Source organism: Streptomyces sp. NPDC054932, assembly GCF_053610205.1.
Window position 1 is genome coordinate 55,525 of the sequence record NZ_JBSGXU010000002.1, and the last position, 55,805, is coordinate 111,329.

52 protein-coding genes, 3 tRNA genes and 1 pseudogene (2 of these 56 only partly in view) are annotated in these 55,805 nt (G+C 71.3%); 34 read left to right on the forward strand and 22 right to left on the reverse strand.

What is annotated here, in order from left to right; all coding sequences use genetic code 11:
- Together ACWGE1_RS00970 and ACWGE1_RS00975 are read left to right on the forward strand one after the other, a co-directional pair.
- On the forward strand, positions 1-189 hold the 3' end of the coding sequence (locus tag ACWGE1_RS00970; RefSeq protein ID WP_453418428.1) for an ABC transporter permease. 531 nt of this gene lie to the left of the window's left edge; the window shows 189 of its 720 coding nt (coding positions 532-720); its start codon lies off the left edge, out of view; its stop codon occupies positions 187-189.
- Between the two features lie 83 nt (positions 190-272).
- Positions 273-908: a rhomboid-like protein gene (locus ACWGE1_RS00975; RefSeq protein WP_453418429.1), complete on the forward strand. Its 636-nt coding sequence runs from the start codon at positions 273-275 to the stop codon at positions 906-908.
- Positions 909-923: 15 nt separating this feature from the next.
- Here ACWGE1_RS00975 and ACWGE1_RS00980 read toward each other — a convergent pair whose 3' ends face one another.
- Complete coding sequence (locus tag ACWGE1_RS00980) at positions 924-1,574, reverse strand: response regulator (RefSeq protein WP_453418430.1); 651 nt, start codon at positions 1,572-1,574, stop codon at positions 924-926.
- A gap of 10 nt (positions 1,575-1,584) precedes the next feature.
- On the reverse strand, positions 1,585-2,574 hold the full coding sequence (locus ACWGE1_RS00985) for a sensor histidine kinase (protein WP_453418431.1): 990 nt from the start codon (positions 2,572-2,574) through the stop codon (positions 1,585-1,587).
- A 163-nt stretch (positions 2,575-2,737) separates the two neighbouring features.
- On the opposite strand from ACWGE1_RS00985, the gene ACWGE1_RS00990 reads away from it, so the two are divergent.
- A complete protein-coding gene (locus tag ACWGE1_RS00990) occupies positions 2,738-3,283 on the forward strand; it encodes a hypothetical protein (protein WP_453418432.1) in 546 nt (181 codons plus the stop codon).
- Between the two features lie 137 nt (positions 3,284-3,420).
- Here ACWGE1_RS00990 and ACWGE1_RS00995 read toward each other — a convergent pair whose 3' ends face one another.
- The 9 genes from ACWGE1_RS00995 to ACWGE1_RS01035 form a co-directional block, all read right to left on the reverse strand.
- Entirely contained in the window at positions 3,421-4,233 is an 813-nt protein-coding gene (locus ACWGE1_RS00995; protein ID WP_453418433.1) for an HAD family hydrolase, read from the reverse strand.
- Complete coding sequence (serS, locus tag ACWGE1_RS01000) at positions 4,230-5,507, reverse strand: serine--tRNA ligase (RefSeq protein WP_189972469.1); 1,278 nt, start codon at positions 5,505-5,507, stop codon at positions 4,230-4,232. Before serS ends, ACWGE1_RS00995 begins: the two co-directional genes overlap by 4 nt.
- A gap of 527 nt (positions 5,508-6,034) precedes the next feature.
- A complete protein-coding gene (gene pheA, locus ACWGE1_RS01005; RefSeq protein WP_453418434.1) occupies positions 6,035-6,970 on the reverse strand; it encodes a prephenate dehydratase in 936 nt (311 codons plus the stop codon).
- Between the two features lie 42 nt (positions 6,971-7,012).
- Positions 7,013-8,371, reverse strand: a complete 1,359-nt coding sequence (gene efeB / locus ACWGE1_RS01010) for an iron uptake transporter deferrochelatase/peroxidase subunit (RefSeq protein WP_453418435.1) — start codon at positions 8,369-8,371, stop codon at positions 7,013-7,015.
- On the reverse strand, positions 8,296-10,353 hold the full coding sequence (locus tag ACWGE1_RS01015) for a copper resistance CopC/CopD family protein (protein ID WP_453418436.1): 2,058 nt from the start codon (positions 10,351-10,353) through the stop codon (positions 8,296-8,298). The genes efeB and ACWGE1_RS01015 overlap by 76 nt, the downstream gene beginning before the upstream one ends.
- A 22-nt stretch (positions 10,354-10,375) precedes the next feature.
- Positions 10,376-10,855 carry a copper chaperone PCu(A)C gene (locus tag ACWGE1_RS01020; protein WP_453418437.1) on the reverse strand — a complete coding sequence of 160 codons (480 nt, stop codon included), beginning with the start codon at positions 10,853-10,855 and terminating at the stop codon, positions 10,376-10,378.
- Positions 10,852-11,505 (reverse strand): SCO family protein, encoded by a 654-nt coding sequence (locus ACWGE1_RS01025; RefSeq protein WP_453418438.1) that lies wholly within the window; start codon positions 11,503-11,505, stop codon positions 10,852-10,854. Before ACWGE1_RS01025 ends, ACWGE1_RS01020 begins: the two co-directional genes overlap by 4 nt.
- Before the next feature lie 67 nt (positions 11,506-11,572).
- Positions 11,573-12,295 (reverse strand): YcnI family copper-binding membrane protein, encoded by a 723-nt coding sequence (locus ACWGE1_RS01030; RefSeq protein WP_453418439.1) that lies wholly within the window; start codon positions 12,293-12,295, stop codon positions 11,573-11,575.
- Between the two features lie 108 nt (positions 12,296-12,403).
- Positions 12,404-13,246, reverse strand: a complete 843-nt coding sequence (locus ACWGE1_RS01035) for a PASTA domain-containing protein (protein ID WP_453418440.1) — start codon at positions 13,244-13,246, stop codon at positions 12,404-12,406.
- A gap of 277 nt (positions 13,247-13,523) precedes the next feature.
- On the opposite strand from ACWGE1_RS01035, the gene ACWGE1_RS01040 reads away from it, so the two are divergent.
- Positions 13,524-13,967: an ATP-binding protein gene (locus ACWGE1_RS01040; protein WP_453418441.1), complete on the forward strand. Its 444-nt coding sequence runs from the start codon at positions 13,524-13,526 to the stop codon at positions 13,965-13,967.
- Between the two features lie 59 nt (positions 13,968-14,026).
- Here ACWGE1_RS01040 and ACWGE1_RS01045 read toward each other — a convergent pair whose 3' ends face one another.
- Complete coding sequence (locus ACWGE1_RS01045; protein ID WP_453418442.1) at positions 14,027-15,493, reverse strand: aminopeptidase P family protein; 1,467 nt, start codon at positions 15,491-15,493, stop codon at positions 14,027-14,029.
- 119 nt (positions 15,494-15,612) lie between these two features.
- A complete protein-coding gene (locus tag ACWGE1_RS01050; RefSeq protein ID WP_453418443.1) occupies positions 15,613-17,166 on the reverse strand; it encodes a PP2C family protein-serine/threonine phosphatase in 1,554 nt (517 codons plus the stop codon).
- Between the two features lie 397 nt (positions 17,167-17,563).
- Between ACWGE1_RS01050 and ACWGE1_RS01055 the strand changes: the two genes are divergently transcribed.
- Complete coding sequence (locus ACWGE1_RS01055) at positions 17,564-18,292, forward strand: bifunctional DNA primase/polymerase (protein ID WP_453418444.1); 729 nt, start codon at positions 17,564-17,566, stop codon at positions 18,290-18,292.
- Between the two features lie 872 nt (positions 18,293-19,164).
- On the opposite strand, the gene ACWGE1_RS01060 is transcribed toward ACWGE1_RS01055, so the two are convergent.
- The 3 genes and pseudogenes from ACWGE1_RS01060 to ACWGE1_RS01070 form a co-directional block, all read right to left on the reverse strand.
- A complete protein-coding gene (locus ACWGE1_RS01060) occupies positions 19,165-20,139 on the reverse strand; it encodes a DUF5926 family protein (RefSeq protein WP_453418445.1) in 975 nt (324 codons plus the stop codon).
- A gap of 256 nt (positions 20,140-20,395) precedes the next feature.
- Positions 20,396-21,033: pseudogene (locus ACWGE1_RS01065) on the reverse strand (ATP-binding protein).
- A gap of 59 nt (positions 21,034-21,092) precedes the next feature.
- Positions 21,093-21,881 (reverse strand): glycerophosphodiester phosphodiesterase, encoded by a 789-nt coding sequence (locus ACWGE1_RS01070; protein WP_189738591.1) that lies wholly within the window; start codon positions 21,879-21,881, stop codon positions 21,093-21,095.
- A gap of 240 nt (positions 21,882-22,121) precedes the next feature.
- Between ACWGE1_RS01070 and ACWGE1_RS01075 the strand changes: the two genes are divergently transcribed.
- The 15 genes from ACWGE1_RS01075 to ACWGE1_RS01145 all read left to right on the forward strand — a co-directional run bounded on the left by ACWGE1_RS01075 (position 22,122) and on the right by ACWGE1_RS01145 (position 36,501).
- Complete coding sequence (locus tag ACWGE1_RS01075) at positions 22,122-23,585, forward strand: S1C family serine protease (protein ID WP_453418446.1); 1,464 nt, start codon at positions 22,122-22,124, stop codon at positions 23,583-23,585.
- An 89-nt stretch (positions 23,586-23,674) separates the two neighbouring features.
- Entirely contained in the window at positions 23,675-24,580 is a 906-nt protein-coding gene (locus ACWGE1_RS01080; protein ID WP_453418447.1) for a LysR family transcriptional regulator, read from the forward strand.
- A 79-nt stretch (positions 24,581-24,659) separates the two neighbouring features.
- A complete protein-coding gene (locus tag ACWGE1_RS01085; RefSeq protein WP_453418448.1) occupies positions 24,660-25,208 on the forward strand; it encodes a cysteine dioxygenase in 549 nt (182 codons plus the stop codon).
- The gene (locus ACWGE1_RS01090) at positions 25,208-26,254 is read left to right on the forward strand and encodes a YeiH family protein (protein WP_453418449.1); all 1,047 of its coding nucleotides are present in this window, start codon (positions 25,208-25,210) and stop codon (positions 26,252-26,254) included. The genes ACWGE1_RS01085 and ACWGE1_RS01090 overlap by 1 nt, the downstream gene beginning before the upstream one ends.
- 212 nt (positions 26,255-26,466) lie before the next feature.
- On the forward strand, positions 26,467-27,414 hold the full coding sequence (locus tag ACWGE1_RS01095) for a trypsin-like serine peptidase (RefSeq protein WP_453418450.1): 948 nt from the start codon (positions 26,467-26,469) through the stop codon (positions 27,412-27,414).
- A 51-nt stretch (positions 27,415-27,465) separates the two neighbouring features.
- Positions 27,466-27,550: transfer RNA gene (locus ACWGE1_RS01100), tRNA-Ser, on the forward strand.
- Positions 27,551-27,813: 263 nt separating this feature from the next.
- On the forward strand, positions 27,814-28,218 hold the full coding sequence (locus ACWGE1_RS01105) for a DUF6344 domain-containing protein (protein ID WP_453418451.1): 405 nt from the start codon (positions 27,814-27,816) through the stop codon (positions 28,216-28,218).
- A 610-nt stretch (positions 28,219-28,828) separates the two neighbouring features.
- Complete coding sequence (locus tag ACWGE1_RS01110) at positions 28,829-29,140, forward strand: hypothetical protein (protein ID WP_453418452.1); 312 nt, start codon at positions 28,829-28,831, stop codon at positions 29,138-29,140.
- Between the two features lie 198 nt (positions 29,141-29,338).
- On the forward strand, positions 29,339-30,490 hold the full coding sequence (locus ACWGE1_RS01115) for an acyl-CoA dehydrogenase family protein (RefSeq protein WP_453418453.1): 1,152 nt from the start codon (positions 29,339-29,341) through the stop codon (positions 30,488-30,490).
- Positions 30,487-31,410, forward strand: coding sequence for a bifunctional MaoC family dehydratase N-terminal/OB-fold nucleic acid binding domain-containing protein (locus tag ACWGE1_RS01120; RefSeq protein WP_453418454.1), 924 nt, complete (start codon positions 30,487-30,489; stop codon positions 31,408-31,410). Before ACWGE1_RS01115 ends, ACWGE1_RS01120 begins: the two co-directional genes overlap by 4 nt.
- Positions 31,410-32,477 (forward strand): acyl-CoA dehydrogenase family protein, encoded by a 1,068-nt coding sequence (locus tag ACWGE1_RS01125; protein ID WP_453418455.1) that lies wholly within the window; start codon positions 31,410-31,412, stop codon positions 32,475-32,477. The genes ACWGE1_RS01120 and ACWGE1_RS01125 overlap by 1 nt, the downstream gene beginning before the upstream one ends.
- Positions 32,474-32,857, forward strand: coding sequence for a MaoC family dehydratase (locus ACWGE1_RS01130; protein ID WP_453418456.1), 384 nt, complete (start codon positions 32,474-32,476; stop codon positions 32,855-32,857). Before ACWGE1_RS01125 ends, ACWGE1_RS01130 begins: the two co-directional genes overlap by 4 nt.
- Positions 32,854-34,020, forward strand: coding sequence for a lipid-transfer protein (locus ACWGE1_RS01135; RefSeq protein WP_453418457.1), 1,167 nt, complete (start codon positions 32,854-32,856; stop codon positions 34,018-34,020). Before ACWGE1_RS01130 ends, ACWGE1_RS01135 begins: the two co-directional genes overlap by 4 nt.
- A 135-nt stretch (positions 34,021-34,155) precedes the next feature.
- Positions 34,156-34,689, forward strand: a complete 534-nt coding sequence (locus ACWGE1_RS01140; RefSeq protein ID WP_453418458.1) for a SigE family RNA polymerase sigma factor — start codon at positions 34,156-34,158, stop codon at positions 34,687-34,689.
- A gap of 162 nt (positions 34,690-34,851) precedes the next feature.
- A complete protein-coding gene (locus ACWGE1_RS01145) occupies positions 34,852-36,501 on the forward strand; it encodes a long-chain fatty acid--CoA ligase (RefSeq protein ID WP_453418459.1) in 1,650 nt (549 codons plus the stop codon).
- Between the two features lie 10 nt (positions 36,502-36,511).
- On the opposite strand, the gene ACWGE1_RS01150 is transcribed toward ACWGE1_RS01145, so the two are convergent.
- The 3 genes from ACWGE1_RS01150 to ACWGE1_RS01160 all read right to left on the reverse strand — a co-directional run bounded on the left by ACWGE1_RS01150 (position 36,512) and on the right by ACWGE1_RS01160 (position 40,984).
- Complete coding sequence (locus tag ACWGE1_RS01150; RefSeq protein WP_453418460.1) at positions 36,512-37,087, reverse strand: antibiotic biosynthesis monooxygenase; 576 nt, start codon at positions 37,085-37,087, stop codon at positions 36,512-36,514.
- A 13-nt stretch (positions 37,088-37,100) separates the two neighbouring features.
- Positions 37,101-40,436, reverse strand: a complete 3,336-nt coding sequence (locus tag ACWGE1_RS01155; protein ID WP_453418461.1) for a PAS domain-containing protein — start codon at positions 40,434-40,436, stop codon at positions 37,101-37,103.
- 119 nt (positions 40,437-40,555) lie between these two features.
- Positions 40,556-40,984, reverse strand: coding sequence for an SSI family serine proteinase inhibitor (locus ACWGE1_RS01160; RefSeq protein WP_453418462.1), 429 nt, complete (start codon positions 40,982-40,984; stop codon positions 40,556-40,558).
- 187 nt (positions 40,985-41,171) lie between these two features.
- Here ACWGE1_RS01160 and ACWGE1_RS01165 point away from each other — a divergent pair.
- The 4 genes from ACWGE1_RS01165 (at position 41,172) to ACWGE1_RS01180 (ending at position 42,845) form a co-directional block, all read left to right on the forward strand.
- A tRNA-Ser gene (locus ACWGE1_RS01165) sits at positions 41,172-41,262 on the forward strand.
- A 219-nt stretch (positions 41,263-41,481) separates the two neighbouring features.
- Positions 41,482-41,554, forward strand: a tRNA-Arg gene (locus tag ACWGE1_RS01170).
- A 68-nt stretch (positions 41,555-41,622) separates the two neighbouring features.
- Positions 41,623-42,294, forward strand: coding sequence for a histone deacetylase (locus ACWGE1_RS01175; protein WP_453418463.1), 672 nt, complete (start codon positions 41,623-41,625; stop codon positions 42,292-42,294).
- 185 nt (positions 42,295-42,479) lie between these two features.
- A complete protein-coding gene (locus tag ACWGE1_RS01180) occupies positions 42,480-42,845 on the forward strand; it encodes a PH domain-containing protein (RefSeq protein WP_453418464.1) in 366 nt (121 codons plus the stop codon).
- Positions 42,846-42,866: 21 nt separating this feature from the next.
- On the opposite strand, the gene ACWGE1_RS01185 is transcribed toward ACWGE1_RS01180, so the two are convergent.
- Complete coding sequence (locus ACWGE1_RS01185; RefSeq protein WP_453418465.1) at positions 42,867-43,778, reverse strand: SMP-30/gluconolactonase/LRE family protein; 912 nt, start codon at positions 43,776-43,778, stop codon at positions 42,867-42,869.
- A 107-nt stretch (positions 43,779-43,885) separates the two neighbouring features.
- Between ACWGE1_RS01185 and ACWGE1_RS01190 the strand changes: the two genes are divergently transcribed.
- From ACWGE1_RS01190 to ACWGE1_RS01230, 9 genes are all read left to right on the forward strand, one after another.
- Positions 43,886-44,320 (forward strand): Lrp/AsnC family transcriptional regulator, encoded by a 435-nt coding sequence (locus tag ACWGE1_RS01190; RefSeq protein WP_453418466.1) that lies wholly within the window; start codon positions 43,886-43,888, stop codon positions 44,318-44,320.
- A complete protein-coding gene (locus tag ACWGE1_RS01195; protein ID WP_453418467.1) occupies positions 44,317-45,219 on the forward strand; it encodes a DUF2797 domain-containing protein in 903 nt (300 codons plus the stop codon). The genes ACWGE1_RS01190 and ACWGE1_RS01195 overlap by 4 nt, the downstream gene beginning before the upstream one ends.
- 103 nt (positions 45,220-45,322) lie before the next feature.
- A complete protein-coding gene (locus tag ACWGE1_RS01200) occupies positions 45,323-45,661 on the forward strand; it encodes an antibiotic biosynthesis monooxygenase family protein (RefSeq protein ID WP_453418468.1) in 339 nt (112 codons plus the stop codon).
- On the forward strand, positions 45,645-46,526 hold the full coding sequence (locus tag ACWGE1_RS01205; RefSeq protein ID WP_453418469.1) for an amidohydrolase family protein: 882 nt from the start codon (positions 45,645-45,647) through the stop codon (positions 46,524-46,526). The genes ACWGE1_RS01200 and ACWGE1_RS01205 overlap by 17 nt, the downstream gene beginning before the upstream one ends.
- Before the next feature lie 86 nt (positions 46,527-46,612).
- Entirely contained in the window at positions 46,613-47,380 is a 768-nt protein-coding gene (locus tag ACWGE1_RS01210) for a response regulator transcription factor (protein ID WP_453418470.1), read from the forward strand.
- Positions 47,380-48,918: a sensor histidine kinase gene (locus ACWGE1_RS01215; protein ID WP_453418471.1), complete on the forward strand. Its 1,539-nt coding sequence runs from the start codon at positions 47,380-47,382 to the stop codon at positions 48,916-48,918. The genes ACWGE1_RS01210 and ACWGE1_RS01215 overlap by 1 nt, the downstream gene beginning before the upstream one ends.
- Positions 48,919-48,943: 25 nt before the next feature.
- Positions 48,944-50,212 carry a glycosyltransferase gene (locus ACWGE1_RS01220; protein WP_453418472.1) on the forward strand — a complete coding sequence of 423 codons (1,269 nt, stop codon included), beginning with the start codon at positions 48,944-48,946 and terminating at the stop codon, positions 50,210-50,212.
- Entirely contained in the window at positions 50,209-52,419 is a 2,211-nt protein-coding gene (locus ACWGE1_RS01225) for an ArnT family glycosyltransferase (RefSeq protein ID WP_453418473.1), read from the forward strand. The genes ACWGE1_RS01220 and ACWGE1_RS01225 overlap by 4 nt, the downstream gene beginning before the upstream one ends.
- Positions 52,420-52,541: 122 nt before the next feature.
- Positions 52,542-53,315: a TetR/AcrR family transcriptional regulator gene (locus ACWGE1_RS01230; RefSeq protein WP_453418474.1), complete on the forward strand. Its 774-nt coding sequence runs from the start codon at positions 52,542-52,544 to the stop codon at positions 53,313-53,315.
- Here the strand turns inward: ACWGE1_RS01230 and ACWGE1_RS01235 are convergent.
- A complete protein-coding gene (locus ACWGE1_RS01235) occupies positions 53,305-54,930 on the reverse strand; it encodes an MDR family MFS transporter (RefSeq protein WP_453418475.1) in 1,626 nt (541 codons plus the stop codon). The two genes, ACWGE1_RS01230 and ACWGE1_RS01235, sit on opposite strands and share 11 nt — an antisense overlap.
- Before the next feature lie 13 nt (positions 54,931-54,943).
- Positions 54,944-55,405 (reverse strand): MarR family winged helix-turn-helix transcriptional regulator, encoded by a 462-nt coding sequence (locus ACWGE1_RS01240; RefSeq protein ID WP_453418493.1) that lies wholly within the window; start codon positions 55,403-55,405, stop codon positions 54,944-54,946.
- A gap of 170 nt (positions 55,406-55,575) precedes the next feature.
- Between ACWGE1_RS01240 and ACWGE1_RS01245 the strand changes: the two genes are divergently transcribed.
- Positions 55,576-55,805, forward strand: the 5' portion of a protein-coding gene (locus ACWGE1_RS01245) for a hypothetical protein (protein ID WP_453418476.1). Its footprint extends 7 nt past the window's final position; 230 of the gene's 237 nt are visible here — the first part of the coding sequence; it begins with the start codon at positions 55,576-55,578; the stop codon falls past the right edge of the window.

Below are 55,805 nucleotides of genomic sequence, written 5' to 3' on the forward strand. Positions count from 1 at the left end.
TCCGGAGCCAAGACCCTCAGCGTCCAGCAGTGGGCCCTGTCCGTCGCCGAGAAGGTGGCCGGGGACGGGTACGTCGACGCCACCGTCGGTCTGCCCACCGCTGTGATCCTGCTCTGCGCGGTCACCGTCGGCGCCACCGTCTACGCAGGCCAGAAGCTCCGCCGGCTCACCCTGGCCGGCGAGGAGTAAGTCCCGCCGCAGCGCCCGCGAAACCGTGCCCCGCCCGGCCCACCGGCCGAGCGGGGCACCGTTTTGCGCGTCATCATCGGTTCATGGTCGTGCACACCGAGCCGGAGCCGTCCAGGCCACTGCGGTCCTGGATACGCTCCTCGCCCGGAACGCACATCTGGCTGCTGATCATCGCCGTCACCAGCATCATCGTGGCGGTCGCGCCCGACCGGCTCGAAAGCGTCCTGCTCCACCGCAACAGCAGCAACATCAACCAGCTCGTCAAATACCCCGTCCGGGCACTCGCCAGCAGCGCCTTCTGGATCGTGAACCCGGCCTCGCTCGCCCTCTACGTCGTGCTCTTCGAGTTCTTCCACGCCCCCGTCGAACGCTGGCTCGGCACTCTGCGCTGGTTCCTGATCGTCGCGACTGCCCATGTCGTCGCCACACTCGTCAGTCAGAAGGTCCTCCTGACGGCCATCCAGGACCACCGTGCCCCGCAGAGCATGACCCATGTCGTCGACATCGGCGTCAGCTACGGCCTCGCGGCCTCCATCGGTGTCCTCACCTACCGGATCCACGGCCACTGGAAATGGCTCTACCTCGCCGGAGCGGTCGCCTTCTTCGGGATCCCGCTGACCACCGGCGGTACCTTCACGGATCTCGGTCACGCCATCGCGCTCACCGTCGGCCTGCTTGCCTGGCCGCTCACCCGCCACGTTGTTTCACGTGAAACATGACGACCCCGGCCCGCCCTAGGGGGTGTCGGCCTCGGCTTTCGCGATGCCGTGCTCCCACGCCCACGCGGCGATTCCCACCCGGTTCCGGGCCCCCAGCTTCGCCTGGACGTTCGCGATGTGGGTCTTTGCCGTCCCCGCGCTGATGAACAGCTCCGCGCCGATCTCGGCGTTGGTGAGACCCCGGGCCACCAGGCGCACGATGTCCACCTCCCGCTCCGTCAGCGGGTGCGCCGCGGGCCGGGCCACCGGACCCGCCTGAGCCAGCCGGCTCAGCAGCCGCACCGTGATCTGCGGGCTGATCAGCGTGTCCCCCGCCATCGCCGCCCGCACCCCCTCGATCAGCAGCGCCGGGCCGGAGCGCTTGAGCAGAAAGCCGCAGGCGCCGTTGTGCAGAGCGGTGTGCACGTACTCGTCCAGGTCGAAGGTGGTCACCACCACGACCCGCGTCTGCGGCGCCAGCAGCCGGGTCACCTCCAGCCCGTCGAGCCGCGGCATCCGGATGTCCGCCAGCACCACGTCCGGCTGCAGTTCCCGGGCCAGCGCCACCGCGCTCTCCCCGTCCGCCGCCTCCCCCACAACAGTCATGTCCGGCTGCGAATCGAGGATCAGCCGGAATCCGCTGCGAATGTCCTCTTGGTCATCGGCTATCAGGATGCGTGTGGTCACGCTGTCATGATCACCTGAGGGTGTTCCCCTCCGCCGGGAAGACGGCGCAAACCCGCCATCCGCCACCCTCGGCCGCCCCGGCACGCAGGGTCCCGCCTGCCGCCTCCACCCGCCCGCGCAGCCCTGCCAGTCCGGTACCGCCCCGCCTCCTGCGGGTCAGCAGTCCTCCCGCGCCGCGGGGGGCCGCGGAATTGGCCACGCTGAGCTCGACACCCGCCCCGGCCCGGCGTACGGCGACCCGTACCTCGGCCGCTCCGGGCGCGTGCCGGCGTACGTTCGTCAGCGCCTCGACGGCCACCCGGTACGCGGTGGTGTCCGCCTCCCGGGACAGCCCCTCCAGCGCCGCGGGATCCGAATCCAGCGCCCCGCCCTCGAAGCGCGCCACCAGCTCCGGCAGTTGGGCCAGACCCGGTACCGGAGCCGTCGGCCCACCCGCGGCCTCTTGCAGCGCGTGCACCGTGCGGTCCATCGAGGCCAGCGCACTCAACCCGGCGCTCTCGATGCGCTCCAGCGCGCGCACGGCCTGCCCGGGATCCTGGGCGGCCACGAACCTCGCCGCCTGTGCCTGCACCACGATGGCGCTCACGTCGTGCGCCACGAAGTCGTGCAGGTCCCGGGCCAGTTCCAGCTGCTGGTCGCGCCGCGCATCCCGCACGGCCTGCCGCATCCGGGCTGCTTGGCGGCGCAGGTAGCCGCCGGCCAGCAACGCCCCGAGGGCGGGCGCGGCCCAGAACGCCACCGCCCCGCAGGCCTCCAGCCACGATGCCGATTCCCCCAGCAGCGGGACCGGCCACAGGGCGACCGCTGCCACGCCCAGCGAGGCCGCCACGGAGCCCGAACGCACCGGAGACCAGCGGGCCACCAGGGCCAGCAGCAACAGCAGGAGTCCCGCCCAGAGCAGCGACCACACCGCGGGCGCGCCCAGGAACGCGGCGAACAGGCCGACGAGGGCGGCAAGGGCCAGTAACGGGGCACATGCGGCACGCGCGTTCACGGTCATGCGGCCGACCCTACGAGCTCACGCCGGGCCGGACCATCTGCCATTCGGCAGAGCCGGCCCGACTCGGCGCCACCACGGGCCTGCTGATCGGCGGATGGTTCCGGCAGGCCCGCCGGGCCAGGCTTGAGCCATCAACCAGCCACTCCCGGACAGGACTTGGACCATGACTGCCAGCGCCGCCGTCGTACGTGCTTCGGACACCGTTCCCGGTGTCTCCCCCCGGCTTCGTCGGCTCGCCGGACTCGCCGCGCTGACGGTGCTGCCCAGCTGTGTGTGGCGGCTCGTGGTCGCGGCGGGCGTTCCCATGGGCTGGGGCCCGGGCAGCGATCTGCACCACGCGTACTATCCGGGCCGGGAATCCCTGGTTCTTATCTTCGTCAGCGTCCTGCAGGAGTGCCTGGGCCTGTTGAGTCTCGGGCTGGTCAAGCGCTGGGGCGAGGAGCTGCCCCGCTGGATACCCGGGCTGGGCGGACGCCGGTTCCATCCCCTGGTGGCGGTGGTTCCCGCGGCGCTCGGCGCGATCGCGCTCACCGGCATCACGGTCCTCGGAGCCTCGACCTGGAACGAGGTCAACGCCGCGAATCCCGACGCGCCCGCCGGGCCCGCCCTGTGGATCTTCAACCTGTCCTACGTGCCCCTGCTGCTCTGGGGTCCGCTGCTCGGCATCCTGACCGTCGCCTACTGGCGCCGCCGCCGGATTCACGGCTGATACGCGGAAATTCGCTGGTACGGGACCTGCGCCAGGTGCAGAGTGAGTCGTGCGGGGAGCAACAAAAGGTCCGGGGCAGCCACTTCGAGCGCGCCATCTGGCGCGGGCTGCCCCGGACCTCTCCGGCGTCGTACGCGCTACGCAGCGCCCAGCAGACGCTCCAGCACCACAGCGATGCCGTCCTCCTCGTTGGAGGTCGTCACCTCGTCGGCCACCGCCTTGAGCTCGGCATGCGCATTGGCCATCGCCACTCCGTGTGCCGCCCAGCCGAACATCGGGATGTCGTTGGGCATGTCACCAAAGGCGATCGTCTGGGCCGCCTTCACGCCCAGCCGGCGCGCGGCCAGCGACAGGCCCGTGGCCTTGGTCAGACCGAGCGGCAGGATCTCGACGATGCCGGGACCCGCCATGACGATGTCGACCAGGTTGCCCACGGTCGCCCGGGCCACCTTGACGAGCGCGTCGTCGTCCAGCTCCGGGTGCTGGATGTAGAGCTTGTTCAGCGGAGCAGTCCAGAGGGCCTTGGTGTCCTCCAGGTAGAGGGCCGGGAGGCCTTCCTGCACCTGGTATCCGGGCCCGAACAGGACCTCGCCGTCCACCCCGTCCCGACTGGCCGCCAGGGCCAGCGGACCGATCTCGGCCTCCAGCTTCGACAGCGCCAGACCGGCCAGCTGCCGGTCCAGCGTCACCGAGGTCAGCAGCCGGTGCGCACCCGCGTCGTAGACCTGCGCGCCCTGCCCGCAGACGGCGATCCCCTTGTAGCCGAGATCGTCCAGCACGTGCCGGGTCCAGGGCACGGCCCGGCCGGTGACGATGATGTGCGCCGCGCCCGCCGCGGTGGCCGCGACGAGCGCTTCACGGGTGCGTTCCGAGACGGTGTCGTCGCCACGCAGCAGCGTGCCGTCGAGATCGGTCGCGACGAGCTTGTACGGGAACGGAGCCGGGCTCACTTGGTGATCGGCTCCAGGACCTCGCGGCCGCCGAGGTACGGCCGCAGCGCCTGGGGCACGCGCACCGAACCGTCGGCCTGCTGGTGGTTCTCGAGGATCGCGACGATCGTGCGCGGTACGGCGCACAGTGTGCCGTTCAGCGTCGACAGCGGCTGCGTCTTCTTGCCGTCGCGGTAGCGGATCGACAGGCGGCGGGCCTGGAAGCTGTTGCAGTTCGAGGCCGAGGTCAGCTCGCGGTACTTGCCCTGCGTGGGGATCCACGCCTCGCAGTCGAACTTGCGGGAGGCGGAGGCGCCCAGGTCACCGGTGGCGACGTCGATCACCTGGAACGGCAGCTCCAGGCTGGTCAGCCACTGCTTCTCCCACTCCAGGAGCCGCTGGTGCTCGGCCTCGGCCTCCTCCGGCGCGACGTACGAGAACATCTCGACCTTGTCGAACTGGTGGACGCGGAAGATGCCGCGGGTGTCCTTGCCGTACGTACCGGCCTCGCGGCGGAAGCACGGGGAGAAGCCGGCGTACCGCAGCGGCAGCTTGTCGCCGTCGATGATCTCGTCCATGTGGTACGCGGCGAGCGGCACCTCGGAAGTACCGACGAGGTAGTAGTCGTCCTTCTCCAGGTGGTACACGTTCTCGGCGGCCTGGCCGAGGAAGCCGGTGCCCTCCATGGCGCGCGGGCGGACCAGCGCGGGAGTCAGCATCGGGATGAAGCCGGCCTCGGTCGCCTGGGCGATGGCCGCGTTGACCAGCGCCAGCTCCAGCAGGGCGCCCACACCGGTCAGGTAGTAGAAGCGCGAACCGGAAACCTTGGCGCCGCGCTCGACGTCGATGGCACCCAGCAGTTCGCCGAGCTCCAGGTGGTCCTTGGGCTCGAAGCCCTCGGCGGCGAAGTCGCGGATGGTGCCGTGCGTCTCCAGGACGGTGAAGTCCTCCTCGCCGCCGACCGGGACGTCCTCGTGGACGATGTTGCCGAGCTGGAGAAGGAGCTGCTTGGCGGCTTCGTCGGCCTCGTTCTGCTCGGCCTCGGCGGCCTTGACGTCCTGCTTGAGCTGCTCGGCCTTCTTCAGCAGCTCTGCCCGCTCCTCCGGAGAGGCCTTGGGAATGAGCTTGCCCAGGGACTTCTGCTCATTGCGCAGTTCGTCGAAGCGCACGCCAGAGGACCTGCGGCGCTCGTCGGCGGAGAGCAGTGCGTCGACGAGTTCGACGTCCTCTCCACGGGCGCGCTGCGAGGCGCGGACACGGTCAGGGTCTTCACGGAGCAGCCGGAGGTCAATCACCCCTCCAGGCTACCGGGCTGGGGTTCCTGGGATCACACCGATATCACGCTGCGTGTCGCTATGTCCTAATTGCAACGAATGGATAAGTCTTGGTGGCTGGCTGGAAGCAGTCTTTACCGGAGCGTCAATAAAAGCGGTCCCATTCCCCGAAAAGGGGCGGAATGCCGACGGCCCGGCAGGCCCCGAGCAGGGTCGCAGAGGGTTCTTGTCCACAGGAATTGCTGTGGACGGAAGGTTATCCACAGGCTGTGTGTTGCATCTGTGGACACAGGAATAGATCATTCCTGATCGGTTCATGGCTGGGGCGAATCAGGGCTCAAACCACCCTCACACACTCATTCGGGTGGGAATGACTCGCCCCAAAGAGTTGATCGGCGATGCGGGGGTGACACCGTTCACCCGCCGCTCCCCAGAGCGAAACCTGAGCCGCTCGGCCGATTTGTCGACCTTGTCATGCCGTTCTGTCGACTTGTCCCCAGGTCCCCATCCCAGCCTGTGGATAACTCTGTGGACAGTGGACGAAGCGCTTACGCCCGTCCGTCGAGGCAACGCCCCAGCCAGTCGGAGGCGGCTGTGAAGTCGCCGTCGGAGGTTCCGGCCCGAGGTGCCCGCACATCACTCTGAGCGACCCCGGCGCGCGGGTAGGACCCGAGGAAGCGGACCTGGGGGCAGGTCCGCTTGAGGCCCATGAGCGCCTCGCTGACCCGCCGGTCGGAAATGTGCCCCTCGGCGTCGACGGCGAAGCAGTAGTTGCCGATGCCCTGCCCGGTCGGACGGGACTGGATCAGCATCAGGTTCACCCCGCGGACCGCGAACTCCTGGAGGAGCTCCAGCAGCGCGCCGGGGTGGTCGTCGCCGAGCCACAGCACGACGGAGGTCTTGTCCGCCCCGGTCGGTGCGGCCGGCCGCGCCGGACGTCCCACCAGTACGAACCGGGTCTCGGCGTTCTCCGCGTCGTGGATCTCCGTCACCAGCGGAACGAGCCCGTAGGTGGCGGCGGCGAACTCGCCCGCGAAGGCGGCATCGAAGCGCCCTTCCTGGACGAGCCGGGCGCCGTCGGCGTTCGAGGCGGCCGACTCCCACAACGCGTCGGGCAGGTTGGCCCGCAGCCAGTTGCGCACCTGCGGCTGGGCGACCGGGTGCCCCGTGACGGTCTTGACGTCCGACAGGGCGGTCCCGGGCCGCACGAGCAGCGCGAAGGCGATGGGCAGCAGCACCTCGCGGTAGATCATCAGCGGTTCGCCCGCGGCCAGCTCGTCGAGGGTGGCGGTGACCCCGCCCTCCACCGAGTTCTCGATCGGGACCAGGGCAGCGGCCGCCTCGCCGTTCCGGACGGCGTCCAGAGCGGCCGGGACCGACACCATCGGGACGAGTTCCCGGGTCGCGGCTTCCGGCAGGGTGCGCAGGGCGGCCTCGGTGAAAGTGCCCTCGGGACCGAGATACGTGAAGCGGGTGGCTGACATGCGATCAGCCTAATGCCGGGGTGGCGCCCACCGGGTTGCTGTTCACCCTTCGAGCAGCCGCTGCCCCACGTACTCCCCGCTTCGGGCGCCGGGCGGGACCGCGTACAGGCCGCTGGACTCGTGCCGGATGAACTCCGACAGGGCGTCGCCGCGGTCGAGCTTGCGCTGGACGGGCACGAATCCGCGCAGCGGATCGGCCTGCCAGCAGACGAAGAGGAGCCCGGCGTCGGGAGCACCGTCGGCGCCGATTCCGTCATGGAAGGAGAAGGGGCGCCGCAGCATGGCCGCCCCGCCGTTCTGCTCGGGGGCGGAGATCCGGGCGTGCGCGTTGGCCGGGATGACGGGCTTGCCGTCGGCGCCGAGCTTGTCGAGCGCCATTTCGGTGGTCTCGCCGCCGCCGGTCAGGGGGGCGCCGGTGGCCTTGGTGCGGCCGATGACCTGCTCCTGCTGGGCGAGGGACTGCTTGTCCCAGTCGTCGAGGAGCATGCGGATACGTCGGACGACGGCGTACGAGCCCCCGGCCATCCAGGCGTGTTCGGCGGGTCCGGGACCTGCACCGGGTACGAAGATCCGCTTGTCGAAGTCGGGCTCCGAGGGCTTCGGGTTTCCGGTGCCATCGATCTGGCCCATGAGATTGCGGGCGGTCATCGGGGTGCCGGTGGCGCCCGGAGTCCGGTTGAAGCCGTTCATCTGCCAGCGGACGCGGGCGGCCTCCCCGGCGTCCTTCTGCAGGGCGCGCAGGGCATGGAAGGCGACGAGGCCGTCGTTGGCGCCGATCTGGATCCACAGGTCGCCATTGCTGCGCCGGACGTCGAGCCGGTCCGAGGAGAAGTCCGGCAGCGGGTCGAGGGCGACGGGGCGGCGTGAGGTGAGGCCCGTGCGCTCGAAGAAGGAGTGGCCGAAGCCGAAGGTGACGGTGAGGGAGGACGGACCCGCGTCGAGGGCGATCCCGCTGTCGGAGGTCGGGGCCGGCTCACCCGCCATCAGCCGCCGGGCGGTGTCGGACCACCGCCGCAGCAAGGCGGCGGCCTCCGTGCGGCCCGCCCCGGCGGCGAGATCGAAGGCGACGAGGTGGCCCTTGACCTGCATCGGGGTGGTGATGCCCGCCTGATGATCGCCGTGGAACGCCACCTGGGTGGCGCCGAGGGAGGTCAGGCTCCCGGATGAGCCGGGAGCGGAGCCGCTCGCGGACTCGGCGAGCGCGGAGTGCGCGAGGGCGCCGCCCGTGGCGCCGAGGGCGATTCCGGTGGCGCCTGCGGCGCCGACGGTGCCCAGCAGCCGGCGCCGGGAGATCTCGATGTCAGGGTTGCTCTCGGTCACGCTGGTCAGCCGATCTTCACAGTCTTCTGGACGGTGGTCTGGTCGATGTCGGAGGTGCGGACGGTCACGTCGATGCGCCATTCACCGGCGAGCGGCAGCTGGACACCGGACGCGGTCCAGTGGCCGGGGGCCGCCTGCTCCGGGACGAGCGGCAGCGGGCCGATGTCCTTGGCGGGAAGGGTGAACGCGACCTTGACCTCGGGGAGGTCGAGGGGCGCGCCGTCGACGGAGTCGGACCAGAGGTGCAGGGTGTTCGCGCCGACCCGTCCCGGGTCGAGTTCGAGGCGGACGGACCCCTTGCCGTTCGGGCCGCCGGTGTCGAAAGGCAGGGTGATCTTGATGGCGCGGTCGGGGACAGCGGTTGCGGTGGAGCCGCGGCCCGCCTCCTGTTCCACGGTCCGCCCGGGCTCGGTGCTCGTCAGCACGGTGGTGACGGCGAGCAGGATCACGGCGACGGCGGCCTCGGCGAGGACGGAACGGCGCAGGCCGGCCCGGCCCGGATCGGCGTCCCGCACCCGCTTCTCGCGCACGCTCTCACGGGCGGCACGCTGCCGAGCGAGCTGGGCGGCGCGCTGCGGGTCCGCTGGGACGGTCACGGGCTCTGTTTCACGTGAAACATCGGCAGTGCCGGAGCCGGCACCCGCGGCTGTTTCACGTGAAACATCGTCCGAGACCTGCCCGGTGGCGGTCGCAGAGGTATCGGCGAGCCCTGCTGTCCACCTGCGGGACATGTAGGCGATGGCGAGGAGGACGGCGACCAGGCCGACCTTCAGGAGCAGCAGTCGTCCATAGTCGGTGCCGGTGAGGGCGGACCAGCTGCCGAGCTGGCGCCAGGACTGGTAGATGCCGGTGACGGCGAGCACCAGGACGCTCACGAAGGCGACCCGGGAGAAGCGCCGGACGGCCGCGCGCTCGATCCCGGGAACCTTGTGGAGGGCGACGAGCAGCGCGGCGAGACCGCCGAGCCATGTGGCGACGGCCATCAGGTGGAGGATGTCGGCCGGCATGGCGATACCGGGCTGGATACCGGTGGAGGCGTGCTCGGAGAGAGCCCAGGTGGCGGCGATGCCGCCGGACACGACGGCGCCTCCGATGGCCAGCCCGAAGGTGAGATCGCTGGTGTCGTCCGGCTGCTCGGACCGGTCGGCCCCATCGGACGGGTCGGTCCCGTCGAGCCCGTCGGTCTCCCCGGTCTTGTCCGCCTCACGGGGTGTGCCGGCTTCGGTCTCTACGCCCGCCATCCGGCGCGCGTAGACACCGAAGAGGACCGCGACGAAGAGGGCGGCCGCGCCCAGCAGGAGCAGCCTGGAGACCAGGGAGGCTCCCGTCTTGGTCTCCAGGACGGCCCTGAGCCCATCGAGATCGAACACGTCGGAGAAGTTGCCGGACCCCGTGTACGGGGTCCGGAGCACCAGCATCGCGAGGGTGGCGGCGGTCAGCGTGACCCAGGCACGCACGACGAGCTTCTGGAGCGGCCGCTCGGCGGCGCCCCGGCGCCAGCACAGCAGGATGAAGGCGGCGCCGCCCACGAGGACCGCGAACCCGGCGTAGGCGATGTAGCGGGCGATCCCGTACGCGATACCCACGGGCCCGCCGCCGGCCTGCGCGGTGGGGAGGGTGACGTCGGTGGCCGAGGGCGCGCCGATGGAGAAGGTGAAGGCACCGGAGATCGGGTGGCTGTCGGCCGAGACGGCCTGCCAGGCGACGGTGTAGGTGCCGTTCGGCAGACCGGCGTGCAGCGCGGTGCCGTAGCGGATGGTGTTTCCGCTGCACATGTCGCGCAGTTCACCGGTGTCCACGCGCTTGCCCTGGGGGTCGAGCACGCGGATGGAGTCGTCGCCCATGGCGACCTGCTCCGAGAAGGAGAGCGTGACCTGGGCGGGGGCCGTGGCGACCACCGCCCCGTCCTTGGGGTCGCTCGCGGTGAGTGCGGCGTGCGCCGTGGCCGGTGAGGCCGCGGTGAACAGGGTTGCCAGCAGAGCTGCGAGGACCAGCGCGAGCCGCGGCAGGAATGCCGTGGCGCGGGCGCGGGCCGCGGATGGGGCGGGGGCGGTGGCCGTCATGGCGTGTCAGTTCCTCGGTCCGTCAGTGGGCGTTGCCAGCCGTGGATGTCGGGGCCTGCGCGTTGTACGTCCGGTCCTTCACGTCCAGCTCGACCTTGACCGGGCCGGACTTCTCGAAGTGGAGCTCGACGGTGACCTTGTCGCCGACCTTGGGAGTGCTCTTGAGCCCCATGAACATGATGTGGTTGCCGCCGCGCTCCAGCCGGAGCTCACCGTTCGCCGGCACGTCCATCGACTGGACCTGCTGCATCTTCTGGTCCTTGGTCTCGTGGATCTGGAGATCGTCGGAGAGCGGGGAGGTGGCGCCGGTGAGCTTGTCGGCGTTCTCGCTCCGGTTCGAGATGACCATGAACCCGCCGGCCATCTTGTCGTTCACGGGCTGGGGCATGAAGGCGCCGCTGACGGTCATCTCCGGCTCCGCCTTGCCGGAACAGCCGGATATGGCGAGCGCTGCCGTCAGGGAGAGGACGACGGCGAGGGTGCGGGTGGTGCGGGCGTTCACGGGTTCTCTCCCTTGACGAGCTTCGGCAGGTCCTTGGTGTAGTCGTCGACGGTCGTGCCCTCGCCGTAGAGGACGTAGCCCTCGTCGGTCTTGGGCGAGAACGCGATGACCTGGGCGCCGTGCATGGAGATGATTTTGTTGTCGGCCTCCTTCTTGGCGGCCTCGATGCCGATGCCGAGCGTGCGTGCGGCGGCCTGGATGGTCGCGAAGTCACCGGTGAGCCCGATGAAGGACGGGTCCTGCGCCTTGAGCCACGCGGCGAGGGAGTCGGGAGTGTCCCTCTCGGGGTCGGTGGTGACGAAGACGACCCGGAGATTGTCCTGGTCGGCCTTGGGGAGTGCCTTCTTGGCGACGGCGATGTTGCTCATCGTCAGTGGGCACACGTCGGGGCAGCTGGTGTAGCCGAAGTAGATGAGGGTCGGCTTGCCCTTGGTCTGCTCACGCAGGCTCCAAGGGTTGCCGGTGGTGTCCGTGAGGACGAGCTCGGGCTTGCTGAAGGGGCGGTCCAGGACGGTGGCGGCCTTGGCGCCGCTCTGGCCGCCGGAGATCTGGGTGACCGAGCCGGCCTTGGGGGGCTCACCGCCGCAGGCGGTGAGGGTGAGTGCGGTCGCCGCAAGCAGAGCGGCGACCGTCACACGTGTGGTGCGCATGGAGAAATGTCCCTGGGATCGGGGATGCAACGGATGTGGGAGTGGCGGCGCCCTCGGGCGCGCCGGATCAGGCGGAGCGGCGGCGCGAGGCGACGCCGAAGGCGACACCGCCGAGTCCGACGACGATGCCGGCGACGCCGAGGACGCGTGCGGTGGTGTCGGAGCCGTGTTCGGCGGAGGCCTTGTCGTGGCCGTGCTCGGCGTCCTTGTCGGCGTTCTTCGGTTCGTCGGCCTTGGCGCCGGTGCCGTGGTGGTCGTCGCCCTTGGGAGCGGTCAGCTTCAGGACGGGCGCGGGGTTCTGCGGCTCCGCGGCACCTTCCTTGGGCTCCTCGATCCAACGGACGATCTCACCGTTGTCGTAGGTCTGGATGGACTTGAAGACCATCTGCTCGGCGTTCTCGGGCAGCTTGCCCACGGAGAGCGGGAACTGCTGGAACTTCCCGGGCTCGATCTTGCCGCCGGACCAGGTCACCTTGGTGACGGCCTTGGTGATCTGCTTGCCGTGCACCGTCAGCGGCGTGGCGAGATCGCTCGTCTCGACCTTCACGGTCCAGCCGGGGACGTCCTGAGGCATGACGGACGAGAGCGGCTGGTCGACCGGGAAGTTGACCTCCAGCTGGGTCGTCGACGCGTTGTCCCGCTCATTGGGGACCTTGAAGTTGATCGTCGCGTAGCCGCCCTTGGCGGCCTCGCCGGGCTGCACGCCGACGTGGGCGAAGGCAGGGCCGGAGAGGACGAGGACGGTACCGGCGGCGATGGCGGCGGCGATGGAGACGCGAGAGGTCTTCATGGCAGGAACACTCCACGGAAGCAGGGGTGGCGGTGGCTCCGCGCACGGGTGCGCACGGAGTTCGCGGCACCGGTGTCCCGCTGAGTGTCCGGGAGGGAGGGTGCCGCGTCAGGCTGCGAGGTCGAGTGCCACGGGTGGTCCGCGCCGGACCACCGTGTGCTGCAGTGCTTCCCGGCCGGTGGAGAGGGCGGGTTCGGATCCGGTCCGCAGGGACTGCGGGGTACGGGCGGCCGAGCCCGGGAGTCCGGCGCCCAGGGCGTGTACGAAGGCCAGCGCGGCGCGCAACGGACGTACCGGGGCGGCTTCGGCGGAGCGCCTGGACAGTTCGACGAGCCGGAAGAGTGCGGCGTCGCCGCGGCCGAGCAGCCAGCCCGCGGCGAGCGCGGCCAGCAGGTGACCGGCCAGCATGCCCGGGCTGAACAGGCCGGTCGAGGGCGCCAGGGTGACGGCCTGGGCCACGTGGGCGTGCGCGCCGTGTTCCTGCGCCAGGACCTGCCCGGCCTGACCGACCTGCCCGGCCTGTTCGGTCAGGGCCGCCGGATCCAGGCCGGCGGCCTCCAGGATCTGTCGGGCGTCGGCCGGGCTGAGCGGTACGGAGTTGCCCCCGCACACCAGTCGGGCGGCGAGCTCCGCGAGCGAGGCGTCGGCGGTGCCTGCCGGTGCCTGCGCGGCCACGGCACTGTGCTGGCCGAGGCCGAACAGCGCGTGCAGGCCGAGCTGTCCGGCGGTGAGTGCGGCGGCGATGCCGGGCAGGGTCCGCCGACGGCCCGCGAGCGGGGCGGCAACCGCGAAGACGGCGAGGAAGCCGAGGGCGAGGGACCACCAGGGCACCTTGGCGCAGGACGCCAGGGCGTGCCCGGTCGCGGACAGCACGACACAGACCGCGGTGAACACCGCGGCCCGGATCAGCCGGAGGCCGGCTCCGGCGTGCGTCGCGTGGGGGTCAGACATGGCCGGGTCATCATCGCACTGCGCCCGGGCCCTCCATACGGCAGGTCCGGAAGGTCCGTATGAGTCCCCTCTGGGAGGACCGTCCGGGCCCTGTCCGGGCCTGCGGCGGACGGGCGCGCCACGGTCACCCCGACGGTTTCCCGCACCGCCGCCGCGGCCGGTTGCCCCGCCGCGTACACCGCTCCGCGGGAGAGCCGCGTCGGCCGACCGGGCGTATTGCGGTCTCGGACGGCCGCAGGGCGCTTACGCCCCCTCGCGGGCGGCAATAGGTAACCGTATGAGCATCTGGTGGTCTCTCCACTTGAGGCGCGAAGCCGCGAGCGTGCCGCTCGCCAGGCGACTGCTGCTGGGGACGATGGAGACCGCGGGGGTGGACCCGGACATCTCCTTCGATCTCTCGGTGGCGCTGAGCGAGGCCTGTGCGAACGCGGTGGAGCACGGCGGGGGCGGCGAAGTTCCGGACGATACCGAGGCGTACCACGTCACGGCCTATCTGGACGGGGACTGCTGCCGCATCGAGGTGACCGATTCCGGTCCGGGGTTCCCGCCCGCGACGGTGGCCAGCCGCAGACCCGCCCTGGCCGAACACGGCCGGGGCCTGCACCTGATCGCCGAACTCGCCGACCACGTCCGCTTCCGCAACCGGCCGGGCCGCGGCGCGGTGGTGAGCTTCGACAAGATGCTGAAGTGGCGCGACGACGCGCTGCTCAAGGTGTCGTAGGAACGCCGATGGGCGGGACCCCGGAGGATCCCGCCCACCTGGACGTTGCCGCGCCGGCGTCAGCCCTTCAGACGCGCCATCCACGCCTCGACCTCGGTCGAGGTGCGGGGCAGCCCGGCCGAGAGGTTCCGGTTGCCGTCCTCGGTGACGAGGATGTCGTCCTCGATGCGGACGCCGATGCCGCGGTACTCCTCGGGCACGGTGAGGTCGTCGGTCTGGAAGTAGAGACCGGGCTCGACGGTCAGGCACATGCCCGGCTCGAGGGTGCCGTCGACGTACGCCTCGGTGCGGGCGGCGGCGCAGTCGTGGACGTCCATGCCGAGCATGTGGCCGGTGCCGTGCAGGGTCCAGCGGCGCTGCAGGCCGAGCTCCAGGACGCGCTCGACCGGGCCGTCCAGCAGGCCCCATTCGACGAGCTTCTCGGCCAGCACGTGCTGGGAGGCGTCGTGGAAGTCCCGGAACTTCGCGCCCGGCTTCACCGCGGCGATGCCGGCTTCCTGGGACTCGTAGACCGCGTCGTAGATCTTGCGCTGGATGTCGGTGTACGTGCCGTTGATCGGCAGCGTGCGCGTGACGTCCGCGGTGTAGAGGGAGTGGGTCTCCACGCCGGCGTCGAGCAGCAGCAGGTCGCCGGAGCGGACGTCGCCGTCGTTGCGGACCCAGTGCAGGGTGCAGGCGTGGGGGCCGGCGGCGCAGATGGAGCCGTAGCCGACGTCGTTGCCCTCGACGCGGGCGCGCAGGAAGAAGGTGCCCTCGATGTAGCGCTCGGAGGTGGCCTCGGCCTTGTCCAGGACCTTCACGACGTCCTCGAAGCCGCGGACGGTGGAGTCGACGGCCTTCTGCAGCTCACCGATCTCGAACGCGTCCTTCACGGCGCGGGCCTCGGAGAGGTAGACGCGCAGTTCCTCGTCGCGCTCCCTGGTCACCTTGTCGGTGAGGGCGGACTCGATCACCGAGTCGTGGCCGCGCACGGCGCGGACCGGGCCCTCGGCCTCGGTGAGGGCCTCGGCGAGCTCGCGGACGTCCTTCGCGGGGATGCCCAGGAGCTGCTCGGCCTCGGTGAGGGAGTGGCGTCGGCCGACCCACAGCTCGCCCTGGCCGGACAGCCAGAACTCGCCGTTCTCCCGGTCGGAACGCGGCAGCAGGTAGATGGTGGCGGTATGACCGGTCGGCCCGGTGGGCTCGAGGACCAGGACGCCGTTCTCGGTCTGGTCGCCGGTGAGGTACGCGTATTCGGTCGAGGCCCGGAAGGGGTACTCGGTGTCGTTCGAGCGCGTCTTCAGGCGGCCGGCCGGGATGACGAGGCGCTCGCCCGGGAAGCGCCGGGACAGCGCGTCGCGGCGGGCGACGGTGTGCGGGGCCTGCGCGATGGGCTCCAGACCGTGCAGCTCGGTGTCGGCCCAGCCACTGCGCATGTTCTCTGCGAGTTCGTCGCTGACGCCCGGGTACAGACCGTTCTTGCGCTGCTTGTGCGTCTTCTTGGGCTGCTCTTCTTCCGGGGTCTCCGGGGTGAGCTCGTCAGCCACGTCTTCTCCTCAGCTACGACGGTACGGACCTGGGTGTGGACCGCATCCATCGTATGCGTGTGCGGAGAGAGCTGTTCCGAATCGTGCCGTCCGTCACGATTCGGAACGTGCTCCGTGTCTCATTCGAACCGGGCGGCGAGCAGCACGATGTCTTCGGGGGCCTCGGTCGGCTTCCCGCCGGGCAGTACGGTCCGCAGGATGTGCTCGCACAGGGCCGCCGGGTCCTCGCGGGCGCTGCGGGGCGCCGCCGCGGCCGCGGCGTGCAGCCGGGCGTAGGCCCGGTCCATCGGGTCGCCCGTGTGGTGGAGCAGCCCGTCGGTGTAGAGAAGCACCGTTTCTCCGGGTGCGGGTTCGATCTCCACGCTCGGCGCCTCCCAGCAGGACAGCATGCCCAGGGGAGCGGAGAGCGAGGTCTCCACGTACTCGGTGCGGTGCTCGCCGATCAGCAGCGGCGGGGTGTGCCCTGCACCAGCCAGGATGATCTTGCTGCCCTGGCCGTCGGCCTGGGGCCCCCCGGCGGGTTCGCAGTAGGCGAAGAGCGCGGTGGCGGAGCGGGCCGGCTCGGTGAGGCGCAGCAGCAGCTCCAGGTCCGAGAGGACGGCTACGGGGTCTTCGCCCTCCATGACGGCGTAGGCGCGCAGCGATGCGCGCAGCCGGCCCATCGCGGCGATGGCACTGGGCCCGGATCCGGTGACGGAGCCGACGGCCAGTCCCAGGGCGCCCTCGGGCAGCGGCAGGGCGTCGTACCAGTCGCCCCCGCCGCGCGGCCCCGTGTGGTGGCGGGCCGCGAGCTGCACCCCGGGGATCCGGGGGAGCCGGCTCGGCAGCAGCTCCTCGGCGACGGTGGCCAGGTGCGAGCGGGAGCGCTCGACTTCCAGCATCCGGGCCAGGTGCTCGGCGGCGTGGCGTACGTACAGCCCGGCGAGGTCGCGCTGGCGGTCGTTCGGCTCGGCCTGCTCGTCGTAGAGCCAGACGGCCGCGCCGAGCCGGCCGGTGGCCTCGGCGGTGAGGGGGAGCGCGTAGCTGGCGGCGTAGCCGAGGCGGGCGGCGACCTCACGGTGGCGGGGGTCCACGGGGGCGGCGAAACCCCCGGCGCCGGGAGGCGCGCCCGGTTCGGGGAGGACCTCGGAGCCGCCCTTGGCGTCGGGCAGTCCGTCGAGGATCCGCCCGTAGGAGGTGGCGCTGCGCGGCACGGTCTCGATGTGGCCGAGCTCCGCGTGGCCGAGCCCGAGGCCGATCGTGCTCGTCGGGCCGAGCCCGTCGGAGGGCTCCAGGACGATCAGGCCGCGGCGCGCGCCGACGAGCGCTGCTCCGGCGCGCAGGAACTCGCGGAGGGAGGTGTCGAGGTCAGTGGCGCGGGCGAGGCGCTCGGTGAGCTCGTGCAGGGTGGTGAGATCCGAGACCATGCCCGCCAGCCGGTCCTGGATGACACTGCCCGGACCGGGCGGAGGGGCCGGGGCGGGGGTGGTCCGGGCGGGCGTGGGCGCCGCAGTGTGCGGTGACATGGTTACTGCTGGATCGATTCCAGCCACTTTCGGCAGATGCGGGGCGCTCATGGCGTCCGCCTTTCCACCTGGTGCGATTCGCCAAATAGCATCGCAAACCCCCAGACCGTGCTGCGCCGCCATCAAGGAATCCACATCTACACGCACACATGGATGCATGTCCAGCATTGCCCAGGTGGGAATCCTGGTGTCCGTGGGACGGCAACTCACCGTCGAGCCAAGGCTAGAACTTGGCCGGAAAAAGCTGGAAGCAGTCGGTTTTTGCGATCGACTGAGCGGGCTCCTCAAGGGGGTCGGGTACGTACTCGTTGGTGCTCAGGGTGAGTTGGCGCCGCCGGGAACCACTCGGCACGGGCCCTCGTCCTTAGCGGCGGCAGCCGGTCTCGGCAGCCGGCGCGGGTCGCGCTCCACCCCCGCGGGACGTTTGATGGACCCGTAAGAAAACTGCACGAACCGTGTGAACCTGCTTCTGGCGGACAGTGACGCGAAACCTGTACGTGTGGTGAGACACCGGTTACATGGTGTGATGTGGCCCTCGACGTTCAACGGAAAGGAACGAGCGCACATGCGCGAGATCCTCGGAAGGCGTCTCCAGCGGCTCCGCGATCGCTTTCAATCCCTGCGCCCCGAACCGGGACAGAGCGGCGGCACGCCCACTCTCCTCGACGCGGCGCTCGTCTGCGCCACCACCTGGCAGTGGCCCGTCCTGCCCGGCGTCGGCCGGTCCGGAACCGACGGATCGCGATGCGCCTGCCCCGAACCCGACTGCGTCGTCCCCGGCGCACACCCCTTCGACCCCGGACTGCTCGCCGCCACCACCGACCCACGGATGGTGGCCTGGTGGTGGACCAACCGGCCCACCGCTCCCGTCCTGATGGCCACCGGCGGGCCCGCCCCGTGCGCGGTGAGCCTGCCGGCCGGCGCGGCCGCGCGTGCCCTCGTACGACTGGACGCGCAAGGCATGCGGCTCGGGCCGGTCGTGGCCACGCCCACCCGATGGGCGCTGCTGGTGGCGCCGTACTCGCTGGAGCGGCTCGGTGAACTCCTGTACGCGAAGGACCACGTGCCCTCCTCGCTGCGTTTCCACGGCGAGGGCGGCTACCTGTTGCTGCCGCCCTCGGCCGCGTCCAGCGGTGGCCAGGTGCGCTGGGAGCGGGAGCCGCAGGCGGATCGGCGGCCGTCGGGTTCCCGGCGTGCGGGAAGCCTCTGGCTGCCGGAGGTCGAGGCGGTCGTGGACGCACTGGTCGAGGCCAGCAGCGGTGCGCCCGGCGGCGGCAGCAGGCTCGCGTACTGACCCGCAGGACCCCTGAGAGCCCCTGAGGATCACTCGTACGGGTGCCAGCGGGGCCGGTTTCCAAGGGAATTGGGCGCGGGGATCTCCGTGCCCCATTCCCGCCTCGCTATCTTCGGCGAATGAATCTCCGCCTGATCGGTATCGGCGCCGGTGTGCTGATCATCTTGTCGCTCCCGCTCGCCGGAGCGATCGCCGGGCCGGATTTTGCCGGTCAGGACGACGGAAAAGGCGGAGGCCTGTTCTCGGCACTCGGGCTTTCGGACGCCTCCCGCCCGTCCCCCACGGCGCCCGCGCACTCGGCGCCGTCGGTCGCCCCGCAGCAGCCGGGCCCGGTCGAGCAGCCCCGTACGGATTCCCGCTGCGGTCCCGAACTGTCCTCGCCGCACGGGGTGGAGGCGCAGACCTGCGTGCTGGTGGGTGAAGGCCGGACGTGGGGCCGGAGTTACTACCGAAACACGAGTGGTCGAGGACTGGACGCGGTGCTGACGTTGATGGGGCCGGCCGGGCGTACGGTCCAGATCAGGTGCGCGGTGGGCGCGGGCGACGAACCGGGCCTGTGCGAGACGCCGAAGGAGGCATCTGCCGGAGAGCCGGACAGTTACTCGGCCGTAGCGGAATTTGCAGTTCCGGATGATGAAGGGGAACTGCTCTTGAGGTCCGGGAGCAACTCACCGGCACCGGGTGACGGTTGATCGCACCCCGAAAATCAAGGGCCCGGTCGCTGGCGACGGGGGATGCACCAGCGACCGGGCTACAAGAACGGTAACAAGAGATCGCCTGTTCGCAAATTCGATCTCCGATATTCAGACACCGATTTGCAGACGATTAGCGGGAGTTGTGACTCCGGTCACCGGCTCCCCGCGTGCCCCCGGTCAGCTGAGGGTCACCTGGCGGTTGGTGAGTCCGCCGCGTGCCCGGCGCTCCTCCGTGGTCAGCGGGGCGTCCGTGGCCAGAGCCCCGGCCAGCCGCTCCGCGAACTCCGCCGCGGGCTTCTCGACGTCGTCGGCCGTGACCCCGGTGGGCAGGTCCCAGACGGGGACCATCAGGCCGTGCGCACGGAAGGAGCCGACGAGCTTCGTGCCCTCGCCGAGCGAGGACGTGCCGGCCGCGTGCAGCCGTGCGAGGGCGTCGAGGAGCTTCTCCTCGGGGTGCGGCATGACCCAGCGCAGGTGGTTCTTGTCCGGGGTCTCGCACCAGTAGGCGGAGTCCACGCCGGTCAGCTTGACGGTGGGAATGGCGGCCGCGTTGGCACGCTCCAGCGAGGCGGCGATCTCCGGCGAGGCGTTCTGGGCGCTCTCGGATTCCGGAATCCAGAATTCGAACCCGCTGTGCACAACCGGCTCGAAACCGCCGTCGGCGTCCAGGAGATCCTGAAGTCGGGGCCCCTCGGCGGGAACCCGGCGCGCGGCAACCGGCGTACCGGGCTCCGCCACGAGGGCGCGCTCCAGGGTGTCGGCCATGTCGCGGCCGAGGTCGCCGGAGGACGAGTCGTTCTGCAGGCCGAGGAGGACGGATCCGTCCTCGCGGCGCAGCGCCGGCCAGGCCATGGGCAGTACGGTCACCAGCGTGACGGAGGGGACGCCCTCGGGCAGACCGCCCTTGAGGGACAGCGGAACGGTGGCCGCGGGCACCAGCTCGCGCAGGGCGACCCAGTCGCACTCGCCCGGCAGCCCCTCGAAGGGGCGCTGCACGTGCTCGGTGACGGCGTGTGCGGCGGCTGCGCCGTGGCAGGCCTTGTAGCGGCGGCCGGATCCGCAGGGACAGGGCTCGCGGGCGCCCACAACCGGGATTTCACCGTTGTTGAGCTGCGGCTTTGCAGTCTTGGCTGCGGGGCGCTTCTTGGCCATCGTGCGTGTCTCCCGGTTGCGGCGGTACGGCGTCGTGTCTGGGCGCGAGCCTAGCCGTTCGTACCGCCGGAACCGGTTGGGTGCGGCCGGGAGCACGGTCGGCGTGCGCTCCCGGACGGCCGCCTGCGCGGATGCCCGGTACTGCTGTGCTGCTGTCGTGCTGTTGTGCCGGTCGAGCTGTTCCGTTCGGCCGGTTCGCTCTGTTCGTCGTGTCTGTAGGTCGTGTCTGTATGTCGTGCGGTGGAGGATCCCCGGTTCAGGGATCGAGGTCGTCGAATGCCGTGCGGAAGTCGATCGCCGGGGGCGCAACGCGCGTAGCGAAATCCTCGTGCCGGGGCCCACAGGCAACGATCACCCACACGGTGACCTCACCCGCCGCTCCGTCCCGGACACCCCAGTCCTGGGCCAGTGCGCTGATGATGTTCAGCCCCCGGCCGCCCCGTGCGGTGACCGAGGGCGTGGCAGGAACAGGGCGGGTGGGCCCGCCTCCGTCCGTGACCTCGACCGTCAGTCGTCCCGCTCTGTCGACGCGCCATGCGGCGCGTATCTCCCCGTCCCCGACTTCCCGAGAGCCCAACGGCCTGCCGTGTCGACAGGCGTTGCTGAGCAGTTCGGAAAGGATCAGTACGGCATCGTCCACGACCGATTCGGGCACACCGCCCATACGCAGTTGCTCGCGCATTCGGTGTCTCGCCTCGCCCACGCCCGCAGGACCATGGCGTACGTCCATGCACGACGACGTGGGCACTTCTTGTGCCACCACCAACGCCACCCCCGGAACCTCCTTAGCCCCACGCATGGTCTGGATGCCCCAATGGCCTGGACCGGAAACCGCCGAAGGAGTCCGAAGCGGGCCCCTCTGACGCATTCACACCGACCGAATGCGGAGCGGATGCGCCGGAGCACTCCCTGTGACGGAGGGGGTGCAGGTGACGGGTGTGCAAAACGGGACGTCAGCGCCCCAGTTGGGACAGAACTTGGCGGGGTCTGTTCGTGATGATTGCCTCCACGCCCAAATCAGCGCAGAGCTGAACGTCTTCCGGTTCGTTCACTGTCCAAACGTGTACGGAGTGCCCCGCACCCTGGAGCTTGTGGATGAATGCGGGGTGATTGCGCACGATCCGCATGCCGGGGCCGGCGATCGTCACCCCGGCCGGCAGTCGCCCGTCCCGCATCCGGGGCGAGATGAACTGCATCAGATATACGGTCGGGATCGTCGGCGCGGACGCCCGGATCCGGTGCAGGGAGCGCGCGGAGAAGCTCATGACCCGCACCGGGTGCGGTCCCTCGGCGGGCGGGGCGTCCAGGCCGAAGCGCTTGAGCAGGACGAGGAGGCGCTCCTCCACCTGTCCGGCCCAGCGGGTCGGGTGCTTCGTCTCGATCGCGAGCTGCACCGGCCGTCCGGCGTCGGAGACCAGCTCCAGCAGGCGCTCCAGGGTGAGGACGGAGGTGCGCTCGGGGTCCGCGTCCCAGTCGGGCGACTCCTCGCGGTCCTTCCAGGAGCCGAAGTCGAGGGCGGCGAGATCGGCCAGCTCCAGTGCGGAGACGGCGCCGCGGCCGTTCGACGTACGGTTCACCCGGCGGTCGTGGACCAGGACCAGATGGCCGTCCGCAGTGAGCCGGACGTCGCATTCGAGGCCGTCTGCGCCGTCCTCGATGGCCTTCCGGTAGGCGGCCAGAGTGTGCTCGGGGGCATCCTCCGAGGCGCCGCGGTGGGCGACGACCTGGATGGTGCGCGGCATTGCGTGGGTCACCGGGTCATGGTGCCACCGAGAGGTGCCCGGGTGTCGGGCTCGGCCCCATGAGTGCATCCGAAATGTCGGATATAAAGAATGGGAAGAGATGCACAGGTCCGGCTTACAGTGCTCTGACGGGTCATGGGAAAGGCTTTGCCCAGGAACTTGTGCGGCACGTCGAACGTTCAGTCGGACCGATATCGCCAGAGAATTGTCTGAAGCCGTGTGTGACGAGGAGAGAGCGCTGTGAGCACCGAGAACGAGGGCACCGCGGCCCCGACACCCCCCGCGGCCCCGTCCGTACCCCCTGCTCCGGCCTCCGAGACGCAGGGTGCGGCTCCCGCTCCTGCCGTCACCGAGCCGGTGACCCAGCAGCTCCCGCCCACTCCGACGCCCGGCACCGAGCCGACCCAGCAGTTCCCGCCCGCTGCGGCGCCCCCGGCCTACGGCCAGGCTCCCGCCCCGGCCGCACACGGGGCCGAGGGCTGGCCGCCCCCGCCGCCCACGATGCCGGTCTACGGAGCGGGCGGCGGACACGGCGGCGGCGCCTGGGGCGCCCCCCTGACCGCCGACGGGGCTCCGGCGCCCAAGCCGAAGGGCAAGGGCGGCCTGATCGCGGGCGTCCTGGTGGCGGCCCTCATCGCGGGCGGCATCGGCGGTGGCGTCGGCTACTGGGCCGCCGAGCGCAGCAACAACGGCACCGGCTCCACCACGATCAGCGCCGCGAACACCCCCAGGGACGTCAAGCGCGAGGCCGGCTCCATCGCCGGTCTGGCCGCGGGCGCCCTGCCCAGCGTGGTGACCATCGAGGCCTCGGCGGGCGACGGCGAGGGCGGCACCGGCACCGGGTTCGTCTATGACCAGCAGGGCCACATCCTCACCAACAACCACGTCGTGGCCTCCGCCGCGAACGGCGGCAAGCTCTTCGCGACGTTCTCCGACGGCAAGCGGTACGACGCCGAGGTCGTGGGCCGAGCCCAGGGCTACGACGTCGCCGTCCTCAAGCTGAAGAACCCGCCGGCCGGCCTCAAGCCGCTGCCGCTGGGCGACTCCGACAAGGTCGCGGTCGGTGATTCGACCATCGCCATCGGCGCCCCCTTCGGCCTGTCCAACACGGTCACCACCGGCATCGTGAGCGCCAAGAACCGCCCGGTCGCCTCCGGGGACGGCACTGGCAGCAAGAACTCGTACATGAGCGCCCTGCAGACCGACGCCTCGATCAACCCGGGCAACTCGGGCGGTCCGCTGCTCGACGGGCGCGGCGCGGTCATCGGCATCAACTCGGCGATCCAGTCCGCGGGCAACGGCGGCTTCGGTGGCGGCCAGGCCGGCTCCATCGGCCTCGGCTTCGCCATCCCGGTCAACCAGGCGAAGAACGTCGCCGAATCGCTGATCAAGACGGGTAAGCCGGTTTACCCGGTGATCTCGGTCTCCGTGGACCTCCAGGCCAAGTCCGAGGGCGCCAAGATCTCCGAGCAGGGCGCGGCGGCCAACGAGCTGGTCGACCCGAACGGCCCGGCCGGCAAGGCCGGCCTCAAGCCGGGCGACATCATCACCGAGTTCGGCGGCAAGCCGGTCGACAGCGGTCCGACCCTGATCAGCATGATCTGGACGTACAAGCCCGGCGACACCGTGAAGCTGACCTACCTGCGCGGTGGCAAGCCGACCACCGTCGACATCACGCTCGGCTCGAGGGTCGGCGACAAGTAGCGCCAACGGCCGCGGCGGCGGCCCGATGTGGAGGGGCCGTAGGCGGGAATCCGCCTACGGCCCCTCCAATGTCCGCTTATGCTTCGCTGGTGTTCGATTCTCGGCACATACGGACCTTTCACGCGGTGGTCGCCTCCGGGTCGTACTCGGCCGCCGCCCGCGTGCTGGGCTACACCCAGCCCGCCATCACCCAGCAGATGAAGGCGCTCGAACGCGCCGTCGGGACCCCGCTGTTCACCCGCGTGGGCCGCAGGATGCAGCTCACCGAGGCCGGGGAGTCCCTCTCCCGGCACGCCGAGACCATCCTCGGCAACCTCTCCGCCGCCGAGGCCCAGCTGAGGGCGTACGCCCGGCTCCGCACCGGACGGGTCAGGCTGTGCGGCTTCCCCAGTGCCAATGTCACCCTCGTGCCCGAGGCCCTGAGCGGCCTGGCCAAGGACCATCCGGGCATACAGGTGGAACTGCTCGAGGGGGAGCCGCCCGAGTCGCTGCGCCGCCTGGAGCGCGGCGAGTGCGACATCACCCTGGCCTTCACCTATCCCGGCCTGCACGAGGAGATCCCGGAGGAGGTCGCCGAGGTCAGGCTGCTGGAGGACCAGCTGACGGTGCTGCTCCCGACCGGGCATCCGCTGGCCCGGCGCCGCGCCGTCCAACTGGCCGATCTCGCCGAGGAACGGTGGATCGCGGGCTGCCCGCGCTGCCGCGCGAACCTGCTGCACGAGTGCGCGGAGCTGGGCTTCGTGCCCGACATCCGCTTCGCCACCGACGACAACCTGGTGGTGCAGAGCCTGGTCGCACAGGGACTGGGCGTGGCGATGATGCCCGCGCTGGTCCTGCCCTCCCTGTCACTGAGCCGGGTGTGCGGTCGGGCCCTCCAGCCTGCCGCGCGCCGGCACATCGCGGCGTACCTCTACCGGGACCACCTGCGGATTCCGGCGACGGCCGTGGTGCTCGACGCGCTGAAGCAGGTGGCGGCGAACCGGGTCGGCTGCTGACCAACCCATAAGCAGTGCTTGGGAATTCAGGTAATAACTGTCGTTGGACGTGATGGAACGGTGGCAGCACGCTGCCGATATGACCACCACCACGCCGGCCCGCACCACCACGAGGATGGCCGCCCTCGTCAGTGAGATCCGCACGGTCGTGGAGCGGGGGCTGGCTCCCGACCTCACCGCGTACCTGGTGGGCGAACGTCTCGCCCCGCACCTGGGTGCGAGCGACCTGCTGACCCCGGCGCAGCAGGAAGGCGACCCGGAGCGGTACCGGCAGCACATCCTGCACGCCGAGTCCGACGGCAGCTTCTCGGTGGTGGCACTGGTGTGGCTGCCCGGACAGGAGACCTGCATCCACGACCACGTGTCGTGGTGCGTGGCCGGGGTGCATCAGGGAGAGGAGAGCGAGCGCCGCTTCCGGCTCGCGCCCGGCGCCGGCCCCGCCCGGCTGGTGGCCACCGAGGACGTGGTCAACGCCCAGGGCGATGTCTGCGGGTTCGCTCCGCCCGGTGACATCCACAAGGTGCGCAACTCCTGTACGGACAAGGCAATATCCGTGCACGTGTACGGCGCGGACGTCTCCAGGCTGGGCACCAGCATCCGTCGCGTCTACACGCTCCCCGTCGACTGATGGCCCTCCTTCACCGCCCCCAGGGCACGGCGGCCCCGCATGTTTCACGTGAAACACCCACTCCCTGGCCCGGGTTGGCGATGGCTGCGGGTGGTGCTCTGACGGCATGGTGCGTCCATCGCCTCGTGCCCGCCGTGCCGATGCTGACCGCATCGGTGGTGCTCGGTATCGCGGTGGCGCACCTCCCCGGCCTGCGGAACTTCGCACGCGCGGCCGCGCGCCCGGGGCTCTCGCTGGCCGGGCGTCGGCTGATGCGGATGGGCATCGTCCTGCTGGGTCTCGGCCTGGGGCTGGACCAGGTGCTCCGGCTGGGCTGGGCCACGGTGGCCATGGTGGTCGGCGTGGTCGCGGCCACCTTCTTCGGCACCCTGTGGTTGGGCCGTCGGCTGCGACTCCCGGGTGATCAGCCGCTGCTGATCGCCACCGGGTACTCGATCTGCGGCGCCTCGGCGATCGGCGCGGTGAGCGAAGTGTCCGGCAGTGACGAGGAGGACGTGGCCGCCTCGGTGGCACTGGTCACCCTGTGCGGGACGCTCGCCATAGCGGTACTTCCCCTCCTCCAGGGGCCGCTGGGACTCTCCGACCCCGCCTTCGGGCGGTGGGTCGGCGCTGGGGTGCACGATGTCGGTCAGGTCGTGGCCACCGCGCAGACCGCGGGCCCGGAAGCCCTGGGTGAGGCGGTCCTGGTCAAGCTGATGCGGGTGGCGCTGCTCGCCCCGCTGGTGGCGGCCGTGGCCTTCTCGGTACGGGCCCGGCGTCGCGGGGTGCGCACCGCCTCGGGCCGCCGCCCGGCACCGGTGCCGCTGTTCGTGCTCGGGTTCCTGGCCGCGGCCGCGCTGCGCGCCACCGGGGTACTGCCCGACGTAGCGCTGGAATGGGCGCACACCGCCCAGGAGGCACTGCTGGCAGCGGCCCTGTTCGGCCTGGGGAGCGCGGTGCACCTGCCGACGCTGGCCCGGACCGGCGGGCGGGCCGCGGCGTTGGGACTCGGGGCGTGGGTGGTGGTCGCGGGGGTTTCGTACGCGGGCGTGATGCTCACCGTATGACGGTGCAACGGCGGGGAGTTGGCCATTTCCTGGCCGGAACCGACCGAACGTTCCGACTGCCCGCTGACATTGCAGCGGGCCCGTGCCACTCTGCCCCCGGTAATCCGCACCACGCACCGAGCACCGCGCACAGCCGATCCGCACCGACCGCTCTTCACCCCCACCCTGCCCGGTTTCGCCACCCGGCCCGGGCACGGCAGAAGGAGTCATGCGTGAATCGTCATCGCACGGCCTTGTCCGTCCTGCTCGCCGCGGGCGCCCTGGTCGCGGGCGCCCTGACGGCGGCCACCCCCTCACTCGCCGCGGACGCCCCCGCGTCCTTCCGGCAGCAGCACACCCAGGGCTTCTGGACCGCTGAGCGGATGCGCAACGCCACCCCGCTCGACGTGACGGCGGTCCCCGGGGCGGCCCGCACCCCGGTCGCCACATCGGCGGCCCCCACGGCCATCGCCCCGACGGCAGCCGCATCCCCCACGGCGTTCCCGCAGGCGGGCGGCGCCTGGACGGGCGGCGGCGCCGTCGTGAAGACCTCCGGGCGGGTCTTCTTCAGCATGGGCGACCGGACCGCCTCCTGCTCCGGCGACTCGGTGACCAGCGCCAACGGCAGCACGGTCATCACGGCCGGCCACTGCGTGAAGTACCAGGGTGCCTGGCACACGAACTGGGTCTTCGTCCCCGCCTACAACAACGGCTCCGCGCCCTACGGGCAGTGGTCGGCCACCAAGACCTTCGCCACCGACCAGTGGGCCGCGAGCGAGGACATGAACATGGACGTCGGTCTCGCCGTCGTCGCCCCGCTGAACGGAAAGACCCTCAGCCAGACCGTCGGCGCCCAGGGGCTGCTCTTCAACGGCGGCTACAACAAGAAGATGTACTCCTTCGGCTTCCCCGCGGCGGCCCCGTACGACGGCACCAAGCTGGTCTACTGCAGCGGCAACAGCGGCAAGGACTTCCTGCTGACCAAGGATCACAGCCTGGCCTGCAACATGACCGGCGGCTCCAGTGGCGGCCCCTGGTTCCAGGACTTCAACGAGGCCACGGGCCTGGGCACCCAGGTCTCGGTGAACAGCTTCGGCTACACCTTCCTGCCGAACCGGATGTACGGCCCGTACTTCGGCAACGAGGCGAAGGCGGCCTACGACAAGGCCCAGACGTCCTGACCCCACAGGCGCCCCCGACACCCTTACCTGGCCGGTACTCTGTACCGGCCAGGTGGGTTGCCCGAGCGGCCTAAGGGAACGGTCTTGAAAACCGTCGTGGCGCGAGTCACCGTGGGTTCAAATCCCACACCCACCGCAGATGAACGGCCCCTGACCAGCTTGAACGGTCGGGGGCCGCTCTCATGTCCCCCCATCGCATCCGGCATGACGAGCCACCCGGCCTCCGCGGGCGCCGTTTCTCCTGCGCCCCTGGCAGACAGTGATCCGTGGCCTTGACCCTTCCGGGTGGTGTTTGTCGGAAGATCGGCGCGCGCGATGGGAGCGGTGCGGTTGCGGCCACATCATGACGAATGTATGCAGATCCGCCCGTCGGAACATCGTGAATCGAGGCACCCCGTCATGGCTCACCGCAACGTCCTCACGTCGATCTGGACCTCCGTCCTCGCCGCACTCGTGGCCCTCCTCTCCTGCTTCGGTCTCGCGGGGAAGGCGGCGCCCGCCCCCGCCGCTGTGGCTCCCGCGGCCCACGTCATGCGCCGGCCGGCCGTCGTGGCCCGGCGGACCTGGCGGGCGATGATGCGGGGCGGTTCGCTGCCGCCGACCATCAAGCAGCGGATCCGCGCCGAGGCGCACGGCAAGACCCCCTCCGTCCGCCGCTCCACCACCGCCGCGTCCATGGGTGCCGGAGCAGAAGTCGCCCGCCGGAGCCTGATCCCCGTCGCAGCCCCTGTGGCAGCCCCGGTTGCCGTGCACTCCGCAGCGACCGCCGGCGCCTCCCGGGAAGCGCTCCGGCTCGCCGCGTAGGCCGGTATCGGTTCCCGTAGTCGTAGTCGTAGTCGTAGTCGTCGTCGCAGTCGCACGGTCCGGTTCGCAGGCGTACGCGCCGCCGCCGGGCAGGAGCAGGACAGGCAGGACCGGAAGCACGAGCAGGGCCAGAGGCAGAGTCGGAACCAGAACCAGAAGCAGGCGCTGGAGCCCGGTCGGTCGTGACCGTGGATCGCGCTGAGTGGTGCCCCCGGAGTGGGGCACGGGTGGATCACCCCGGCTTGCGCCGGGGCGCACAGGGGGCGTGAAGCTTGGCATCGCAGGGCCGCAGGCCCGGGAGACGGTGGGGTTCCCGGACAGCGCGGCCCTTTTCGGCATGTCCGGGACACGGAGTCTGGCGGAACGCTTCATCCCTTGTGTGGCGGGGGGTGCAGCAGTTTCCAGGCTGCTGACCTGGGGCTTCGGGGGCGCGAATGAGGTTTATCCGATGTTGGCCATGCTTGCGGGGGAATCGGGAACTCCGGGGTGGTTCGCCGGGGATTCGGTGGGCAACTGTGGTCTCGCGACGTCGTCACCACACGGAACGACCGAGGCGGTCGGCCAACTGCCCCGGAGCAAGTCCCACTTCGGTTTTCTGGAGGATAAAGACATGGCAAGCATCCGTACCGCCCGCGTCATCGCCGCCGTCGCCGCTCTCCCCCTCGCCGTCGGTCTCTTCGGTGGGGTGGCGTCGGCCGACAACGGCTCCTTCGCGAACGACGGATCGAATGCGAGCGTCGCCAGCATCATCGGCAGCGGCGTAGGCGGCGACAACCACGGCAACTCGTCCACCTCGCAGCAGGTGGCCACCGGCTCCGGTGCCTCCAATCAGAACAACACCGCGCAGGTCAACGGCTCGGCCTTCACCGCGATCCACCAGGCCAACTCGAACGTAGAGGTCAATTTCCTCCCGTGGCCGTAGCCGCGGCCTGAGCCGCTCCGATTCCTGAGGGCGTCTGTTGCGACCGGACCGGCTGGGGTCCGGTAGCGCAGGCGCCCTCGCGCATGTCCTGGCGGATGACCGGGCCGTGAGGCCGCTCCCCTCCCGACCTTGACACCACGGGTGAATCTGACGGACAGTCAGGTTCCCTCGATGATGTGATGCCGGGAGGCCAGCGCCGTGCACCTCGCCCCGACCGAAGGCCAGTTGCGGCTCCGCGCCGAACTGCGCGCGTACTTCAAGGATCTGCTGCCGGACGGCGTCCCCGAGGACCCGGCCGGCCAGCGCGAACTCCTGCGCCGCATAGGAGCCGACGGACTGCTCGGCCTCGGCTGGCCCGTCGAGTACGGCGGCCAGGGCCGCGGCGCCGACGAGCAGTTCGTCTTCTTCGACGAGGCATACCGGGCCGGCGCCCCCGTCTCCATGGTCACGCTCAACACCGTCGGGCCGACCCTGATGAAGTACGGGACCGAGGAGCAGAAGGACTACTTCCTGCCCCGGATTCTCGCGGGCGACGTCGTCTTCGCCATCGGCTACTCCGAACCAGAGGCCGGCACCGACCTCGCCGCCCTGCGCACCCGCGCGGTCCGAGACGGAACCGACTGGCTGATCGACGGGCAGAAGATCTTCACTTCCAACGCCCAGAATGCGGACTGGATCTGGCTCGCCTGCCGCACCGACCCGCAGGCCCCCAAGCACAGGGGCATCTCGATCATCCTGGTGCCGACCAGCACTCCGGGCTTCTCCTGGACCCCGATCGACACCGTCGGCGGCCTCACCACCACGGCGACCTACTACGACTCCGTCCGGGTGCCCGCCGGCCATCTCGTCGGCCCCGAGCACGGGGGATGGGGCCTGATCACCAACCAGCTCAACCACGAGCGGGTCGCCCTCGCCGCCATCGGCATGCAGGCCGAGGACTTCTACGCGTACGCGCTCGACCACGCCCGCACCCCCGATCCGATCACCGGCGACCGGCCCGCCGACCTCCCCTGGGTGCAGTCCCGGCTCGCCGAGGCACACGCGCGCCTGGCCGCCGTACGCCTCCTCAACTGGCGCCTCGTCCAGGACGTGGGCAGCGGCGCGCTGGCCGCCGGCGACGCCAGCGGGGTGAAGTTCCTCGGCACCGAGTCCACCGTCGAGGTGTACCGGATGTGCCAGGAGGTGGTGGGCGAGGAGGCCCTGATCCGCGGGCCCGGAGCCTTCGCGGGCGGCGAGCTGGAGCGAATGAACCGAGCTGCCCAGATCAACACCTTCGGCGGCGGGGTCAGCGAGGTACAGCGGGAGATCGTCGCCATGATGCGGCTCGGCATGAAGGGGAGGAAGCGATGACGGTGGTGGACGCGGCCGAGGAGGCAGCCCGGTTCCACATGCTGCTGGCGGCCTTCGAAGGACAGCCGGCCGCCACCGGAGGCCGGGGCAAGGACGCGGTCAACGAACCGATGATCCGCCACTGGTGCGAGGCGATGGGCGACGCCAACCCCGCCTACACCGGGCCGGACGCGATCGCTCCGCCCACCATGCTCCAGGCCTGGACGATGGGCGGCCTCTCCGGCCACGCGGACCGCTCCTCCGCCTACGACGAGCTCCTCGGGCTCCTCGACGGCGCCGGCTTCACCTCCGTGGTCGCCACCGACTGCGAGCAGGAGTACCACCGTCCGCTGCGCCCCGGCGACGCGATCACCTTCGACGCCGTCATCGAGTCGGTGTCGCCCCGCAAGACGACCAAGCTGGGCACCGGCCACTTCGTGACCACCCGCATGGACGTCCAGGTGGACGGCGAGACCGCCGGTACCCACCGCTTCCGCATCCTCAAGTACGCGCCCGCCGCCCGGCCGGCGAAGCGCTCCCCGGCCCAGCGCCCCCGCCCGGTGATCAACCGCGACAACCAGGAGTTCTGGGACGGCGTGCGGGAGCACAGGCTGCTGATCCAGCGCTGCACCGCCTGCACCACCCTCCGCTTCCCGTGGCTCCCCGGCTGCAACGCCTGCGCGAGCCCGGACTGGGACACCGTCGAGGCCTCCGGCGCCGGCACGGTGTTCAGCTACGTCGTCATGCACCACCCGCCCTTCCCGGCCTTCGACCCGCCCTACGCGGTCGCCCTCGTCGAGCTCGCCGAAGGAGTCCGGATGATCAGCAACATCACCGGTGTGCCCTACGACAAGGTGCGCATCGGCCTCCCCGTCCAGCTGGAATTCCTGCGCGTCGACGACGGCCTGGAACTCCCCGTCTTCCGCGGGAGTGCGGGCTGATGGACTTCCACCCCACCGAGGAGCAAGCCGCCGCGGCCGGTCTCGCCGCCCGGATCTTCTCCGATCTCGCCACCCACGAACGCCTCGCCGAAGCAGGTACCGGCAGCGATGCCGAACTGTGGAAGGCCCTCACCACGGCCGGACTGACCACCGCGGTCGAGGAGATCGGCCTGCTCGGTCTGGTCCTGCTGCTGGAGGAACAGGGCCGTACCACCGCGCAGGTTCCGTACGCCGCCACCTGCGCGTACGGGATCCTCCCCGTGGCCGCGCACGGCAGCCCCGAGCAGCGCGCCCGCCTGCTGCCCGCCCTCGGCACGGGCGAGGCGGTGGCCACCGGTGCCTTCCCGGCGCGCGGCCGGATCACCGCCGAGGGCGGCCGGCTCACCGGGACCGCCCCCGCCGTGCCCTGGCTGCGCGACGCCACGCACGTACTGGTCCCGGACGCGGACCGGGCGCTGTGGCTCGTACGGACCGATGCGCCCGGCGTGCGGACCGCCGCCGTGGAGACCACCGCCCCCTGGTCGGCGGGCCGGCTGACCCTGGCCGGAGCCGAGGCCGAACCCCTCGGGTCCGACGGCGCCTACGAGGCCACACTCGCCGCCGCCCGCACCGCGTTCGCCGGGCTCCAGGCGGGCGTCTGCGCGGGCTCGCTCGCCCGGGCCGTGGAATACACCTCCACCCGCGAACAGTTCGGCCGGCCGCTCTCCACCAACCAAGGGGTCATGCTGCGCGCGGCCGACGCGTACATGGACACCGAGGCGATCCGGGTCACCGCGTACGAGGCGGCCTGGCGCATCGACCAGGGCCTTTTGGCGCACGAGCACGTGCTCACGGCCGCCTGGTGGGCCGCGGAGGCGGGCAAGCGGGTCGTGCACGCGGGCCAGCACCTGCACGGCGGCATGGGCGCCGACCTGGACCACCCCGTCCACCGGCACTTCTTGTGGGGACGCCAACTGGACGCCTACCTGGGCTGCGGCAGTGAGCTGCTGGCCGAGCTCGGGGCCTCGATCGCCGGGTCCGCCGCGTCCCCCGCATTCGCTCCGACAGCCGAGGGAGAGCAGGCATGAACGTCGGCGACACGCTGCCGCCGCTGGAGATTCCGGTCACCCGCACCCTGATCGTCGCGGGCGCGATCGCCTCCCGCGACTACCAGGACGTGCACCACGACGCGGCGCTCGCGCAGGAGAAGGGATCCCCGGACATCTTCATGAACATCCTGACGACGAACGGCCTGGTCGGCCGGTACGTCACCGACCACCTCGGCCCGCGCGCCGTCCTGCGCAAGGTGGCCATCCGCCTCGGCGCCCCCAACTACCCGGGCGACACGATGACCCTCACCGGCACGGTCAGCGCCCTGTCCGGGACCACGGTCGAAATCCGGGTGGTCGGCGCCAACGGCCTCGGCCACCACGTGTCGGGAACGGTCACCGCGGAGGTGCCGGCATGAGTGTCCGTACCCGCGACGCGCTCGGTGGCCGCGCCGCCATCGCCGGCATCGGAGCGACCGAGTTCTCCAAGGACTCCGGCCGCAGCGAGCTCAAGCTCGCCGTCGAGGCCGTGCACGCCGCCCTCGACGACGCCGGGCTGACCCCCGCCGATGTCGACGGCATGGTCACCTTCACGATGGACACCAGCCCGGAGATCACCGTGGCCCAGGCGGCGGGCATCGGGGACCTGTCCTTCTTCTCCCGCATCCACTACGGCGGTGGCGCGGCCTGCGCCACCGTGCAGCAGGCCGCCCTCGCCGTCGCCACCGGCGTGGCGGAGGTCGTGGTCTGCTACCGCGCCTTCAACGAGCGCTCCGGGCGCCGCTTCGGGTCCGGTGTCCAGCAGCGGGAGCCCTCGGCGGAGGGGGCGGCGCTCGGCTGGTCGCTGCCCTGGGGGCTGCTGACCCCGGCCTCCTGGGTGGCCATGACCGCACAGAGATACCTGCACACCTACAACCTCACCCCCGAGGCCTTCGGGCACGTCGCGGTCACCGACCGCCGACACGCCGCGAACAACCCCGCCGCGTACTTCCACGGCAAGCCCATCACCCTCGCCGACCACGCCGCCTCGCGCTGGATCGTGGAGCCGCTGCGGCTCCTGGACTGCTGCCAGGAGACCGACGGCGGCCAGGCCGTCGTCGTCACCACGACCGAGCGCGCCCGGGACCTGCGGCACGCGCCCGCCGTGATCACCGCGGCTGCGCAGGGCGCCGGGCGCCGCCAGGAAGGCATGACCTCCTTCTACCGCGACGACCTCACCGGGCTGCCGGAGATGGACGTGGTCGCCCGCCAGCTGTGGCGGACCAGCGGGCTGAGGCCCTCGGACATCGACGTCGGCATCCTCTACGACCACTTCACCCCTTTCGTGCTGATGCAGCTGGAGGAGTTCGGCTTCTGCGCGCCGGGCGAGGCCGCGGACTTCGTCGCCGCGGACGCCCTGCCGCTCAACACCCACGGCGGCCAGCTCGGAGAGGCGTACCTGCACGGGATGAACGGCATTGCCGAGGCCGTGCGCCAACTGCGCGGCACCTCCGTCAACCAGGTCGCGGGGGCGGCGCACGCACTTGTCACGGCCGGTACCGGGGTCCCGACCTCCGGCTTGATCCTCGGTGCCGACAGCTGAGAACCGGGACCCGGGGCTCCCCACCCCCTCCACCTTCAGGAGGTGGGGATGGCCCTACTCCTACAACCTGAGACGGATCCACCATCGGCACCTGCGGCCGATCCCATGACAGACGGGCGCTCCTAGCGTGGAGACATGACCACGCCTGTGTGCACGCTCGCCTCGAATCCGACGCCGTACCCGTCGTTCTCGGCGTACGTCCGGACCCGGGGCACGGTCCTGATGCGCACCGCGCGCTCCCTCACCGCCAACCCGTGCGATGCGGAGGACCTGCTCCAGACGGCCCTTGCGAAGACCTACGTGGCCTGGGACCGGATCGAGGACCACCGCGCCCTGGACGGCTACGTCCGGCGGACCCTGGTCAACACCCGCACCTCTCAGTGGCGCAAGCGCAAGGTCGACGAGTTCGTATGCGACGAGCTCCCCGAGACCGAGGCGGCCCCGGCCTCCGACCCCGCCGAAGCACAGGCACTGCGCGATGCGATGTGGCGCGCGGTGACCCGGCTGCCCGATCGCCAGCGGGCCATGGTCGTCCTGCGGTACTACGAGGACATGAGCGAGGTGCAGACCGCAGAGCTGCTCGGGGTCTCGGTCGGCACGGTCAAGAGCGCGGTTTCCCGTGCGCTGGGCAAGCTCCGCGAGGACCCGGAGCTCATGCCGGTCCGTTGAGACGAAGGATGTTTCACGTGAAACCAGAGGGCGTCGGGGGATGTTTCACGTGAAACACGCGCCGGTTTCTACTCCCGGGTAGTGACATGCCGACCGGTACGTGCGCAGAATCGGCAGCATCCGTAGCCGCCGCAGCGCCGCAGCGCTCACCGGGAGGACGCTTTGCTCAGCACCATGCAGGACGTACCGCTCCTCGTCACCCGCATACTCCGACACGGGATGACGATCCACGGGAAGTCCCAGGTCACGACCTGGACCGGGGAGGCCGAGCCGCACCGCCGCAGCTTCGCCGAGATCGGCAACCGTGCCACCCGTCTCGCCGGAGCCCTGCGCGACGAGCTCGGAGTGCAGCAGGACGAACGGGTCGCCACCCTGATGTGGAACAACGCCGAGCACGTCGAGGCGTACTTCGCGATCCCCTCCATGGGTGCCGTTCTGCACACCCTCAACCTGCGGCTCCCCCCTGAGCAGCTGGTCTTCATCGTCAACCACGCCGCCGACCGGGTGGTGCTGGTCAACGGCACCCTGCTGCCCCTGCTCGCGCCGCTCCTGCCGCACCTGCCGACCATCGAGCACGTGGTGGTCAGCGGCATCGGCGACCGCTCCGCGCTCGAGGGCCTGAACGTGCGCGTGCACGAGTACGAGGAGCTCCTCGCCGGCAGCTCCGACAGCTACGACTGGCCCGACCTGGACGAGCGCCAGGCGGCCGCCATGTGCTACACCTCCGGCACCACCGGGGACCCCAAGGGCGTCGTGTACTCCCACCGCTCGGTCTACCTGCACTCCATGCAGGTCAACATGACCGAGTCGATGGGGCTGACCGACAAGGACACCACCCTCGTCGTGGTCCCGCAGTTCCACGTGAATGCCTGGGGCCTGCCCCACGCCACCTTCATGACCGGCATCAACATGCTGATGCCGGACCGGTTCCTGCAGCCCGCCCCGCTCGCCGAGATGATCGAGCGGGAGAAGCCCACGCACGCCGCGGCCGTCCCCACCATCTGGCAGGGGCTGCTGGCCGAGGTCACCGCCAACCCGCGCGACCTGACCTCGATGAAGCAGGTAACCATCGGCGGTGCGGCGTGTCCGCCCTCCCTGATGGAGGCGTACGACAAGCTCGGCGTCCGCGTCTGCCACGCCTGGGGCATGACGGAGACCTCCCCGCTCGGCACGATGGCGCACCCGCCGGCCGGTCTGAGCGCCGAGGAGGAGTGGCCCTACCGGATCACCCAGGGCCGCTTCCCGGCCGGCGTCGAGGCCCGGCTGATCGGCCCCGGCGGCGACCTCCTGCCCTGGGACGGGGAATCGGCGGGCGAGCTGGAGGTGCGCGGCAACTGGATCGCAAGCTCCTACTACGGCGGCGCGTCCGGCGAGCCCTTCCGCCCCGAGGACAAGTTCAGCGCCGACGGCTGGCTCAAGACCGGCGATGTCGGCGTCATCAGCGCCGACGGCTTCCTCACCCTCACCGACCGCGCCAAGGACGTCATCAAGTCCGGCGGTGAGTGGATCTCCAGCGTCGATCTGGAGAACGCGCTGATGGCGCACCCCGAGGTCGCCGAGGCCGCCGTCGTCGCCGTCCCCGACGAGAAGTGGGGAGAGCGCCCGCTGGCCACGGTCGTCCTCAAGGAGGGCGCGACCGTGAACTACACGGATCTGCGCGAGTTCCTCGCCCAGACCATCGCGAAGTGGCAGCTGCCGGAGCGCTGGACGTTCATCGAGGCGGTGCCGAAGACCAGCGTCGGGAAGTTCGACAAGAAGGTGATCCGCAAGCAGTACGCGGACGGCGCGCTGGACGTCACCAAGCTCGACTGACGACCGCGGGCTAACCCCGGGTGAGCCATGGCCGCAGCAGCCTGCTGACCGCGGGCATGGCCACGTAGGTCATCAGGGTGCTGAACACTACGGCGAAGGCGGCCGTGCGCAGTACGAAGTGCAGATCCACCAGGTACGGCCCGAGCACCGCGTTGCCGGCCAGCGAGATCGGGAAGATGGCCAGCCCCGAGCTGATCGCCATCTTCCACCGCGGCGGCGCGGGCCGGGTCGTACCCGGCTTGGCGAACCACGTCTCCATGCCGTGCAGTTCCCGGCGGGCTATCTCCGTGTGGTGGTGGCCGAGGCAGTTGGAGAACCACTGCGCCCGTTCCGGGGAGTCCTGCCAGCGCTGGAACGCGGCCTGATTGCGGAACCGGTGGACCAGGAACCACGGCCCGCCCTCGGCCGCCGGGCGGAAGAGCCCGTACCCGAGGTGGTCCGGGAAGCCCGCGGCCGTCTCCAGGATCCCGTGGGCCCAGGCCTCGAAGGTCTCCTCGTGCCCGGGCTCCACCTGCCGCGCGATGAGCAGGTTCACCTCCCCGTTGTCGGCGGGGACGGTGTGCTCGCTCGTGTTGATGATGGCCATCGGCCCAGGATTGCTAGTTGGTGCCGATCTTGGCCAGCAGGTCCACGATGCGGCCCTGGACGTCCGCCGTCGTCGCCCGCTCCGCGAGGAACAGGACGCTCTCGCCGGAGGCGAGCCGCGGCAGCTCGGCCGGGTCGATGCCGGTCGTCGTGTAGACGACCAGAGGAGTGCGGTTCAGCTGCCCGTTGGCCCGCAGCCAGTCCACGATCCCGGCCCGCCGACGGCGCACCTGCATCAGGTCCATGACCACCAGGTTGGGCCGCATCCGCGTCGCCAGTTCCACGGCGTCGGTATCGGCACCCGCCCGCGCGACCTGCATGCCGCGCCGCTCCAGAGCGGCGGTCAGCGCGGTCGCGATCTCGTCGTGCTCCTCGATCAGCAGTACCCGGGAGGGGTGCTGCTCGCTGTCGCGCGGCGCCAGCGCCTTCAGCAGTACGGCCGGATCGGCTCCGTACGCCGCCTCGCGCGTGGCGTGCCCCAGCCCGGCTGTGACCAGTACGGGGACCTCCGCGGCCACGGCGGCTTGGCGCAGGGACTGCAGGGCGGTCCGGGTGATCGGTCCGGTCAGCGGGTCGACGAAGAGCGCGGCGGGGAACGCGGCGATCTGTGCGTCGACCTCCTCGCGGGAGTGCACGATCACCGGCCGGTAGCCGCGGTCGCTCAGCGCCTGCTGCGTCTGCACGTCGGGCGCGGGCCACACCAGGAGCCGGCGCGGATTGTCCAGGGGCTCCGGCGGCAGCTCGTCGTCCACGGGCAGCGGCACGGGCCGGTTGACCACCTCGACGGCGCCGCCCGGGCCGTCCAGCGGTTCGGGGCCCTCGTCGGCGCCCGCCTCGGGCGCCCCTATGGCGAAGGCCCGGCCCTGCGGGGCGGGCTCGGCGAGCCGACGACGGCGGCCGGACCCGGAGGCCGAACCGGACCCGGACGCCGGGCCGGAGCCGCCCGGGTCCACGGAAATGCCCTGGCCGAGGGTGCCGAGGGCGCGCACGCTGATGGGCTGCGCGGCCTGGCCCTCCGCCGGGGTGTCCTGCGGCCGGCGTGCACCGGGGAGCGCGACCTGGCCCGAGGCCCCGTCGTCCTCAGCGGCGGTACGGGCCGCCGGTACCGGCCATGCCGGTGCGCCGGCCAGCGCGCGACGCCGCCCGGTCGGGCCCTCGGTGGACTCGTCGGGCTGCGCGGCGGGCGCCTCGGGCTCGGAGGCGGGGGTGCCCAGCACGCGGCGGCCACGCCGCCCGGCGGGTGCGTCGGTGTCGGTTTCGGCCCCGGCCGGAGCGGGGGCCGGCGTGGGACCGGCGGGAAGCGCGAAGCCGCCCTCGGGGGCGATGGGCCGCGCGGGAGCGGGAGCGGGCGCCGGCGCGAGCCCGGTCGCGGGTACGGGGCCGCCGGGCTGCGCCGGACCGGCCGGACCCAGCGCCCGGCGCCGCCCGGCGGGGTGCTCGGTCACCGGAACGGGGGGCACCGCGGGTACGGGCGGGAGCGCGGGCATGGCCGTGCCCTGCGGGGGCACGGGCCGCGCGGGGCCGCCCTGGCCTTCGGGCCCGGCCGTGCCCTCGGCCTCGCCGCTGCCGTCACCGGCCCGGCCTCGCCTGCGTCCGGTGCCGAGTCCGGCCGGATTCACCGGGGACTGCGCGAGCTCGGGGCCCGCCTCGGGAAGGTCGGCCTCGCCCGCCCGCCGCCGCCCGGAGGGCAGCGCCAGCGCGCCACCGCCCTGGCCCGCCTGTGTGGCCTGAGCTGCCTCGGGGGCCGTGTTCTCGTCGTCCAGGAAGGCGTCCACCCCGCGCCGACCGCGGCGACCGCCGGAGACCTTGCCGGGAGCGGCGTCCCCGGCAGCTCCCGCGCCGTCGCCGGCCGGACCGGCCGGGGGCTCCTCCGCCGGCTCCGGCAGGGTCACCGTCCCGGCTCCCGAGCCGAGCGGAAGCTCCAGCACGAACGCCCCGCCGGGCGCGCCCGGAACCTCCACCGTCTGCAGCACGCCGCCGTGCGCGGCCACGATCCCCCGAACGATCGGCTCGTGGACCGGGTTGCCGCCCTCGTACGGTCCGCGGACCTCGATCCGTACGACATCGCCGCGCTGCGCGGCGGCCACCACGATCGTCGAGTCGCTGTACCCGCTGCCCTGGCGGGTCTTGCCCGTGGCGTCCACCCCGGCCACGTCCGCGACCAGGTGGGCGAGCGCGGTCGCGATCCGGTCCGCGTCCACCTCGGCCTCGATGGTCGGCGCGTGGACGGCGAACTGCGCGCGGCCCGGACCGATCAGCTCGACCGCGCCGTCGACGCCCGCCGCGACGACGGTGTTGATCAGGACTTTCTTCTTCTCGAGCCGGTCGCGGCCGGAGTCCAGACGCTGGTAGCCGAGGACGTTGTCCACCAGGGTGGTCATCCGCGAGTACCCGGCGGCCAAGTGGTGCAGGAGCTGGTTGGCCTCGGGCCACAGCTGACCGGCGTCGTCGGCCGCCAGCGTCGCCAGCTCGCCGCGCAGCTCGTCCAGCGGCCCCCGCAGGGAGTCGCCGAGGACGGCCATCAGCTGTGCGTGCCGGGCCGCGAGGGCGTCGTAGGGCCGCCGGTCGGTGAAGGTCATGACGGCGCCGACGAGCTGCTCCCCGTCCCGTACGGGCGAGGTGGTCAGGTCGACGGCGACCGGCTGGCCGGCCTTGTTCCACAGCACCTGTCCGCGGACGCGGTGCTTGCGTCCGCTGCGCAGCGTGTCGGCGAGCGGGGACTCCTCGAAGGGGAACGGGGATCCGTCGGCGCGGGAGTGCTGGACGAGGCCGTGCAGTTCGCGGTTGCCGAGGTCGGTGGCGCGGTAGCCGAGGATCTGGGCGGCGGCCGGGTTGACCAGCACCACCCGTCCGTCGGTGTCGGTGCCCACGACGCCCTCGGCGGCGGCGCGCAGGATCATTTCGGTCTGCCGCTGGGAGCGGGCCAGCTCGGCTTCGGTGTCCACGGTCTGCGAGAGGTCCCGGACCACGAGCATCAGCAGCTCGTCGCCGGTGTACGAGGGCTGCGGCTCTCGGTAGGCGTCGCGTCCGTCGAGATGGGCGCTGGTGACCTCGACGGGGAACTCGGAGCCGTCGGTTCGGCGCGCGATCATCCGCTTGGGTTTGGCGCGGCCGCCGTCGTCCTCGCCGGGCCGGCGCATGGAGCCGGGGATCAGCTTGGAGTCGAACTCGGGCAGGAGGTCGAGCACGCCGCGGCCGACGAGCCCGGTGCCGGGACTCTCCATGACCTCGAGAGCGATCGAATTGGCGTTGACGACCGTGCCGTTGGCGTTGACGAGCAACAGCGCGTCCGGAAGAGCGTCGAGTATTGCTGCGAGGCGAGCAGCGCCTCGGGATGGCCTGCTGCTCACGACGAGCTTCCTCCCTGACCACAACTACCGGCAAGTCACGGGAGGAGTCTAAGGCCACAGGCCCGCGGTGAGGTGGCCGATGCGCGGTCGATACCGCCCATCCCGCGCATCCTCCCAGGTCAGGAACGCCCACTCGGAAGCAGAGGTTCCAACTGGTCCCAGCGGCTGATTTCGCATCCGTTCGTCCGCCGGAACGTTGCGTCCACCTTGTGGCCGTTCCACGTTCCGGTGATCCGGGCGGTGGCGGGGCCCCCGTGCTGCATGGTGCAGATCTGCCGCTTGGAGACGGGTGCGAAGGGGTCCCTGCCCTCCCTGGCGAACTGGTCCAGCCGGGCACAGGCCCCCTCCGCCTGCGGATGGTCGCCGCCTGCGGGACCGCATTGGAGCCGGTACTCCCGGTCCAGCCGACGGTTCCCGGTGTCGGCCATGGCGATGGTGAGACGGTCGGGTGTCGGTGTCGCCAGAAGCCCCAGGGGCAGCGGGGGCAGCGGCCCGGCCGCCGCGGCGGCCAGGGCGGAGGTGACGGCGAAGGCGGCGAGACGCAGCATGGGGCACTCCAGGTCGTCCGTACGTCGTACGCCTGCCCAACGACGCGGGGGCCACCGACGTTGCGTGCCGCGGCTGCTTTAAGGCTTTGCCCTCTGCCCGTCGTGCCTAGTACCGTAGGAGCGGATTGGTGAGGGGCCCTGCGCCTGTGTCATCATCTGCACGCACCCTCGTACACGGGGGTGTGCTGGAGGCGTCGCCTAGTCCGGTCTATGGCGCCGCACTGCTAATGCGGTTTGGGTCTTACCACCCATCGAGGGTTCAAATCCCTCCGCCTCCGCACCTCATCGAAGCCCCGGTCCTGACGGACCGGGGCTTCGATGCGTTTCGGGGCAATCCGGTCCCCTCGTGATGTCCGCGCGAGCTCATCCGGATGATCTCCATCCAGCTCGTTTCCGCAGGTCAGTAGCGGTTTGGGTAATGGATTTCGCGTCCCGGCGAGGTCCATGTATTGTTGTTCTCGCAAGGCCAACGGGGCGCAAAACCCCGAGAAGCCCAAGCACTCGTAGCTTAACGGATAGAGCATCTGACTACGGATCAGAAGGTTGCAGGTTCGAATCCTGCCGAGTGCACATGAATCAGAAGCCCCCCGGGATCATCCCGGGGGGCTTCTGGCGTCAGTACCCCTGAGGAGCTGAGCATGGTCGTGCACACCGCCACTCCGCTCGCCCGGGAGATTCCCGCACCCGAGCGGGTCTGGTACGCCTCCTACGGTTCCAACATGCACATGGACCGCCTGGCCGCGTACATCGGCGGCGGGACCCCGCACGGAGCGACGCGCACGTACCCGGGCTGCCGGGACCGGCGGGCGCCCGAGCGCTCGATCGCGGTGGAGCTGGAAGGGTGCCTGTACTTCGCCACGGAGTCCCCCGTGTGGACCGGGGGCCGCGGGTTGTACGACCCCACGGCACCCGGGCGGACGCGCGGGCGGGCACACCTGGTGACAGCCGGACAGATGTCCGACATCGCTGCGCAGGAGATGTACAGGGAGCCCGGCGCGGACCTGGATCTGGCGGCGGTCCTGCGGGACGGTCGTGACGAGCTGGGCCCGGGGCGGTACGAGACCCTGATCTGTCCGGGTGAGATCGAGGGCATCCCCGTGCTGACGTTCACCGCGCCGTGGGCCCTGGAGGACGTCGATGTGCTCACCCCGTCCGCCGTGTACCTGCGCTATCTGGCCGGCGGCCTCCTGGAGTCCGGTCCCTGGGAGGAACAGGACATCGCCGAGTACCTGGCGGCGTGCCCGGGTGCGGCCGGAGCGTGGACCGCCGACCAGGTAAGGGAGTTGCTGACGGCTGACACCGGCCGGTGACCGCGTGGGCGCACGCCGGTGAACGCCGGAGCAGGGCCTGGCTCTCCTCCTTGATGGGGAGGGGGTCCCCCGGAGGATGTCAGGGGCGGGATGGCTCTGGCGGGTGACGCGGACCAGGACCCGGCCTCGGTACGGTTTTCGAAGATCGTTCGAAGGTTGTCGGAGTCGGGAAAACGGGGGCACTCATGGGACTGTTCGGGAACGCGCACACCGTCGACCCGGTGTCGGCGCAGCGGGACTACGCGCGACTGTTGGGGCAGGGGGAGCAGGTGCATGCCGCCTTCCTGCTGATTCGGGACACGATCCTGTTCACCGACCGGCGGCTGGTGCTCGTCGACAAGCAGGGACTCACGGGGAAGAAGGTGGAGTACCACTCCGTCCCCTACCGGAGCATTACGCACTTCTCCGTCGAGACCGCCGGGCACTTCGATCTCGACGCCGAGCTCAAGATCTGGATATCCGGCGGCGCGGCGCCGATCGAGAAGACCTTCACCAAGGGCGTCGACATCTACGAGGTGCAGGCGATCCTGACGCAGTTCGTCGCCCGGTAGTCCGGAGGGGCGGCCCTGCCCTCAGAGGACCCGGGGGAGGCCGGTCACCGACATCACCAGGGAGTAGAGGGAAGTGGTGGCGGTGATGAAGAGGCGGTTGTTCCTGGCGCCGCCGAAGGCGATGTTCGAGACCGGTTCCGGGACGCGGACGCGGCCGATCAGGGTGCCGTCCGCGGCGTAGCACTGGACGCCGTTCTCCATCGCGGCCGCCCACAGCCGGCCCTCGTCGTCGAAGCGGATGTTGTCGACCCCGGGGCAGCCGGTGAAGATCCGGTCGTCGGTGAGGGTGCCGTGGTCGGTGACCTTGAAGGCGCGGATGTGGCCGGCCCGGGTGTCCGCGGCGTACAGCTCGCTCTCGTCGGGGGAGAAGACGACTCCGTTGGGGCCGAGGAAGCCGTCGGCGACCATCCGGACCTCCCCGGTCGAGGGGTCGGCGCGGTAGAGGTTGCAGGCGCCGATCTCGCTGGGTGCGCGGTGGCCCTCGTAGTCGCTGGTGATTCCGAAGTCGGGGTCGGAGAACCAGACGGAGCCGTTCGAGCGGACCACGGCGTCGTTCGGGCTGTTGAGCCGCTTGCCGTCGAAGCGGTCGGCGATGACGGTGAGGCTGCCGTCCGGTTCGGTGCGGGTGACGCGCCGGTTGCCCTGCTCACAGGTGATCAGGCGGCCCTGGCGGTCCAGGGTGTTGCCGTTGGCGTGGCCGGCCGGGGAGCGGAAGACGGAGACCGCCCCGGTCGCTTCGTCCCAGCGCAGCATCCGGTCGTTGGGGATGTCGCTCCACACCAGTTGCCGCCAGGCGGGCAGGTAGAGCGGGCCCTCCGCCCAGCGGCAGTCGTCGTGCAGCCGCTCCAGCCGGGCGTCGCCGTTGGCGCAGCGGCCGGTCCGGAAGCGCTCGTCCAGAATCTCGTACAAGGTGAGGTCGGCTATGGCAGACATGATTCCCCCTGGAAGGGTTCTACCGAATTATGTTCGGTCTGATGGTGAGATTGCAGGATCAGGTACCGTCTTCGCAAGGGCCGACAGGCCCATGAGAGGAAGATTGCGTGGACGACATCGACCGTGCGCTCGTCCTGCGCCTGCAGCAGGACGCCGGCCAGTCGTACGCCGCTCTGGGCACGGCCGTCGGGCTCTCGGCGGGGGCCACCCACGAGCGTGTACGCAAACTGCGCGAGCGCGGGGTGATCCGGCGGACCACCGTCGACGTCGACCCGGCCGCCGTCGGCAGCGGAGTCCTGGCCTACGTGATGGTCGACTCCAACGCCTGGATGGGTGAGTCCGGCGCCGAGTTCGCCGCGATCCCCGAGATCCAGGAGGCGCACATCATCGCGGGCAGCGCGTCCGTGCTGGTCAAGGTGCGGACGGCCTCGACCGAGCAGCTGCAGGACGTCCTGCGGCGCCTCTACGCCATCAACGGCGTCAGCGGTACGCACGCCACCGTCGTCCTGGAGACGTTCTTCGAGAGGCCGCTCCCGCTGTGACCTGGTGGTGCACCGGGATCCGGTGGAAGGACGGCCGTCCCGCCATCAGGTGGTACGGGGAGGGGCGCGGCGAGCGGGTGAGCGAGCTCGCGTACGGGCAGCGGATCGCCTTCGCCGCACGCGGCGAGCGGCACTGCCTCGGCGTGTGGAGGGCAGGGAAGCGGACGCCCTGCCCCACCGCGGACACCGTGCCGGGCCGCACCGGGAACGCGCAGTGCCCCGAATGCGCCCGCCTCGACCGGTCGTTCTCCGTGGCGGCCGACACCAATGCCGCCGATCCGCGCACCTACCGCGTCTACCTGGCCTGGTTCGGGCCCGGCATGGTCAAGGTGGGGATCACCGCCGAGGAGCGCGGCTCGGCCCGGCTGCTGGAGCAGGGGGCGGTGGCCTGGGCCTGGCTCGGGCGAGGTCCGCTGATGGCCACCCGGCGCACCGAGGAGCTGCTGCGGGCCGCGCTCGGGGTGCCCGACCGGATCGCGTACGCCCGCAAGCGCGCCGTACGGGCCCACCTGCCGGCCGCGCCCGACCGGGCCCGGGAGGTCGCCGAGCTGCACGCACGGGCGGCGGCGCTGCCCGGGTGGCCGGAGTCGCTGGAGCGGGTGGAGTGCGAAGTGGCCGACCATGCGCAGGCGTTCGCCCTGGACGCCCTGCCCGGGCTGTCCGGGCTGTCCGGGCCCGCGAGGGTGCTTGCCGAGATGGTGCCCGGAGGGTGCGTCGTGGGCCGGCTGGCGGGCGCGGCGGGTCCCGATCTGCACCTCGCGGACGGACTCGTGGTGGACACCCGGCTGCTGGCCGGCTGGGAGCTCACCGCGCCGGGGGACGAGGCGGTGACATCGGTCCCCGTGGCGCAGATCCCGTCCGCCGGCGGGCCTCCTGCCGAGCAGGACGGGCTGTTCTGACACCCGTGGCCGGCCGCGGCCATGGTCAAAACTTGGATCCCTTTGGCCTTCCGGCGCCGATTCCGGTGGACATGCCGGGGGCGCTCCGCCGAGGGTGTCGGTCATGACCATTCAGCCGGTACCGGCCTTCGAACCCCCTTATGTCATGGCCGTTTTCAGCAACGTCCGTACTGCCGACGACTCCGGATACCCCGAGACCCTCGAGCGGATGCAAGAGATCGTCTCGGCGAATCCGGGGTACCTCGGCTACGAGTCGGCGCGGACCCCCGGCGGCCTCGGCATCACCGTCGCCTACTTCCGCGACCACGAGTCCCTCACCGCGTGGCGCAAGGACATGGAGCACCAGGCGGCGATGAAGCAGGGCCGCGCCGACTGGTACGAGAGCTACACCCTGCACGTCGCGACCGTCGAGCGGAGCCACGGCTTTGTCCGCAACGGCTGAGGCGGTCCGCGCCTTCCGGGAGCGGCTCGGGCTGCCCGGACTGGTCGACGTCCACACGCACTTCATGCCCGAGCGCGTGCTGGACAAGGTGTGGGACTACTTCGACGCGATCGGCCCGCTGACCGGCGTCGAGTGGCCCATCACCTACCGGCACGAGGAGGAGCAGCGCGTCGCACTCCTGCGGGAGTTCGGGGTCCGGGCCTTCACCGCCATGCTCTACCCGCACAAACCGGCGATGGCCGCCTGGCTCAACGCCTGGTCCGCCGACTTCGCCGCCCGCACCCCCGACTGCCTGCACACCGCGACCTTCTTCCCGGAGGAGGGCGCGACCGCCTACGTCCGTCACGCCGTCGACGCGGGAGCCCGGATCTTCAAGGCGCACCTCCAGGTCGGCGGCTACGACCCGAACGACGACCGGCTCGACCCCGTCTGGGGGCTGCTCGCCGAGGCCGGCATCCCGATCGTGATCCACTGCGGCTCGGGGCCCGCCCCGGGCAAGCACACCGGACCCGAGCCGATCGCACGGCTGCTGGCCCGCCACCCGAGGCTGCCGCTGGTCATCGCCCACATGGGCATGCCCGAGTACGCCGACTTCCTCGACCTGGCCGACCGGTACGCCGAGGTCCGCCTGGACACCACCATGGCCTTCACCGACTTCGCCGAGCAGATCAGCGGCTTCCCGCCCGGGGACCGCGGGCGCCTCGCGGACCTCGGCGACCGGATCCTGCTCGGCACCGACTTCCCCAACATTCCCTACCCCTACGAGCACCAGTTCGCCGCCCTCGAACGGCTCGGCCTCGGCGACGACTGGCTGCGCGCCGTCTGCCACGACAACGGCGCCCGGCTCTTCCGTCTCGACGGCTGACCGCCGGCCCGGCCCCCATTCCTTTCTCAGGAAATTCACAGGTAGGCACAAGAACGCTCTCAGAGGCACCGGACAGCGTGTTCGTCATGACTGCGACGACCACCTCCCATGCGTCCACGTCCACCAACCACCCGTCGGCCCTGGTGCGGCCCGACGGGGGACCCTGCAGGGTCCTCGTCGTCGACGACGAGGCCTCGCTCTCCGAGCTGCTGTCCATGGCCCTGCGCTACGAGGGGTGCGAGGTCCGCAGTGCCGGCGACGGCGCGGGTGCGGTCCGGGCGGCACGGGAGTTCCGGCCGGACGTGGTCGTCCTCGACATCATGCTCCCCGACATGGACGGCCTCGCCGTCCTCGGGCGGCTGCGCCGTGAGATCCCCCAGGTCCCCGTGCTGTTCCTGACCGCCAAGGACTCGCTGGAGGACCGGATCGCGGGCCTCACCGCGGGCGGCGACGACTACGTCACCAAGCCCTTCAGCCTGGAGGAGGTCGTGGCCCGGCTGCGCGGCCTGGTCCGGCGCTCGGGCGCGGCGCAGGCGGCACGAGGCGGCTCGGTGCTGTCCGTCGGTGATCTCCGGCTGGACGAGGACAGCCACGAGGTGGTCCGGGGCGACCGGGAGATCCACCTGACCGCCACCGAGTTCGAGCTGCTGCGCTACCTGATGCGCAACCCGCGGCGCGTGCTGAGCAAGGCACAGATCCTGGACCGGGTGTGGTCCTACGATTTCGGCGGCCAGGCCAATGTGGTCGAGCTGTACATCTCCTACCTGCGCAGGAAGCTGGAGAGCGGCCCCGGTCTGCCCAGGATGATCCACACGCGCCGCGGCGCCGGATACCTGATCAAGCCGGGCGAGTAGTGGCCTTCCGCAGGAACCGGCGACCACGCGGCCGCCGGCCCTGGTCGCTGCGCACCCGGCTCGTCGTCTCGGCAGTGGCACTGATCGCCGTGGTGGGCGCGGCCATCGGGACCGTCACCACCTTCGCCCTGCGCTCGTACCTGGTCACCGAGCTCGACGACCAGCTGGGCACCTCCGTGAGGATGGCCGCCCGGGCGCCCGGTGGGAAGCCGGTCCGGGAGAACAGCGTCGGCTTCGTCACGGCTCCCGGCAGCCCGCTGGACGCCGCCGGGATCCGCCTGGATCCCGCCGGGAACGTCCTCGGGACGGCCCGCAACGCCCGCGTCGACGGATGGCCGGTCGACCAGGCGCCGGCGCTGACCGAGGGCCAGGGCAAAGCCCTGGCCCAGGCCGCGCGGAAGTCCGCGCAGGGTACGCCCGGGCCGGTGGATGCGGAGCTCCCGGGCCTCGGCAGCTACCGGGTGCTGACCTCCCACGACGGGAACCTCGCCCTCGGCTTCCCCCTGAGCGACGTCGACTCCACCGTGCGCACCCTGGTGGGCGTGGAGCTCTGCGTCACGCTCGCCGGGCTGATCGCGGCCTCCCTCGCAGGTCAGGCCCTGGTCGGGGTCGCCCTGCGCCCGCTGCGCCGGGTGGCCGCCACCGCCACCCGGGTCTCCGAACTGCCCCTCCACAAGGGCGAGCCCGCTCTCCACGAGCGGGTACCGGACGCCGAGGCCGACCCCCGTACCGAGGTGGGCCAGGTCGGTGCCGCTCTCAACCGGATGCTGGGCCACGTCTCCTCCGCCCTCACCGCCCGTCAGGAGAGCGAGACGAGGGTCCGGCAGTTCGTCGCCGACGCCAGCCACGAGCTGCGCACCCCGCTGGCCTCCATCCGCGGATACGCCGAACTCACCCGCCGGGGACGGGAGGAGCCCGGCCCCGACACCCGGCACGCCCTGGGCCGGATCGAGTCCGAGGCCACCCGGATGACCGGCCTGGTCGAGGACCTGCTGCTGCTGGCCAGGCTCGACGCGGGCAGCCCGCTGCCCACCGGCGACGCCGACACCGACCTGGCCCCGCTCGTCATCGATGCCGTCAGCGACGCCCGGGCCGCGGGCCCCGAGCACCACTGGCGCCTGAACCTGCCCGAAGAGCCGGCACCGATCCGGGCCGACCCGGCCCGGATGCAGCAGGTCCTGGTCAACCTGCTCGCCAACGCCCGAACGCACACCCCGCCGGGGACCACCGTCACCGCGCATGTTTCACGTGAAACATCCGCCGTCCGGCTGCGGATCGAGGACGACGGGCCCGGAATCCCGCCCGACCTGCTCCCCCACGTCTTCGAGCGCTTCGCCCGCGGCGACGCCTCACGCTCCCGTGCGGCGGGCTCCACCGGGCTCGGGCTGGCCATCGTGCAGGCCGTGGTCACCGCGCACGGCGGGCGGGTCGGAGTACGGAGCGAGCCCGGGCGGACCTGCTTCGAGGTTCTGCTGCCGCACGCGGAGGCGGACCGTTCGGACTCACAGGCGGGGCACAGGCTCAGCACACAGCGGTGACAGGGCGCCCGGCGAATGTCGGAACATGCGAACCGACACCTCTCCCGGGGCCCTTCCGGCACGGGCGCCCCTCGCGCCCGTGCCCGGTGAGCCCGTCCTCGACGTGGTGATTCCTGTCTTCAACGAGGAGAAGGACCTCGGCCCGTGCGTCCGCAGGCTGCACGAGCACCTCACCCGGACCTTCCCCTACCCCTTCCGGATCACGGTCGCCGACAACGCGAGCACCGACCGCACCCCCGAGGTCGCGAACGGGCTCGCCGCCGCACTGGACGGCGTACGCAGCACCCGGCTGGAGGAGAAGGGCCGGGGCAGGGCCCTGCGCCAGGTGTGGTCCGGTTCCGACGCCCCCGTCCTCGCCTACATGGACGTGGACCTCTCCACCGACCTCAACGCCCTGCTGCCACTGGTCGCACCGCTGATCTCCGGCCACTCCGACCTCGCCATCGGCACCCGCCTCGCCCGTTCCTCGCGGGTGGTGCGGGGCGCGAAGCGGGAGTTCATCTCCCGCGCCTACAACCTCCTCCTGCGCTCCTCCCTCGCCGCCCGGTTCAGCGACGCGCAGTGCGGCTTCAAGGCGATCCGGCGCGAGGTCGCCGAGCGGCTGCTGCCGCTGGTGGAGGACACCGGCTGGTTCTTCGACACCGAACTGCTCGTGCTCGCCGAACGGGCCGGGCTGCGGATCCACGAGGTTCCGGTGGACTGGGTCGACGACCCCGACTCCACCGTCCACATCGTCAGGACCGCCACCGACGACCTCAAGGGCGTCTGGCGGGTCGGCCGGGCACTGGCGGTCGGCGCGCTCCCGCTGGACCGGCTCGCCCGCCCCTTCGGCGACGATCCGCGCGACCGCGCCGCACTGCCCGGGGTGGAGGGCGGACTGGCCCGCCAGCTCCTCGGCTTCTGCGCCGTCGGAGCGCTGTCCACCGTGCTCTACCTGCTCCTGTACTCCGCCTTCCGCGCGGGGACCGGCCCGCAGTTCGCCAACGGCGCCGCGCTGCTGCTCTCCGCGATCGCCAACACCGCCGCCAACCGACGGCTCACCTTCGGGGTGCGGGGCCGGGACCGGGCCGTGCGCCACCAGGCCCAGGGCCTCGTGGTGTTCGGCATCGGGCTGGCCCTCACCAGCGGTTCCCTCGCCGCGCTCGGAGCGGCCGACGCCGATCCAGGGCACGGCACCGAACTGGCCGTGCTGATCACCGCCAACCTCGCCGCCACCGTGCTGCGCTTCCTGCTCTTCCGCGCCTGGGTCTTCCCCGAGCGGCGCGACACTCCTGCGAAGGACGACATTCGATGACCACGGCAGCACCCTCGCTCTTCCCGGTCCCCGAGGCCCGAGCCGGTACCGGCGGCCGGGCGGTCGACCGCCCCCGCTGGGAACTCCCCTCCCTCGCCGGGCTGCTGATCGCCACCGCCGCCCTGCTCCTGTGGGACCTGGGCTCTTCCGGCTACGCCAACTCCTTCTACTCCGCCGCCGTGCAGGCGGGCAGCGAGAGCTGGAAGGCCTTCTTCTTCGGCTCCTCCGACGCCGGCAACTCCATCACCGTCGACAAGCCCCCGGCGGCCCTGTGGCCGATGATGCTGTCCGTCCGGCTCTTCGGGCTCGGCGCCTGGCAGATCCTCGTCCCGCAGGCCCTGATGGGCGTCGCGACCACCGGTGTGCTGTACGCCGCCGTGCGCCGCCAGTTCGGCCCGGGAGCCGCGCTGCTGAGCGGTGCGGCCTTCGCGCTGACGCCCGTCGCCGCGCTGATGTTCCGCTTCAACAACCCCGACGCGCTGCTGACCCTGCTGCTGACCGTCACCGTGTACTGCGTACTGCGCGCCCTCGAGGGGGCCCGTACCAAGTGGCTGGTCTGGGCCGGGGTCGCGGTCGGCTTCGCCTTCCTCACCAAGACCCTGCAGGCCTTCGTCATCCTGCCGCCGCTGGCCCTGCTGTACGCCGTCTGCGCGCCCACCCGGCTGCGCAAGCGGCTCGGCCAGCTGCTGCTGGCGGGGCTCGCGATGGTAGTGGCCGGCGGCTGGTGGGTCGCCGTCGTCGAGCTGTGGCCGGCTTCCTCCCGGCCGTACATCGGCGGCTCGCAGAACAACTCGTTCCTGGAGTTGACCCTCGGCTACAACGGCCTCGGCCGGATCAACGGCAATGAGACCGGCAGCGTCGGCGGCGGTGGCCGTGGTGGCGCGGGTGGCGGCGGAGGCGGGGGCTGGGGAGAGACCGGCATCGACCGGCTCTTCTCGGGGAACATCGGCGGACAGATCGCCTGGCTGCTGCCGGCGGCCCTGGTCCTGCTGGTGGCCGGCCTGGTGATCACCTGGCGGGCCCGCCGGGCCACCGACTCGCTCGACGGCATGGCCCGTGCCGCCTTCCTGGCCTGGGGCGGTTCGCTGCTGATCACCGCGGTGGTCTTCAGCTACATGCAGGGCATCTTCCACGAGTACTACACCGTGGCGCTGGCGCCGTTCGTGGCCGCGCTGATCGGCATGGGTGTCGCCGTGCTCTGGGAGGAGCGGGGCGGACTGGCGGCCTCGGTCACCCTGTCCGGCACGCTCGCCCTGACGGCGGTCTGGTCGTACGTGCTGCTCGGCCGCGCCACCGGCTACCTGCCGTGGCTGCGCTGGGCGGTGCTGGTGGGCGGACTGCTCGCCGCGGCCGCACTGCCGTTCGCCGCGCGGGCCGGGCGCCGGACGCTGCAGGCCACGGCGGCGCTGGGACTGGCGGCAGCCCTGGCCGGACCGTTCGCGTACTGCCTGACCACGGTGAGCACCGGGCACACCGGTTCCATTGTGACCGCCGGCCCGGCGGTGGCGGGCGGCCGGGGAGGCCCCGGCGGCATGATGGGCGGCCCCGGCGGACCCGGCCGCGCGGGCGGGTCCGGCGAGATGCTCCCGGGTGGCCAGGGCGCCGCGGGCGCCGCGGGCGGCGCGGGCGGGCAGTGGAACGATGGCCGGCCGGGCACCGGTCAGCAGGGCGGTTTCCCGCCGCCGGGCGCCATGACGCAGGGCCAGGGCGGTACGGGCGGGATGCAGCAGGGCCAGGGCGGCCAGGGAGGCCCGGGCGGACGCGGTGGTGGCGAGCGGTTCGGCGGCGGCCAGGGCGGTCCGGGTGGCCTGCTGAACGGGGCCCGGGTGAGCGCCGAGGCCAAGAAGGCCCTCACCACCGACGCCGACGCGTACACCTGGGCGGCGGCCGCCATCGGCTCCCAGAACGCGGCGAGCTACCAGCTGGCCTCCGGTGTGCCCGTCATGCCGATCGGCGGCTTCAACGGGAGTGACCCCTCGCCGACCCTGGAGCAGTTCCAGGCGTACGTGCGGGACGGGAAGATCCACTGGTTCATCGGTCAGAGCGCCACGAGCGGTGCCGCCGAGGGCGGTATGCCCGGTGGCGGTGGCCGGGGTGGTCCGGGCGGCGGCACGAGCACGGAGATCGAGACCTGGGTCAAGGCCACCTACAAGGCGTCCACGGTCGGCGGAGCCACCTTCTACGACCTGACGGCTCCGACGACCTGATCCGGCCTCAGGGCACCGGACCCCACCCGCTGATCCTGCCCGATCCGTTCGACACCCCCTAGCATCAAGAGGGCGGACCGGGCATTCCGGGCTGATCCACCTGTCGTGAGGAGGGTGCCTGCATGGTGACCGCGGCCGATCCCGGCGAGACCCGGACCAGTGTGTGGCTGGCCGCCAGGCCCGCCGCACCCGCCAGACGCCGCAGCGAGGCACCCTCCGGGCTGGACCGGGAGCGGATCACCGCCGCCACCGTGCGGCTGCTCGACGCCGACGGGCTGACCCGGTTCTCGATGCGACGGCTCGCCGCCGGGCTCGGGGTGACCGCGATGTCCCTGTACTGGTACGTGGACACCAAGCAGGATCTGCTCGAACTCGCCCTCGACAGCGCCCTGGGCGAGCTGAGGCTGCCCGCCCCGGCCACGGAGGGCGTCACGGCGAGCGCAACGGAGGGCGCAACGGAGATCGGTGTGAAGACGGCCGCGGAGGCCGCCGCGGAAAACGGCGGGGCGGGCTGGCCGGGCCGGCTCCAGGCGCTCGCCCGGGACTACCGGCGGGTGCTGGCGGACCACCCGTGGGTGGCTCCGCTCACCGCGACCTACCCGAACATCGGCCCGCACGCGCGGGCGTTCGACACCGCCCTCCAGCGGCTGCTGGATGCCACCGGGCTGGTGGACGCCGCCCGGACCGGCGCCCACCTGGCCGTCTCGCAGTTCCTGCACGGCTGCGGGGGGACGGTCCGGCGGGCGCCGGAGGGCGACTTCTGCCTCGCGCTCGACGTCCTGATCGCCGGTATCGCGGCCAAGGCGCCGACCGGCCGGGCCTCGGCGGGGCAGACGCCGGCCGGCCGGGCTCCGGTGGGTCAGGCGCCGGCCGGCCGGGCTCCGGCTAGGCCTTGACGACGGCCTCGGCGGGGGCCGGCTCGCTCGAAGCCGCCGCCGGGGCGTGGGCCGCCGGCTTCGACTGCAGGGCGACCTCCTTGATGAACACCACCAGGACCAGTCCGAGCAGCGCGAACGGTGCGGCGTAGAGGAAGACGTCGCCGACACCGTGCCCGTACGCGGACTCGATGACCTCGCGGAACGGCGCGGGCAGCTTGTCGAGGTCGGGGATCCCGCCCCCGGCGGTGCCGCCGTGGCCGAGGGCCGCGGCCTTCGGGCCGAGTGCGGCGAGGCCGTCCTGGACGTAGTGCGTGACCCGGTTGGCCATGACCGCGCCCAGTGCGGAGACGCCCATGGCACCGCCGAGGGAGCGGAAGAAGGTGACGACCGAGCTGGCCGCGCCCAGGTCCTCGGGGGCCACCTGGTTCTGCGTGGCGAGGACCAGGTTCTGCATCATCATGCCGAGACCGAGGCCGGTCAGCGCCATGTAGACGGCGATGTGCCAGTACGGGGTGTCGTACCGCAGCGTGCCCAGCAGTCCGAGTCCGGCCGTCAGCAGTACGCCGCCGGAGACGAGCCAGGCCTTCCACTTACCGGTCTTGGTGATCACCTGACCGGAAACGGTGGAGGAGACGAAGAGGCCGGCGATCATCGGAATCGTGAGGATTCCGGACATCGTCGGGGACTCGTCGCGGGCCAACTGGAAGAACTGGCTGAAAAACACGGTCCCCGAGAACATGGCGATGCCCACGAAGAGCGAGGCCGCCGAGGCCAGGGTGATGGTCTTGTTGCGGAACAGCCGCAGCGGGATGATCGGGTCGCTCGCACGGGACTCGACGAGGACGAAGAGCAGGCCGAGCAGCACCGCGCCGCCCGTCATGGCCCAGGTCTGCCAGGAGACCCACTCGTAGGAGTCGCCGGCCTGGGTGACCCAGATCAGCAGGAGCGAGACGGCGCCGCTGATCAGGAAGGCGCCCAGCCAGTCGACCTTGACGTCGCGGCGCACGACCGGGAGGTGCAGGGTGCGCTGGAGCACGATCAGCGCGATGATCGCGAACGGCACGCCGACGTAGAAGCACCAGCGCCAGCCCAGCCACTCCGTGTCGGTGATGACACCGCCCAGCAGCGGGCCGCCGACGGTGGCGACGGCGAAGACCGCGCCGAGGTAGCCGCTGTACCGGCCGCGTTCCCGCGGGGAGATCATCGCGGCCATCACGATCTGCGCCAGGGCCGACAGGCCACCGACTCCGATGCCCTGGACCACGCGGCAGGCGATCAGCGTGCCGGTGTTCTGGGACAGGCCCGCGACGACCGAGCCGAGGACGTAGATCACGAGGGATATCTGGACCAGCAGCTTCTTGCTGAACAGGTCGGACAGCTTGCCCCACAGCGGGGTGGCCGCCGTCATCGACAGCAGGGCGGCGGTGACCACCCAGGTGTACGAGGACTGGGTGCCGCCGAGGTCGCTGATGATCTGGGGGAGGGCGTTGGAGACGATCGTGGACGACAGGATCGCCACGAACATGCCGAGCATCAGCCCGGACAGCGCCTTCATGATCTGGGGGTGGGTCATGGTCACCGGGGTGGCCACGGACGTGGGTGGGTTGTCGGTCGTCGTCTCCGACTGGGCCATGTCTTTCCTTCGTCTAGAAGCTCGATCGGAGTCGGGCCAGCAAGGTGTTGAGTACGTCGATGTCCTGGGGTGACCAGTCGTGCAGGGCTCTCTCCAGCGAGGCCGTGTAGCGGGCGCCGAGCTCGCTGAGCAGGGCCCGTCCGGCCGGGGTGAGCCGCAGGATCCGGCAGCGTCCGTCGCCCGGGTCGGTCTCGCGCTCGATCCAGCCGCGGTCGGCGATGTGCGTCACGTGCCGGCTGGTCACCGAGATGTCGACCGCCATGAACTCGGCCAGCCGGCTCAGCCGCATCTCACCGTGCCGGTCGAGCACGGTGAGGACGGCGGCGGCGCCGGGCGGGCAGTCCGGGGGCAGGCTGCGGGCGAGCTCGCGCTTGACGGCGCCGATTCCGGTGAGCTGGCGGGCCAGCTCCGCGTAAGGAGCCGGACTCTGAGCCGCAGCCGCAGCCGCAGCCGGACTCGGACTCGGACTGGGAATCGGAGCCGGTCTCGGCGTCTGAGCCTGAGTCGTGGGCGCGGTCTGCACGGTCACCGGGTTCCCCCATCTTGTTGCTTCAGGCAACCATAGAAGCGAATGGTTGCTACAGGCAAATGAATCTGGGGGGTGGGGCGGTAAAGGAATCGGAAAACCGGCTAGGGTCCTGCTCCATGGCTGACAACCGCAACTCACAGGTCCCCGAGGGCAACTACGACCCCGCGGGCAGCACCCAGATGTTCCGGGCCTTCGTCGAGGAGGCCGCACCGGCCCGCCAGGCGGGTCCGGGGTCGCGCCAGCAGCGCCGCGCCGAGCAGGAACGGTCCGGGTCCTCGAACTCGGCCGCGAAGATCGGACTGGTCATCGCGCTCGTCCTCGTGATCGGCGCGGCCGCCTGGTACCT

What these genes read in the sequence shown, in the direction of transcription:
- ACWGE1_RS01125 (WP_453418455.1), top strand. Translation starts at nt 31,410, where the DNA reads ATGGACTTCCACCCCACCGAGGAGCAAGCCGCCGCGGCCGGTCTCGCC.
- ACWGE1_RS01180 (WP_453418464.1), top strand. Translation starts at nt 42,480, where the DNA reads ATGGGACTGTTCGGGAACGCGCACACCGTCGACCCGGTGTCGGCGCAG.
- ACWGE1_RS00985 (WP_453418431.1), bottom strand. Translation starts at nt 2,574, where the DNA reads ATGACCGTGAACGCGCGTGCCGCATGTGCCCCGTTACTGGCCCTTGCC.
- ACWGE1_RS01160 (WP_453418462.1), bottom strand. Translation starts at nt 40,984, where the DNA reads ATGCTGCGTCTCGCCGCCTTCGCCGTCACCTCCGCCCTGGCCGCCGCG.
- ACWGE1_RS00990 (WP_453418432.1), top strand. Translation starts at nt 2,738, where the DNA reads ATGACTGCCAGCGCCGCCGTCGTACGTGCTTCGGACACCGTTCCCGGT.
- ACWGE1_RS01210 (WP_453418470.1), top strand. Translation starts at nt 46,613, where the DNA reads ATGACTGCGACGACCACCTCCCATGCGTCCACGTCCACCAACCACCCG.
- ACWGE1_RS01105 (WP_453418451.1), top strand. Translation starts at nt 27,814, where the DNA reads ATGGCTCACCGCAACGTCCTCACGTCGATCTGGACCTCCGTCCTCGCC.
- ACWGE1_RS01025 (WP_453418438.1), bottom strand. Translation starts at nt 11,505, where the DNA reads ATGCGCACCACACGTGTGACGGTCGCCGCTCTGCTTGCGGCGACCGCA.
- ACWGE1_RS01130 (WP_453418456.1), top strand. Translation starts at nt 32,474, where the DNA reads ATGAACGTCGGCGACACGCTGCCGCCGCTGGAGATTCCGGTCACCCGC.
- ACWGE1_RS01175 (WP_453418463.1), top strand. Translation starts at nt 41,623, where the DNA reads ATGGTCGTGCACACCGCCACTCCGCTCGCCCGGGAGATTCCCGCACCC.
- ACWGE1_RS01220 (WP_453418472.1), top strand. Translation starts at nt 48,944, where the DNA reads ATGCGAACCGACACCTCTCCCGGGGCCCTTCCGGCACGGGCGCCCCTC.
- ACWGE1_RS01030 (WP_453418439.1), bottom strand. Translation starts at nt 12,295, where the DNA reads ATGAAGACCTCTCGCGTCTCCATCGCCGCCGCCATCGCCGCCGGTACC.
- ACWGE1_RS01060 (WP_453418445.1), bottom strand. Translation starts at nt 20,139, where the DNA reads ATGGCCAAGAAGCGCCCCGCAGCCAAGACTGCAAAGCCGCAGCTCAAC.
- ACWGE1_RS01140 (WP_453418458.1), top strand. Translation starts at nt 34,156, where the DNA reads ATGACCACGCCTGTGTGCACGCTCGCCTCGAATCCGACGCCGTACCCG.
- ACWGE1_RS01185 (WP_453418465.1), bottom strand. Translation starts at nt 43,778, where the DNA reads ATGTCTGCCATAGCCGACCTCACCTTGTACGAGATTCTGGACGAGCGC.
- ACWGE1_RS01120 (WP_453418454.1), top strand. Translation starts at nt 30,487, where the DNA reads ATGACGGTGGTGGACGCGGCCGAGGAGGCAGCCCGGTTCCACATGCTG.
- pheA (WP_453418434.1), bottom strand. Translation starts at nt 6,970, where the DNA reads ATGTCAGCCACCCGCTTCACGTATCTCGGTCCCGAGGGCACTTTCACC.
- ACWGE1_RS01050 (WP_453418443.1), bottom strand. Translation starts at nt 17,166, where the DNA reads ATGCTGGACATGCATCCATGTGTGCGTGTAGATGTGGATTCCTTGATG.
- ACWGE1_RS01085 (WP_453418448.1), top strand. Translation starts at nt 24,660, where the DNA reads ATGACCACCACCACGCCGGCCCGCACCACCACGAGGATGGCCGCCCTC.
- ACWGE1_RS01235 (WP_453418475.1), bottom strand. Translation starts at nt 54,930, where the DNA reads ATGGCCCAGTCGGAGACGACGACCGACAACCCACCCACGTCCGTGGCC.
- ACWGE1_RS01230 (WP_453418474.1), top strand. Translation starts at nt 52,542, where the DNA reads ATGGTGACCGCGGCCGATCCCGGCGAGACCCGGACCAGTGTGTGGCTG.
- ACWGE1_RS01135 (WP_453418457.1), top strand. Translation starts at nt 32,854, where the DNA reads ATGAGTGTCCGTACCCGCGACGCGCTCGGTGGCCGCGCCGCCATCGCC.
- ACWGE1_RS01200 (WP_453418468.1), top strand. Translation starts at nt 45,323, where the DNA reads ATGACCATTCAGCCGGTACCGGCCTTCGAACCCCCTTATGTCATGGCC.
- ACWGE1_RS01070 (WP_189738591.1), bottom strand. Translation starts at nt 21,881, where the DNA reads ATGCCGCGCACCATCCAGGTCGTCGCCCACCGCGGCGCCTCGGAGGAT.
- ACWGE1_RS01150 (WP_453418460.1), bottom strand. Translation starts at nt 37,087, where the DNA reads ATGGCCATCATCAACACGAGCGAGCACACCGTCCCCGCCGACAACGGG.
- ACWGE1_RS01015 (WP_453418436.1), bottom strand. Translation starts at nt 10,353, where the DNA reads ATGACGGCCACCGCCCCCGCCCCATCCGCGGCCCGCGCCCGCGCCACG.
- ACWGE1_RS01110 (WP_453418452.1), top strand. Translation starts at nt 28,829, where the DNA reads ATGGCAAGCATCCGTACCGCCCGCGTCATCGCCGCCGTCGCCGCTCTC.
- ACWGE1_RS01225 (WP_453418473.1), top strand. Translation starts at nt 50,209, where the DNA reads ATGACCACGGCAGCACCCTCGCTCTTCCCGGTCCCCGAGGCCCGAGCC.
- ACWGE1_RS01035 (WP_453418440.1), bottom strand. Translation starts at nt 13,246, where the DNA reads ATGTCTGACCCCCACGCGACGCACGCCGGAGCCGGCCTCCGGCTGATC.
- ACWGE1_RS01055 (WP_453418444.1), top strand. Translation starts at nt 17,564, where the DNA reads ATGCGCGAGATCCTCGGAAGGCGTCTCCAGCGGCTCCGCGATCGCTTT.
- efeB (WP_453418435.1), bottom strand. Translation starts at nt 8,371, where the DNA reads ATGGCGCATCGACGTGACCGTCCGCACCTCCGACATCGACCAGACCAC.
- ACWGE1_RS01090 (WP_453418449.1), top strand. Translation starts at nt 25,208, where the DNA reads ATGGCCCTCCTTCACCGCCCCCAGGGCACGGCGGCCCCGCATGTTTCA.
- ACWGE1_RS00975 (WP_453418429.1), top strand. Translation starts at nt 273, where the DNA reads ATGGTCGTGCACACCGAGCCGGAGCCGTCCAGGCCACTGCGGTCCTGG.
- ACWGE1_RS01040 (WP_453418441.1), top strand. Translation starts at nt 13,524, where the DNA reads ATGAGCATCTGGTGGTCTCTCCACTTGAGGCGCGAAGCCGCGAGCGTG.